Origin of the sequence: Mycobacterium colombiense (assembly GCF_001953985.1) — a bacterium.
Taxonomy (GTDB): Bacteria; Actinomycetota; Actinomycetes; order Mycobacteriales; family Mycobacteriaceae; genus Mycobacterium; species Mycobacterium colombiense_B.
Map to the genome: position 1 here is coordinate 1 of NZ_MBEI01000071.1, position 56904 is coordinate 56904.

Consider the following 56904-nt stretch of genomic DNA (forward strand, 5'->3'; position numbering starts at 1 on the left):
CTCACGCACCCGATCCAGCAGCGCCGCCGACTCCGGCGTCTCCCGGGAGGCATACCACCACTCGAACATGTGTTCGATTATGCCGTCGGCCACCGACAAGTACGGTCAGTCGCCCTGCCGAATCCATGCCACGATGTACAAGCTCATCGCCGTCACCAGCGCGATCAGCACCCACTGCACGATCGCCTGGTCGATCCACGAACCGGGCGGCGGCGCCCCGGGCAGGATGTTACGCAGCGGGACGATTGCGAACAGGTTCGCGGCATACCAGGTGGCGAACGGCGGCAGGAACTTCCTTCTGCCCAGCGCCATCGGAATGGCGACCAGTAGGGCCAGGGTGGGCAGGCTGATCAGCACCAGGCAGATCCCGAGGTCGAAGATCAGCGGCCCCTTGGCCCGCCTCAGCGTGATCACCACGTTGCCGTTGTCGGTTGCGCGCGAGGTGGGCAGCGCGCTCGGGTCGTGCACCCGGTTGACGCTGATCTCCCAGCCGTCCAGCGCGCCCGTCACTTCAACGCGGGCGGGCACCTTCTTGCGGTTGTCACCTGTGCCGACGAACGCGTCGGCCGCGATCGGCTCGGTCTGGTAGGAGTCGAACGGCCAGTTGCCGGGGTCGCCGTGCGCCTCGATGGTGGTGCTGAGCTGCGCGGGCGCCTTGCCTTTCGGGTATTGCAGATCGCCGAGATCGCTTGTGGGATATAGGCGTACCGCGACGTCGTTGGCCAGCACGTCAAAACGGTTGTCGTACTGGGCAACTCCGGGATAGGCGAGCACCTCGACGGACAGGCGGTTGGCGACCGGCTTCAATTCTTCGAGGCGCAGCTGCACGATCGTGGCGTCGCCGCCACCCTGGCTCAGGTCCAGTGGGGGCAGCGGCCCCTCCGACCGCTGCAGAAAATGCACACCGAAAAGCGACAGGACGTAGACGATGATGACCGCCGCGAGAATGCACACGCCGATCGCGATCCGTGGCGCCTCACGCTTCTTCTTCGCAGCCGGCGCCGGGGCCGACGCGACGGCGGTCGGAGCCTCCGTGGTCATCGGCCACCGCCGCGAGCAATCGCGGGCCGCGCATACCGCAAGGCTTGCTGACCGCAGACCGGCACCGCTGACGACATCGGGCTGCGGCTGGCTGGCACGTCGTCAGATGTTAGCGAATGACGGAACCGGATGCGCGGGCGAAATCCCCTGTCCAGAAGGACAAAAGACACCCGACATCCACCGGACACGCACCGTTAACTTCATCGCCGGCGACGCCCCGGACGCAACCTGCCAGCGCGGCGCTACGGATTTGCTACGCCGACGACGAGTCGACCACGCAGCGAAAACCGATGTGGGTAGTCGCGGAGTCCTGCGATTGCGGTGACCGGGCCGCCGGACGGTAGCGGTGGCAATACTCCGGCGCGCACAGGTGGCTGCCGCCCTTCAACGTCTGGTTGACCGACGGGTCGGCCGGACCCGACGGGGTGCAGCAGGATTTGGGCGGCACCTCGAGCCGGTGGTGCGCGGTGAACTCGGTGGCCGTCCACTCCCACACGTTGCCGATCATGTCGACAAGCCCAAAAGCGTTGGGGGCGAACGTGCCAACGGGCGACGTTCCCACCCAGCCGAGCGCGCCGTCATTGCGGTACGGGAAGCTGCCCTGCCAGGTATTGGCCATCAACCGCCCGCCGATCGTGGCCTCGTCACCCCACGAGTACGTCGTCGTGGACCCGGCCCGGGCCGCGAACTCCCACTCGGCCTCGGTCGGCAACCGCCGCCCGGCCCAGCGCGCGTAGGCCGCCGCGTCCGGATACGCCACCTGCACCACCGGATGATCGCCGCGGTCCGCGACATCGCTATCGGGCCCGAACGGATGGCGCCAGCTCGCCCCCGGCACCCACTGCCACCACTGCCGCCAGTCGCGCAGGTCGACCGGCCCGGGTGTCGGCCGGAAAACCATTGCGCCCGGGCACAAATCGTCTGCGTTCGCTCCCGGGTACAGCGCCGGGTCGATCGGCTGCTCGGCCACCGTGACATACCCGGTGGCGTCGACGAAGTCGGCGAACTGCGCGTTGGTCACCGGGTGGCGTTCCACCCCGATCGGCCCCACCGTCACGGTGTGGATCGGCGCCTCTTCGGGGTAGAAACTGATCGACCCCATGCGGAATGACCCGCCCGGAAGGTCGACCAGTTCGCTCAGCACCCCTTCAGGGTATGACGGACCCCCTAATCCGATTGCCGGTACCAGGTGAGCATGTACAGGGCCATCGCCGCGACCAAACCGATCAGCACCCAGAGCACCAGGACTTGGTCGATCCACGCGCCCGGTGGTGGCGCGCCCGGAAGGAAGTTACGGATGGGGATGACGGCGAACAGCAGGGCCGCGAACCACGTCACGAAGGGTGGCACGAATTTCCTTCGCCCCAAGGCGATTTGAATCACAACGGCAAACGCCAAGGCAGGCAGTGCGAAGAGGACCAGGCAGATGCCCAGATCGAAGATCAACGGCCCCTTGGCCCGGTGCAGGGTGATGATGACGTTGTCGGCGCGATCGGAGTCCTGGCTGGCTTCGCCGACGCGCTGGACGCTGACGTCCCAGCCGTCCAACCCGCCGGTGACCTCCACCCGCGCGGGAATGTAGCGACGCGCATCGCCCTGGCCGACAAGCACCTCGGCGGACAGGGCGTCCGTGCGGTAGGAGTCGAACGGCCAGTTATTCGGGTTGCCGTGCGCCTCAATGGTCGTCGCGACCTGCGCAGGCGACTTACCGGCCGGGTACTGCAAGTCCCCCAGGTCATTCGGCGGGTCCATGCGCACCGCGGTGTCGGTCTTCAGCACTTCGAGGCGTTTGTCGAACATCGACTCCTCGGGGATCACCAGCACCTTGACCGTGAGGCGGTTGGCGACGGTGTCCAACTTCTCGAGGCGCACCAGCACGACGGTGTCATTGGTCGCGTTGAGGTCCGGCGGCTTGAGCGGCCCCGCGGTCTGGGCCAGCAGATGCACGCCGAACAGTGACAGGACGTAGACGACGACAAAACCCGCGACGGCGGCCACGGCGATGACCCTGCGCCGTTTGCGCCGGTCGGACGCGGCCGCGGGCGCGGGTGCCGCGGTTGGTTGCTCCGATGGCGCTGGAGGCGGTGGCGAGGGTGGCGCTAGATGGGTCATCGGTGAACACCTCCGTGGGGGATTGGAGCACTCGAAGACGGATGCTAGCGAACCCACTGTCGCGGCGGGGCAAGTTCAAAAATTCGTCATGTGTAGGTAATTTTCGGCGGCGCACCGCGCCATACCGGCCGCCTCAGCGAAACGGATGTGGACGACTCAGCGGCGATCGCCCGCCCGGCCGCGCAAACGGTCGGAGGACCGCCGGTCGGCGCTCCAATTCATCCGGATTTTGTTTGCCTGTTAATCCGTAGCAGTAATTGTCAACGGGTGAAGCGCAATCGTGCGGTCGTCGGCGCCCTGACGGCCGGCGCCATGGTGGTCTCCGCCTGCAGCAACTCCCCTGCGAGCCTGCCGTACACCGCCGGGGCCAAGGTCGACTGCGGCGGCAAGCAGACCCTGGCGGCCAGCGGCTCGACCGCGCAAGCCAACGCGATGACCAAATTCATCGACGCCTATCGCCAGGCCTGCTCGTCGCAGACCCTCAACTACACGGCCAACGGGTCCGGCAACGGCATCAACGACTTCCTCGCCGGCAAAACGGATTTCGCCGGATCGGACACACCGCTGTCGGGAGACCAATACGCCGCCGCCAAGCGGCGGTGCGGCGGCGCCGACGCCTGGAACCTGCCGGTGGTGTTCGGCCCGCTGGCCATCACCTACAACCTCGCCACCGTCGACTCCCTGGTGCTCGACGCCCCCACGCTGGCCAAGATCTTCAACGGCACCATCACGCGCTGGGACGACCCGGCCCTGGCGTCGCTCAACGCCTCCATGCCGGCCGAGGACATTCACGTCATCTACCGCAGCGACGGCTCGGGCACCACCGACAACTTCCAGGCCTACCTGCAATCCGCGTCCGGCGGGGCCTGGGGCAAGGGCGCGGGCAAGACCTTCAACGGCGGTGTGGGTACCGGCGCCGTCGGCAACACCGGCATCGCGGCCGCCGTGAAGAGCACCGAGGGGGCGATCGGCTACAACGAACTCTCGTTCGCGCTCCAGCAGGGCCTGTTCGCCGCCGAGATCAAGACGCCGGCCAGCCGCAGGTCGTTGCGCCCGGTCCGGATCGGCACCGACACGGTCGGCAAAACCATCAAGGCCGCCAAGATCACCGGCGCGGGAAACGATCTGGTGCTCGACCTGTCGTCGTTCTACAACCCCGCCCAGCCCGACGTCTACCCGATCGTGTTGGCCACCTACGAGATCGTCTGCTCGAAGTACCCGACCTACGATGTGGCCAAGGCGGTCAAGGCTTTTCTGCAGGCGGCCATCGGCCCCGGCCAGATCGAACTGGCCAGAAGCGGCTACATCCCGTTGTCGGCCGACTTCCAGGCACGGGTCTCCAGCGCGGTCGACGGGATCAGCTCCGTGGACGCGCCGAAGCCCGAGTGAGCGAATTCAGATCTTGGTAGGCGTTTTTCGATCGCGCTGTCGCCACCAGCCGACCAGGAACAGCGTCAGCGCGGCCACCAGCCCGATCAACACCCACAGCACGATGGCCTGGTCGACCCACGAGCCGTACGGTGGGCTGCCCGGCAGGATGTTGCGCAACGGGACAATCGCGAAAAGCATTGCGCCGTACCACGTGGTGAGCGGCGGCAGGAACGACGTTCTGCCCAGCGCCACGGGAATGGCGACCCAGAGCGCCAGGACGGGCAGCGAGATCAAGACCAGGCAGATGCCGACGTCGAAGATCAGCTGCCCCTTGGCCCGGTGCAACGTGATCACCACGTCGTCCTTGATATCTGGGTTGTTGTCTTCGGCGTCGTGGACGCGGGTGACGGTGGCATCCCACCCGTCCAGCCCGCCGGTGGCTTCCACGCGGGCGGCCGTCTTCTCCTTGTTGGCGCCCGAGCCGGTGAACACGTCGGCCGAGATGACCCCGGTCCGGTAGGAATCGAACGGCCAGTTCGCGGGATCGCCGTGCGCCTCGATGGTCGTGGTCACCTGTGCGGGCGCCTTGCCGACCGGATACTGCAGGTCACCCAGGTCGTTGTCGGGATACAGCCGCACCGCCGCGTCGGTCGTCAGCACGCCGAAGTTCTTGTCGTACAACGTGTCTTTGGGGTAGACGAGCACATTGACGGTCAACCGGTTCGCGACGGTGTCCAGTTTCTCCAGCCGCACCTGGACGACGCTGTCCTCGGCCTCGACCTTGCTCAGGTCCACCGCCGGCAGCGGTGGCGCCGATTTGGCCAGCAGATGCACGGCGATCAGCGACAACACGTAGATGACGATGACGGAGGCGACGATCCCGAACGCGATCGCGAGTTGCCGCCCTCGCGCGCCGTTCGGTGCCGGCGGGGCGGCGGTCATTGGGCTACCCATCAGTCCCGCGAAAAGGCAAGCGCGATCTCGGTTTCCACATCCACGTAGGGTCGGCCGGACACGTCGACGGTGACCTGGGTGATGGTGCCACCGGTGAACGTGAACGGCGCCTTGTAGCGGCTGGACACCCCCGATCCGCCATTGCGCCCGACCGTGATACCCGCACCGGCCAGCCCGAACGTGCCGGGGTGGGTGGTCACCCCGGCCAGCGTGCCGACGACCCTGTCGTCGATGAACAACGTGACGTCGCCCAACGGCGTGTGACTGTTCTCGACCGTTCCGGTGCGCGCATAGCCGGCGCCGAACAGATGCCTGCCCAGGGGCACGGCGTCGGAGGAGGACACCTCCTGCTGGCGCTCGCCGAGAAAGTTGTACACGTAATGCAGCCGACCGTCCTGGATGAACAGCACATGCCCGCCGTGCGCGCCGCCCTGCTTGAACAGCACCCCCTCCGCACCGGTGGTGTCCACGGTCACCTCCGCCAGCACCGAGAACGACCGGCCGCGGAGTTCGGCGGCGGCACCGATGCTGACATCGGCGCAGTCGGGATAGTAGATGTAGCTGTTGCGGTCGCTGACCAAATACGGCCGCGACCGCCCCAGCGTCTCCAGGATGTTCAGGTCCGACAGCGGCAGCCCGTTGTATTTGGCCGCCTCCGAGAACCACAGCGCCTTGAGTTCTTCGAGCTTGTCCGGGTTTTCGGCAGCCAGGTCGTGGCATTGGCTGCGGTCGGCCTCGATGTGGAACAGTTCCCAGCGGTCGGCGTCGAAGTGGGACCAGCCGGCCGGTGTCGCCGCGTGCACGGTGTTGGCGAACCAGCCCTGATGCCAGATCCCGCGGGTGCCCAGCATGGTGTAGAACTGGGTGCTCTTGCCGGTGTCGGCGCGCGAATCGGCAAGGGCCGCTTTGAAACTCACGCCGTCGAGCGGCTTCTGGGCGATGCCCTTGACCGTTTCCGGCGGCGTCATGCCCAGCAGGTCGTAGACGGTCGGGGTGATGTCGCAGACGTTGACGTAGTTGTCGCGGACTTCCCCGTGTGCGGCAATCCCGTTGGGCCACGAGATGATCGCCGTGTCGGCGATGCCGCCCTCATGTGAGGCGTAGCGCTTGTACAGCTTGTAGGGCGTGTTGAACGCCATCGCCCATCCGATTGGGTAATGGTTGTAGGTCTCCGGGCCGCCGAGGTGTTCGAACAGCTTCATGCTTTCTTCGACGGTGTCGATGTAGCCGTTGAAGAACTTGCCCTCGTTGACCGATCCGTTCGGGCCGCCCTCACCGCTGGCGCCGTTGTCGGAGATGACCACGATGATGGTGTCGTCCAGCTGATCCGATTCCTCGAGATAGTCCAGGATGCGGCCGATCTGGGCGTCGGTGTAGCTCAGGAACCCCGCGAACACCTCGGCCATCCGGGAGAACAGCCTCTTCTCTTCGTCGTTCAGCGATTCCCAGGGCCGTACCGTGTCCTGCAGCGGCCACGGTTCGCCGCCCGGCCCCTTGACGTCGAGATACGGGTTGACCGGCGACAATCCGGTGTCGGGCGGCACGATCCCCAGCGCCTTCTGCCGCTCCAGGACCACCTCGCGGTAGCGCTCGTAGCCCATGTCGAACTTGCCGGCGTAGCGGTCCGCCCACTCCTTGAAGACGTGATGCGGCGCGTGCCCGGCGCCGGGGCAGACGTAGGAGAACCAGGGCTTCTCGGGCGCAATCACTTTGGCGTCGCGGATGAATTCGATCGTCTTGTCGGCGAGGTCCTTCGAGAGGTGGTAGCCGTCCTCCGGGGTGCCCGGCGGGGTGACCGGGTGGTTGTCGTACACCAGGTCCGGATACCACTGGTCGGTCTCCCCGCCCAGGAACCCGTAGAACCGTTCGAAGCCGCGCGAGGTCGGCCAGTGCCGCTTCGTCGAGGCGAGATTCGATTCCTCGAGCGGCGTCAGGTGCCACTTGCCCACGCAGTAGGTGTTGTATCCCCGTTCGGCGAGAGCCTCGGAGAGCAGGCCGGTTTCGAAGGGGATGCGGCCGTTGGCGTTGGGGAAGCCCTCGGTGAACTCCTCGATGGTGGCCATGCCGACGGTCGTGGCGTTGCGGCCGGTGAGCAACGACGCCCGGGTGGGCGAGCACAGCGCGGTGGTGTGGAATTGCGAGAGGCGGACGCCGCGCTCGGCGATGCGCGACATGGCGGGCATCTCGACCAGGCCGCCGAAGCAGTCCCAGGTCGCGATGCCCGTGTCGTCCCACACCAGGTACAGCACGTTGGGCGCGTTCTGCGGGGCGGTCGGCGCCGCGTAGGGCCCCCAGTCCGGTTCGGAATCCCGGATGTCGAGCTCGATCTTCCCGTTGAACTGCCCCGACCCAGTCGCCATCGCCGCAGACTACACCCGGGACCGGGCGTTCGCTGCCGCTAGCTAAAAGGGCTTACTTAGCCTTTTCCAGAATTTCGACGAGCCGCCAACGCTTGGTCGCCGACATCGGGCGGGTCTCCATCAGCGAGACGCGGTCGCCGATGCCGGCGGTGCTGTTCTCGTCGTGCGCCTTGACCTTCGTGGTAGTCCGGATGATCTTGCCGTACAGCGGGTGACGCACGCGGTCCTCGAGCTCGACCACGATGGTCTTCTGCATCTTGTCGCTCACCACGTAGCCGATGCGCACCTTGCGGCGGCCCCGCACCTTCGGGTTGGCCGGAGTGTTCTTGGGGCCCTTGTCCTTCGACGCGGCCTCGGTTTTGGCGGCCTTCTTGGGGGCGGCCTTCTTGGCTTCTGCCATCACGATTCCTTACCGTCGGGCCCGGAAGCCAAGCCCAGTTCTCGTTCGCGCAGCACGGTGTAGACGCGCGCGATCTCCTGACGCACCGTGCGGAGCCGGCGGTTGTTGGTGAGCTGTCCGGTCGCCATCTGGAAACGCAGATTGAAAAGCTCTTCCTTGGATTCGCGCAACCGCTCGGCCAGCTCCTCTTCGGTGAGCTCACGCAGTTCGCCAGGCGAAATTCCCACGGCCATCAGAACTGATCCTCTCGAGTCACGATGCGAGCCTTGATCGGCAGCTTGTGGATTGCGCGGGTCAGCGCCGCCCGGGCGGTCTGCTCGTTGGGGTAGCTGAGTTCGAACAGCACCCGGCCCGGCTTGACGTTGACGACCCACCACTCCGGCGAACCCTTACCCGAACCCATGCGGGTTTCGGCGGGCTTCTTGGTCAGCGGGCGGTCGGGGAAGACGTTGATCCACACCTTGCCGCCACGCTTGATGTGCCGGTTGATGGCGATACGAGCGGACTCGATCTGCCGGTTGGTGACGTAGGCGTGTTCCAGGGCCTGGATGCCGTAGTCGCCGAAGTTCACCGCCGTGCCGCCACTGGCGATGCCACGCTGGCGGGGGTGGTGCTGCTTGCGGTGTTTAACCCTGCGGGGAATCAACATGATTCAGCTCTCCGTGCTTTGTGGTTCTGCAGCGGGTGCGGACTGGGTCGCGGCGGCCGTCGCGCCCTCTTAGGCGCTCGCGGCCGCGCGGCCTGCCTCGGTGCTGGTGGCCGTGGTACCCGACGCGCCGCTGCGGCGCGGGCGGGTGCCCGACGGACGCTCGCGGCGTGGACGCTCGGCGCCCGCCGGAGCGGCGGCGGCCAATTCGCGCTTCCCACCGACGACGTCGCCCTTGTAGATCCACACCTTCACGCCGATCCGGCCGAAGGTGGTCTTGGCTTCGTAGAGGCCGTAGTCGATGTCGGCGCGCAGCGTGTGCAGCGGCACCCGGCCCTCGCGGTAGAACTCCGAGCGGCTCATCTCGGCCCCACCGAGGCGGCCGGAGCACTGCACCCGGATGCCCTTGACGTTGGGCTGACGCATCGCCGACTGGATGGCCTTACGCATCGCGCGGCGGAACGCCACACGGTTGCTCAGCTGCTCGGCGACGCCCTGGGCCACCAATTGTGCCTGCGACTCCGGGTTTCGGACCTCGAGGATGTTGAGCTGCACCTGCTTGCCGGTCAGCTTCTCCAGGTCGGCACGGATCCGGTCGGCCTCGGTGCCGCGACGGCCGATCACGATGCCGGGACGCGCGGTGTGGATGTCGACCCGGACCCGGTCGCGGGTGCGCTCGATCTCCACGTCGGCGATTCCGGCCCGCTCCAGGCCGGTCGAGAGCAGCCGCCGGATCGCGACGTCTTCCTTGACGTAGTCCGCGTACTGCTTGTCGGCGTACCAGCGTGACTTCCAGTCGGTGGTGATGCCCAGCCGGAAGCCGTGCGGATTGATCTTCTGGCCCACTAGTCTGAGCCTCCCTTCGCGTCAGAGGTCTCAGACGTCTTGGCTTCGGCTTTCTTAGCGGCCTTCTTCGCGGGCGCCTTGGTCGCGGCCTTCTTGGCGGGTGCCTTGTTGGCCGGCGCTTTCTTGGCGGGTGCCTTCGCGGCGGCCTTGCTGGCCTCGGCGCGACGGGCCCGGGTCGACTTCGCCGAACCCTGGTCCTTGCCCGGCCGGCTTTCCACCACGACCGTGATGTGGCTGGTGCGCTTGCGGATCCGGAACGCGCGGCCCTGGGCGCGCGGACGGATGCGCTTGGCCGTGGGGCCCTCGTCGGCGTAGACGGTGGCGACCACCAGGGTCGCCGGGTCCAGTCCGTTGTTGTTCTGTGCGTTGGCCGCGGCACTGGCGATCACCTTGGCCACCGGCTCACTGGCGGCCTGCGGCGCCCAGCGCAAGATGTCCAGCGCGTCGGCCACCGAGCGGCCGCGCACCAGGTCGATCACCCGGCGCGCCTTTCTCGGCGACACCCGCACGAAACGTGCTTTGGCCACCGCCGAGGGGAATTCCGTTGTGGTCATCGCCGTTTGGCCTTCCGGTCGTCCTTGATGTGTCCCTTGAAGGTGCGGGTGGGCGCGAATTCACCAAGCTTGTGGCCGACCATCGCCTCGGTGACGAACACCGGGACGTGCTTGCGTCCGTCGTGGACGGCGAAGGTGTGGCCGATGAAGTCAGGAATGATCGTCGAACGCCGCGACCATGTCTTGATCACCTGTTTGGTGTTCTTCTCGTTCTGCGTGTCCACCTTCTTGAGCAGGTGGCCATCGACAAACGGGCCCTTCTTCAGGCTGCGTGGCATGTGCTACTCCTGACTTCCTAGCGACCGTGCTTCTTGCCGGTGCGCCGGCGTCGGACAATGAGCTTGTTACTGGCCTTGTTCGGGTGGCGGGTGCGGCCCTCGGGCTTGCCCCACGGGCTCACCGGGTGGCGACCACCGGAGGTCTTACCCTCACCACCACCGTGCGGGTGGTCCACCGGGTTCATGACGACACCACGGACCGAGGGGCGCTTGCCCTTCCACCGCATCCGGCCGGCCTTGCCCCAGTTGATGTTCGCCTGCTCGGCGTTGCCGACCTCGCCGACGGTGGCGCGGCAGCGCACGTCGACGCGGCGGATCTCACCGCTGGGCATACGCAGCGACGCGTAGGTGCCTTCTTTACCGAGCAGCTGGATGCTGGACCCGGCCGACCGCGCCAGCTTGGCGCCACCGCCGGGGCGCAGCTCCACGGCGTGGATCACGGTACCGGCCGGGATGTTGCGCAGCGGCAGGTTGTTGCCCGGCTTGATGTCCGCGTTCGGGCCGCACTCCACCACGTCACCCTGCGAGAGTCCCTGCGGCGCAATGATGTAGCGCTTCTCGCCGTCCAGGAAGTGCAGCAGCGCGATGTTGGCGGTCCGGTTGGGGTCGTACTCGATGTGCGCGACCTTGGCGTTGACGCCGTCCTTGTCGTTGCGACGGAAGTCGACCACCCGGTAGGCGCGCTTGTGGCCACCACCCTTGTGGCGGGTGGTGATGCGGCCGTGCGCGTTTCGCCCACCGTGGCCGTGCAGCGGACGCACCAGCGACTTCTCCGGGGTGGAACGAGTGACCTCGGAGAAATCGGACACGCTCGAGCCGCGGCGGCCGGGGCTCGTCGGCTTGTACTTACGAATTGCCATGTCTAATCAGGTTTCCTCTCGCGGCGGCTACGCCGGTGCCCCGAACAGATCGATCGGCTTGCTACCCGGCGCCAGCGTGACGATGGCCCGCTTGGTGCTCTTGCGCTTGCCGAATCCGGTCCTGGTGCGCTTCCGCTTACCTTGCCGGTTCGCGGTGTTCACCGACGCGACCTTGACGGAGAAGATCTTCTCGATAGCGATCTTGATCTGCGTCTTGTTCGAATCGGGGTGCACCACAAACGTGTACACGTTGTCGTCGAGCAGCGAATAGGACTTCTCCGAGATGACCGGGCCGAGAATGATGTCGCGGGGGTCAGTGATGGTCGCCATCTACGCCGTTACCTCCACATCTTTGTCGGCGGCACCGCCGGTGGCCCCGGCGATGTAGGCGTTGAGCGCCTCAACGCTGAACACCACGTCGTCGGAGCGCAGCACGTCGTAGGTGTTGAGCTGGTCGGGGGTCAGGAGGTGCACACCGGGCAGGTTGCGCACGCTCTTGGCGCCGGCCTCGTCGCTGCGGCCGATCACGACCAGCAGCTGCTTGCGGTCGGTCAGCGTGCCCAGGAACGCCCTGGCGTTCTTGGTGGACGGCGTCTGACCCGACACCAGCTCGGTGATCGCGTGGATGCGGCCGTTGCGCGCCCGGTCGGACAGTGCGCCGCGCAACGCCGCGGCGATCATCTTCTTGGGGGTGCGCTGGCTGTAGTCGCGGGGCTTGGGGCCGTGCACCACGCCACCGCCGGTGAACTGCGGGGCACGCGTCGAACCCTGTCGGGCCCGGCCGGTTCCCTTCTGCCGGTACGGCTTACGGCCGCCGCCGCTGACGTCGCCACGCGTCTTGGTCGAGTGCGTGCCCTGACGCGCCGCCGCCCGCTGCGCGGTGACGACCTGGTGCATCAGCGCGATATTGGCCGGGGCGTCGAACAATTCGGCCGGCAGCTCTATCGAGCCCTCGACCTTGCCGCCCGGCGTCTTGACGTCAATCTTGAGCGTCTTGGAGCCTTCTGCCATCACTTCTCACCTCGTTTGACCGCGCTGCGGACCACGACGAGCCCACCGGTGCGGCCGGGGACCGCGCCCTTGATCAGCAGCACGCCGTTCTCGGTATCGACCTTGTGCACCAACAGGTTCTGGACGGTCACGCGGTCGCTACCCATCCGGCCCGACATCCGGGTGCCCTTGAACACCCGCGCGGGGGTGGCGCAGCCGCCGATCGAACCCGGGCGGCGGTGCACCGCCTGGGCACCGTGGCTGGCGCCCTGACCACGGAAGCCGTGGCGCTTCATGGTGCCGGCGAAGCCCTTGCCCTTGGAGGTGCCCGTGACGTCGACGTAGGCGCCGTCGGCGAAGATCTCCGCCGTCAGCTCCTGGCCGACCTCGTACTCGGCGGCCGCCTCGGGGTTCTCCAGCCGCAGCTCGGCCAGGAAGCGGCGCGGGTTGACGCCCGCGGCGGCGTACTGACCGGTCACCGGCTTGTTGACCTTGCGGGGACTGATCTCGCCGTAGGCCAGCTGCACGGCGCTGTAGCCGTCCTGCTCGGGGGTACGGATCCGGGTCACCACGTTCGGGCCGGCCTTGACGACCGTCACCGGGACGACCTTGTTGTTCTCATCGAACACCTGCGTCATGCCCAGCTTGGTACCCAGAATGCCTTTTCTTGCCATGAGTCTGGATCTCCTACTGGATGTTGACGTCGACACTGGCCGGAAGGTCGATGCGCATCAGCGCGTCGACGGTCTTCGGCGTCGGGTCGAGGATGTCGATCAGCCGCTTGTGCGTGCGCATCTCGAAGTGCTCCCGCGAGTCCTTGTACTTGTGCGGTGAGCGGATGACGCAATACACGTTCTTCTCAGTCGGCAGCGGCACCGGACCTACAACACTGGCACCCGTGCGGACGACGGTCTCGACGATCTTGCGCGCCGACGCGTCAATAGCCTCATGGTCGTAGGCCTTAAGCCTGATGCGGATCTTCTGTCCCGCCACGCTTCTCCTACCCTCACTCCTGTTGAGGCCCGAATCCGGGCCTGGTGCCACCGGCGCGCCGATCGGGCCGGCCAACTCTGGGCCGATCGAGCGTTGCGCCGGATATTGCGCCGCTGTTTACCTGTCGTGGTCCACCGGCCCCCGCGGTCGGGCGTGTCACCCTCACGCAGCCTCATCCGCGATCGAAATTCGTCGCTCTCAAAGGATGGGACCGGACGCGCCCGTTTGGACGCTGGTCGTATGCCCGACCAGGCGCAAACCCGGCTCAAGGCAACCTGAACAGTATGCCTGACGATCGTGGCCCGAGCAAAATTCAGCCCGGATATCGAGCCAAATCCGCCGCACCCGTCTTGAGGACGGTAACACCGGCCGGTAAATGCGCTGGTAGAGGTCAGGCGCCGGCCGATTCGATGTTCGCGGCGCCGGCGCTGCCGCGTTGCACATGTAAGAAGCCGTCGACGGCCGCCAGCGCGCACTGGTGATAGTCGAAATCGGGCAGCGTGGACAGGCGGCCCAACACCAGCGGGCCGATGAGCAGGGCGATCGCCCGCGACCGGTCCACCTCCCCCAGCTCGGCGGCCTCCGGGCTGTCGAAGATGGCGTCGAAGGGCTCGGCGTACTGCTGGGCGATGCGCTCACGCAGGGTGGTGATCGCCGCGCTGTCGGCGTTGCGGCTGTGCCGCGGCTCGGGCAGGCCCTCCAGGTCGCGCCCCAGCGCAAGCCACGACATGGCGGTCATCATGGTGGGCGCCTGCGCGACGGATTCGGCCTGGGCCAGCACCACCGCGACCAGCCGGTCGCGCAGCGAACCCTCGTTGGGCGGGGCTGGCGACGCCGGGATCAGGCTGTTGAAAGCCGCTGCCAGTAGGTCGTTTCCGCTCGGGAAGTGGCGATACAGGGTTGCCCGGGCCACGTTGGCGGTGCGGGTGACCGCGTCGACCGTCACCGCGCTGGGCCCCCCGGCGCGCAGCAGCGTGACGGCGGCTTCCAGCAGCCTGGCTCGCGACCTCGCGGGGCGCGGGTCGGACGTCCCGGTGTCGATTGTGACCCACCTCCCTGTTTGAGGACGAGACGATCCGTCTACCTACAAGACTATTGGTCTCGAAACGTCGCACGCTCCCCAGGAGGTGAACCGCATGGTCGAAACCCTCGTCCGGTCCGACCAGCGTACTGACGGGATCGGCATCGGCGATAGCTTCCGGGCCCGAAACTGGACGCTGGCCGTCGCCTGCATGGCCGTCGCCCTGGTGGTGGCGTCGATGACGGCCCTGAACACCGCGCTCGGCGACCTCGCGGTGGCCACCTCGGCCACCGCATCGCAGCTGAACTGGGTCGTCGACGGCTACACCGTGGCTCTGGCGTGCCTGCTGCTGCCGGCCGGCGCGATCGGTGACCGCTACGGCCGGCGCGGTGCGCTGCTGACCGGGCTGCTGGTGTTCGCGATCGGTTCGATGGCCCCGGCGCTGCTGCACAACCCGGCTCAGATCATCGCGGGCCGGGCGGTGGCCGGGATCGGCGCCGCGTTCGTCATGCCCGCCACGCTGTCGCTGCTGACGGTGGCCTATCCAAAAGAGGACCGCACCAAGGCCGTTGGCATCTGGGCCGGGACGGCCGGTTCCGGCGGCGTCCTGGGCATGCTGGGTTCCGGCCTGCTGCTTCGCTTTTGGGATTGGCACGCCATCTTCTGGTCGCTGGGCATCGCCGGGCTGGTGATCTTCGCGCTGGCCTGTACCGTCGCGTCGTCGCGCGACGCTGGCGCCCCCCGGGTCGACGCGCTGGGCGCGGTCCTGATCGGCGCGGCGGTCGCGATCGCGGTGGCCGCCATCCTGGAAGCGCCCGGGCGCGGCTGGAGCGACCCGGTGGTGTGGGGCGGGCTCGTCGTCGGCGCGGTGATCGCCGCGGCGTTCGGTGCCGTCGAATTGCGGCTGGCCCTGCGGGGCAGGCAACCGCTGCTGGACGTCCGGCTGTTCGCCGACCCGAATTTCGCGACCGGGGTGACCGCGATCGTCATCCTGTTCGGCGCCACCTTCGGCTTCTTCTACATCGGCATGCAATACGTGCAGCAGATCATGGGCTACTCCGCGCTGGCGACGGCGACCGCCTTCGGGCCGTTCATGGTGCCGCTGGGCATCTTCTCTGCCCTGTCGTTCTGGTACGTGCCCAAGCTGGGGCTGCGGCTGGTGTTGTTCGTCGGCACGCTGCTGATGGCGGTCGGATTCGGGTGTATGTGCGGGCTGGATCTGCACTCGACGTACTTCGAATTCGCTTGGCCCACCTTGATTCTCGCCACCGGCATCGGAATATGCACGGCGCCGACGACTTCGGCGATCATGGGCGCGGTTCCAGATGAAAAGCAGGGTGTGGCCTCCGCGGTGAACGACACGTCGCGCGAGATGGGCGGCGCGCTGGGCATCGCGGTGGCCGGTTCCATCCTGGCCGGCCGCTACTCGCACGAGCTGGCGCCCAGGCTGGCCGGATTTCCGGCGCCGGTCCGCGGCCAGGCCACCGACTCGCTGGCCAAGGCGGTGGAGATCGCCGGCCGGCTCGGGCCCCAGGGCCGGCAGCTGGCCGACATCAGCAAGTCCGCGTTCCTGGCGGCCCTGCACGCGTCCACCATCACGATGGCCGCGATCGTCGCCGTCGCCGCCGTGGCGATCGGGGTGTGGGCTCCCGGCCGCGATGGCCGCCAGCTACGCACCGTGCGGCGGATGCTGTCGCATCACTGAACGAACTCCGCGGCCCGGTGCCCGATCATCACGATCGTGGCGTGCGGGCCGCGGCTGGTGATCGCGGGCAGGATCGAGCCGTCGATCACCCACAGGTTATCGATGCCCAGCACCCGGCACCGGGGGTCGACGACGGCGCGCGCGTCGCCGTCGGCGCCCATCGGTGCTGTGCCGCACAGGTGTTGCGAGGTTGACCAGACGGCCGCCGCGACATCGATTGTGCCGCCGGCCAAGTCGCGGGCCAGCTCGCTGCCGCGGCGCAGCGCGGCGACATCCTCGGGCTCGCTGTCGTAGCGGTGCTCTATTCGCGGCGCCACGTCGGGGTCGGCCGAAACCAGCGTGATGCGCCCCCGGGCGCGCGGCTGCATCAGCGCCACTCCCAGGTGTGGCCAGTCGGCGTGCCCGGCGGTGCCGTCGCCGGTCATCGCCACGAATCCGCCTGTGTAGGGCCTGATCTCGAGGTCGTCGGCCGTGCTGAGCACCACTTCGAGCACCGGCCGCCCGGGCGCCACCGTCCAATCGGTGGGCAGCACCCACTCGGCATGATCGCTGAACGACATGCCGACCGGCAGCGGCGCCACCATCGGCACGCCGGCGGCGCGCAACATCTTTTCTTCTCCGAAACCGGAAAGCATCAGCAGGCGTGCCGTCTCAATCGCACCGGCGCACAACACGACTCGATCGGCGGTCAGGGTCATGCGGCCGCGCGGGCCGACCGCATCGACGCCGACCACTGCGGTGCCGGCGATTCGCAGCCTTGCTACCCGGGTCCGCGCGTGCAGGTCCAGGTTCGGCCGGCCCAGCGCCGGGATCAGGTATCCGGCGCCGGAGCCACGCCGTACGCCGTCGACGATGTTGAGCGGTACAGCGCCGATTCCCGAAACCTGATCTGGCGCAGCATCATTGAGGTCGGCGATCCAGCCGAATCCGGCGCGCTCGGCGGCGGCGATGAATCGCTCGGTGGTCCCGGTCATTTCATGCGTGCGGCGCACCTGGATGGGACCGCTGTCGCCGTGGGCGGGACCGTCGAAGTCCAGGTCGGTCTCGATGGCACGGAAGCTGTCCAGCACCTCGGCCCATCCCCAGCCCGGGATGGCGATGCGGTCGAAGTCGCGCGGCAACCCGCGGCAGAAGTAACCGCCGTTGATCGCGCCCGATCCGCCCACCGTCGCCCCGCGCACCAGGGGATGCTGGCGGGCGGGCTCGTCGGTGAGGTGGGTCTGGTATCGGTGCACCAGCGGACTGCCGACACCTATCGGCAATTGCAACCCGTTTGCGGTCTGGGCGAGCAGTCCCGGATCGTCGAGCGCCGGCCCGGCCTCGAGGACGGTCACCGCGCACCGCGGATCCGCGGAAAGACGTTCCGCAACAACCGATCCTGCACTGCCGGCGCCGACGATCAGCACATCGCTGTGCGAGGCGGCTGCGGTCAAGGTGGTGGTTAACTCCGGATCTGGGGTTTCAGGGCGCGCACGTTGCGTTCCCGTAGCACACCCCACCACAACCCGAGCCCGTAGGCCAGGTCGTCGACGCGCTTGAGCACCAGGTAGGTCGGCAGCCCGATCGGTTCGACGTCGTCACTGATCGCGTCGCGGCGGCGAAGCCAGTCGACCACCCCGTCCATCACGGCCGCGACCACGACCACCCGCCGGAAATGGCGCGACATGGTGGCGGCCACCAGCGCCAGCGGCCAGTAGTGCCGACACAGCGCCGACGCCAGCTGCAGCGCCGCGGACCAGAGGCCACGGCCCGCGATCATCGCGACATCGGTCATCGACGTCTCGGCGCTGCGCATCGCCCGCGCGATCCGGTGGCCGGTCAGCACGGCCAGGACGATGGACGCCAGCCGCGACAGGGTGGACCCGAAGGCCATCAGGATCCACGTCATCAGCGCCCAGCCGGAGATCACCACCGGCGCCGTCTTGTCCGGGTGGCGCACCGACAGCGGAGCCGCCGAACCGCCGTAAAAGGCTTTGCGCGCGAGCCAGTCCCGCAACTCGGTGCGGTGGTCGTGGCCGACCAGCGCGATCGGCTCGTAGCGCAGCCGGGTGCCCGACTCGATGAGCCGCCAGCACAGGTCGACGTCCTCGCCGGACTGCAGGGTCTCGTCGAACCCGCCGACCTCCCGGATCGCCGAGCACCGGCAGATGATCGCCGCGCTGGGCACGTAGGACACCGTGCTGTGCGGCAGCACCGGCGCCTCGCGCTCCCCGAGGTCGAGCGAGGAGTGCACCGCCTCATAGCGCGCCACCACGTTCTCGCTGTGTGACAGGCCGACGATGCGGGGCGCGACCAGGCCGACCGTGGGATCGCAGAAATGACCGAGCAGCGCCTCCAGCCAGCCCCGGCGCGGTGCGACGTCGGAGTCCAGGAAGGCGACGAAGTCCGTGCTGCAGACGCCCAGCCCGGTGTTGCGGGCCGCCGCCGGGCCCTTGCTGCGGTGGTGGCGCAGCACCTCGATGTCGCAGTGCGCGCCGACGAAGTCTTCCGGCTCGACCGGGGGGAACGAGCCGTCGTCCACCACGACGACGCGCAGCCCGCGCAGGGAGCTCACCAGGCGTCGCACCCCAGAAAGGTTGTCCCGCACCGGGATTACCACCGTCACGTCATGGTGCGACGGGCCGCCCGCGGGCCGGGGGTGGGCCACCGTGGCGTCCAGCAGGGTGCGGGCGAGTTGGGCGCTGAGCTCGTCACTCACCTTCAGCCGGCCATCCGAGAGCATGTCCTGGGCGGCGGGTGCCAGCTTCAGCAGCCGGGTCGGCGAACCACCGAGCAGCGCCGAGCCGTCGCCGAGCACCCGCACGCGGCGGTCGACCTGGACGGCGAACCCGTCCGGCAACCGGTGCGCGCTCATGTCAGCAGCCCGTCGGGCCCGGGCCGCCACCGGCTGACCCGGCGGACGCAGCCGTCGACCATCTCGGCGAAGATCCGCTTGCCCTCGGCGGCGGTGGCGGTGGTCGGGTCGCCCAGCACCCCGACCGGGCTGACCGCCGCGACTCCCCCGCGACGCATCGACCCGAGCAACTCGGGCAGGGGGGCGGTGTTGCCGGCCACCGACTGCTCGGTCCGGACGACGGCCGGCGAGATGTGCAGCAACACCGAAGTTTCGGTATGGCCGGCGTGGGCGTCACCGCCGGCGGTCAGGCAGGGCGACCAGCCGACATCGCGGCCCTCGGTGCGCAACAGGGCCACCGCGCGCCTGCACGCCTCGACGTTGCCGCCGTGGCCGTTGACGAAGACGAGGCGCCGGGCCCAACCGGCCGCTGACCTGCCGTACTCGACCAGCAGCAGCGTCAGCGCCTCGGTGCCCAGCGAGATCGTCCCGGCGAAACTCTGGTGCTCGCCGCTGGCGCCGTAGGCGATGGCCGGCGCCACCAGCCACTCGTGCCCGAGGCGGGCTTGAGCGCCGCCGGCGACCGCCGTCGCGATCCGGGTATCGGTGTCCAGCGGCAGGTGCGGACCGTGTTGTTCGGTCGACCCCAGCGGAACCAATACCGACGCCGACGTGCTTGATAGCTGGCTCGACGTCGCGGCTCCCAATTCGCCGAGTACGGACACTCGGTGATGGTAAGACGAATTCACCTGGCGTGCACCAATTGTTGAAGCTTGAAAAAAACTTTTTTTCTGGGTCGTTCACTGGGCGTTCGAATCATGGGCTCGTCCGTCACGGATACCCCGCCCGTATCACGATTTGCGGATACGTCACTTAATCCGGAGATATCCACCCTGAATACTCGGGCTTTTGCTACGCACCACCCGAGGGCACGCCCAGCGCGCGGGTGAATCCCGGCGGCACCAGAATGTGCTCCGGTCCGAGGTCGTGGACCGAGGACAGCCCGAGACCCATCAGCGCCGAGTCGATACCGCCGCGCAAAATGTCGAGCACGTTCTCCACACCCGGTTGGCCTGCCGCGGCCAGCCCCCACAGGTAGGCCCGGCCTATCATCACGGCGCGGGCTCCCAGCGCCACGGCCTTGACGACGTCGCTTCCGCGCCGCACGCCGCCGTCGAGAAGCACCTCGATCTGGTCGCCGACGGCCGCGGCCACCGCGGGCAGGGCGCGGATCGAGGCCGGCGTGCCGTCCAGGTTGTTACCGCCGTGGTTGGACACCGAAATGGCCGAAACCCCCGCGTCCACCGCCCTTTTGGCGTCATCGACACGCATCACGCCCTTGAGCATGAAGGGCCCGCCCCACAGTTCGCGGAGCCAGGCGATGTCCTCCCAGGTCGGCGGCGGCGTGCCCATCCACTCCCCGTATGCCTGGAAGAAGGGCGGCCCGGGCTCGCCGCGGCGTCCCTGGTTGGGCACGCGCAGCTCCGGCGGCCGCATCGTCTTCGCCCACTGCAGGAACCATCGCGGCTTGGTGATGACCTCCGGGCTCATCTTGACGATGGTCTTGAGGTCCATCTTCTCCGGGATCGACGGGCTGCCCCAGTCCCGGCCGTGCGAGAAGCTCCAGTCGGTGGTGACGATCAGCCCGACCGCCCCGGCCGCGCGGGCACGCTCGACCCGAGCCGCGATCGCGTCGCGGTCACCCAGCCAGTACACCTGGAAGAACAGCTTCGGGTTGGCCGCGATGACCTCTTCGATCGGCTTGCTGGCGAACGAGGACAGCCCCATGGCTGTGCCGCGGGCGGCCGCGGCCCGCGCCACGGCGACCTCACCCTCGGGGTGCACCGCCTGCACGCCCGTCGGCGAGATCAGCACCGGCAGCGAAATCTCTTGTCCCATAACGTTGGTCGACGAGTCGCGCTTTTCCTGCGCACCGATGACGTGCGGCGCGAACCCGAGCTCGCTGAACGCTGCCACGTTGTCGGAGACCGTGACTCCCTTTTCGCTGGCCGAAATCAGGGACGAGTACGCCGATTTCGGCAGCCGCCGCTTGGCGCGTTGCTGCGCGATGGCGACGGTCTCAAACCATGCGTCGGCCATTTGTCACACCGGGCTTTCGTTACACATGCGGGCCGGCGGCGTCTCCGGCGTGACGGTAGGTGGCCGCAGCGACAGGGTCAGCGGCACCGGCTGGCGGATGCGCTTGCCGCGGGAATGATCGGCCCTGGGGCGCGGCGTCTCGCGGTCGTGCGCCAGCGCCGTCGCGCTGTGGCCCTGTACGCATTCGGGATCCGGCCCGTCCAGCGGCAGGCCGGTGAAGAATTTGGCGGCCATGCATCCGCCCCGGCAGCTGTCGTAGTGACCGCAGCTGCCGCAGGCGCCCGCCGACTGCGGCTCGCGCAGCTCGCGGAACAGCGGGGCGTTCTTCCAGACGTTGTCGAAACCACCGTCGGATACCACGTTTCCGGCCAGGAAGCGGTCGTGGATGGCGAACGGGCAGGCGTACACGTCGCCGACCGGGTCGATGAGGCACACCACCCGGCCCGCGCCGCACATGTTCAGGCCGGCCAGGGCGCCGGACTGGCCGAGCGGGGCCAGGTGGAAGAAGGAGTCGCCGGTGAGCACCCGCTCGCCCTTGGCGACCAGCCAGTCGTAGAGCTGGACCTGCTGGTCGGCGGTGGGGTGCAGCTCCTCCCAGACATCGGCGCCGCGTCCGGACGGGCGAAGCCGGGTGATCCGCAGCGTGGCGCCGTAACGACTTGCCAGCGCGGCGAATTCGTCGAGCTGATCGACGTTGTGCCGGGTGACGACCACGGAGATCTTGGCGTCGGAGAATCCGGCCTCGGCCAGGTTCTCCAGGGCACGCACCGCCATGTCGAACGAGCCGGGTCCCCGCACGGCGTCGTTGACCTCGGCGGTGGCGCCGTCCAGCGAGATCTGGACGTCGACGTAGTCGCTGGCCGCCAGCCGCGCGGCGATCTCGGGCGTGATGCGGACGCCGTTGGTGGAGAACTTCACGCCGACGTGGTGCTCGGTCGCGTAGTCGACCAGTTCCCAAAAGTCAGGGCGCACAGTGGGTTCCCCGCCACCGATGTTGACGTAGAACACCTGCATGCGTTCCAGCTCATCGATGATGTCCATGCACTGACGGGTGGACAGCTCGCGCGGGTCCCGCTTGCCCGACGACGACAAGCAGTGCACGCAGGCCAGGTTGCAGGCATACGTGAGCTCCCAGGTGAGGCAGATGGGCGCGTCGAGCCCGTGCTCGAACTGCTCGATCAGCCGGGGGACGGGGGCCGCTGTGGTCATTCATGGTCCTTCCGGGGCACCAGCATGTTGGACTCGACGAGCACACCCAGCGCATGCAGGTACGGCGCCTGCGCGGCGTCGTCCACTCCGGCCGCGCGGCAGGCGGACCGGATGTCGGGGTGGTCGGCCAGCGACTGCACCACCGTGAGGATGGTGCGGTTCTTCAGAAACGACAGTTTGCGGGTACCGAAGTGGTAGAGCAGCGCGCCGAACGGTTCCGGCCGAACCGCCACCTGCGGGTGCAATCGCCAGGCGCGGTCAGGCTCGAACGGCCTCGCCGTCCGAGCCTGCGCGGGCGCGGGCACGGTCAGTAGACCCCGCACATGCCGTCGATGGACACCTCTTCGACCAGGGTCTCGGTGACGAGTTGGGTGTCAGTTTCGGTCTCGTGGTCCACGGGGCCTTGCCTTTCGTCCGGTCTTGACAACGATGGGGTCTGAGTCACACTCGCCGCCAGAATATGGCATCGAGTGCCGAAATGGAAGGGCGGGGTCCGATGATGCCGCAGCCGCGGGTGGGCAGGCGCCGCTCGACCACCCAGCACCACATCACCGACGTCGCCATCGACATGTTCACGGCCCGCGGTTTCGCCGACGTGAGCGTCGACGACGTCGCCCAGGCCGCCGGCATCTCCCGCCGGACCCTGTTCCGCTACTACGCGTCCAAGAACGCAATCCCCTGGGGTGACTTCGACAATCACCTTGCCCACCTGCGCGATCTGCTCGACAACGTCGATGCCAGCGTGGGTCTGGGTGATGCGCTGCGCGCTGCGCTGTTGGCGTTCAACACCTTTGACGAATCCGAGACCGCCCGGCACCGCCAGCGCATGCGGGTGATCCTGCAAACCGCTGAGCTACAAGCGTATTCGATGACGATGTACGCCGGCTGGCGCGAGGTGATCGCCGGGTTCGTGGCGCGCCGCCTGGACTGCAAGACCACGGATCTGCTGCCCCAGACCGTCGCCTGGACGATGCTCGGGGTGGCCTTATCGGCCTACGAGCACTGGCTGAGCGATGAATCCGTCCCGCTGCCGGTCGCCCTGGGCAACGCCTTCGATGTTGTGGGCGCCGGACTGCACGGGCTGGGCGGGTGACGGCCGAGCACCTGGTGCACACCCTGCGGTCACAGGGCAGGTTCTGCGCCTCGTCGGGTTCGCCGATGTATGGCGAGCTTTTCGAACTGGTCGCCGCCGATCTGGAAGCCGGCGGCGTCTTCGCGACCGTCTTGGCCGGGCGCGAGGACGCCCCGTCGCGCGACGCGGTGCCGCTGCGGTTGCTCGGCGGGCTGCACCGGTTGGTGCTCGACGGCCGAGCGGCGCGGCTGCGCCGCTTCTACCCCAGCACCGGCGGGGGATGGGAGGCCAGGGCCGCCTGGCCGGAGATCCTGGACACCGCCGCCGGTCACGTCGACGCGCTGCGCGCGGCGCTGAGCCGGCCACCGCAGACCAACGAGGTGGGCCGATCGGCCGCCCTGATCGGCGGACTACTGCACATCAACCACGAATTCGGCTTGCCCATACGGCTTTTCGAGATCGGATCGAGCGCAGGGCTCAACCTGCGCGCGGACCACTACCGGTACGCCTTCGCCGGTGGCCAGTGGGGGCCGGCCGACTCACCGGTGACCATCGACGACGCGTGGCGCGGCGCGCTGCCGCCCCGGCGCGAAGTGCGGATCGTCGCGCGGCACGGGTACGACATCGCCCCCATCGACGTCGGCGACACCGACGGGGAGACGGCCGTACTGAGCTACGTCTGGCCCGACCAGGCCGCCCGCCTGGCGCGGCTGCGCGGCGCCATCGAGGTCGCCCGCCGCGTGCCGGCGGCACTCGAGTGCCGGACCGCGGCCGACGCGGTCGCCGGCCTGACGCTGGCCGACGGCGCGCTGACCGTGTTGTGGCACTCGATCACCTGGCAGTATCTGTCCACCGACGAACGCGCCGCGGTGCGCGCCCACGTGGACGCGCTGGCCGCCCGGGCCGACGCCCGCTCGCCGTTCGCCCACCTCACGATGGAGCCCGCGCGCGACGGCCCGGGCGCACCGATCAGGTTCGTGGTGCGGGCGCGCAGCTGGCCGGACGGCGAGCCGCAGACGTTGGGCGAATGCCATCCGCACGGCCCGCCGGTGGACTGGCAGTAGGGTTTTCGCGTCAGGTCCCCATGAAGGTCATCGGATCGTGCAGCACGCGGGTGCCGTCATGCAATCCTTCGATGGCCTCCATGTGCTCCGGGGCGAGGGTGAAGTCGAACACGTCCAGGTTCTGGGCGACGCGCTCGGGCTTGGACGACCGCGAGACCACGACGTTGTCCAACTGCAGGTTCCACCGGACCAGTACCTGGGCGGGGGTGCGGCCGTACTCGGCGGCGATCGACGTCACCGTCGGGTTCTCAAGCATCTTGCCGACACCCAGCGGGCTGTAGGACTGCGTCTGCACGTCGTGCTCGGCGTGGGCCAGGCGCAGGTCGGCCTGGTTGAGCCGCGGGTGCAACTCGACCTGGTTCACGGCGGGCACCTCGTCGGTTTCGTCGATGACCGTCGCCAGCAGTTCCTCGGTGAAGTTGCAGACGCCGATCGAGCGGACGTGCCCCTCGTCGCGGGCCACCTTCATGCCCTCAAAGCTCTCCACATACTTGCCCAGCTTCGGCGCCGGCCAGTGGATCAGGTAGAGGTCGAGGTAGTCCAGCCCGAGCCGGTCCAGGCTCGCCTTGCACGACTCCTGCGCGGTGTGGAAGCCCTGCTTCGAGGTGCCCAGCTTGGTGGCGACGAACAATTCCTCGCGGGGAATGCCCGAGGCGGCGATTGCGCGCCCGACGGCTTCCTCGTTGCCGTAGGAAGCGGCGGTGTCGATGAGGCGACAGCCGGCCTCCAGCGCCGCGAGTACCGAGCTTTCCGTTTCCTCATCGGACAACTTGGCTACCCCCAAGCCAAGTACGGGCATCTTCGCCTCGTCATTGAGTGCGACGGTCGGAATCGCGCTGGGCGAGCTGTATATCTCATCAATCACTGTCACTTGCCAATCACCTGCCTGCTCAAGTTGCTGGTTATCTGGGAAAGGAACGATGATTCAGCGGCGGCCCGCAGGCCGGGCGGTTCAGCCAACCCACTGCGTTGTGAAAGGTCCCCCAACATCGCTCGCTTGCAGACAGTAGCCAAGCTTGGCAAGCGGTGCACCGAGCGCGGCGATGCATGTCGGGGCAGCAAAATTCGTCATCACGCGGAGTTACGAGTTTCCAGCACAATGTGTTTGGCGTTGCCGGTCACGGCAATTGTGTGACACCGGCTACAGCCAGGGCTATTGCCCCCAATGGGGATTCCAGACCCAATGCGTCCAGTGAGGTGTATCACCATCGAATTCGGCTGTGGCATATGCTGAATTCGCGTCGAACCGCCAGGCAGACGGCGATATGCGAGTGAAAACCTTGATGGTCTAAGTGCTTTCGCTTCGCGTGCTCAGTGGGGTGCGCGCGAGGCGAATTCGCTGATCCCTTATGCTCGACAAACGCCGAACGCACGCCAACACCGGAAGCGAGGCAGACCTTTCCATGAAGTCAATGCAAGAGCTTTTTGAAATCGCCTGGCAAGCAACACAAATCGGCGCAACCACGCTCAAGAAGTCCCAACCGAGCTCGGTGCAGCACAAGGGTGACCGCGACACGGTCACCGACGTCGACCTCGCGATCCAGCGCGACATCGCCGCCTACCTGGCCCAGAGCACACCCGATATCGCGCTACTGGCCGAAGAGTCCGAGCAGCAGCCGGAGATCGAAACGTCCGAGTGGCTCTGGGTTCTTGACCCCATCGACGGGACGTCCAACTTCGTCCACGGCCTGCCGCTGTGCGCGGTGTCACTGGCCCTGCTGCACGAGGGGCGCACCGTGCTGGCCGTCACCCACGCTCCCCTGCTCGGGAAGACCTATCACGCCATCGAGGGCAAAGGCGCGTTCGTCAACGGGCAGCGGATCACCGCCAGCGCCACCGACAGCCTCAGCGGCGCCATCGTGTCCCTCGGGGACTACGCCGTCGGCCACGATGCGGGCCGGCTCAATGCGCACCGGCTGGCGCTCACCACCGAGCTGGTGCCCCGAGTCGAGCGCATCCGGATGATCGGGGCCGCGACGCTCGACCTCGCCTTCGTCGCCGAGGGCGCGCTGGACGCCTGCGTCATGATGTCCAACAAGCCCTGGGACACCGCCGCGGGAACGCTGATCGCCCGCGAGGCCGGAGCGCAGCTCACCGACGCGCAGGGCAACCCGCACACGCACAGCTCCGCGTCGACGATCGTCACCGCGCCAGGTATCGCCGAGCAGCTCGCCACGGTGATCCGCAACACCGAGATCGCCAGCGACCGGTACGCGGCCGCCGTCGGCTAGCGGCGGGAGCGAAAGGTCTTTCTCAGCCCAGCATTTCGGCGATGGGCACGGCCGCGGCGATCTTGGCGCGGGCCTTCATGACCTTGCCGGGCATCCCGCCGCCGACCACCCCGACCAGGGCGCCGTCGCGTTCGTAGTAGGCCAGGAACTTGCGGCCGTCGTCCTCGACGACATGGACGATGTCGTCGGCCTCCGGCTCGCCCAGGCACTGGATCTTGACGTCGTACTGATCGCTCCAGAAGTACGGGACGACCACCACCGGCGGCACGTCCTGGCCCAGCATCGCGGGCACGACGGCACGGGCCTGATCGGCGACGTTGCTCCAATGTTCCACGCGCCCTTGATGTCCCGTCGCGTCGCGCCACGAGGCGACATCACCGAGCGCCCACACATTCGGTGCGCTGGTGCGTCCGGTCTCGTCGCAGATGACGCCGTTGTCGACCTCGATCCCGCTGCCCTCAAGCCATTCGGTCGCCGGGCGCGACCCGATGCCGACGACCACGATGTCGGCCGGCAGTTCGGTGCCGTCGCTCAGCACCACCGCCTCGACGCGTGAGTCGCCGCGCACCTCCGTCACCCCGACCCCGAGGCGAACGTCGACCCCTTCGGCGCGGTGCAGCCGTGCCACCAGCTCGCCGATCTGCTCGCCGAGCACCGCGGCCAGCGGTGTCGGCTGCGGCTCCACCAGCACCACATCCACGCCCAGGCTGCGCAGGCTGGCCGCCACCTCGCAGCCGATGAACCCGGCGCCGATGACGACGGCGCGCTGGGCCGCCGACGCGTGCTTGCGCAGCGCCATGCTTTCGTCGAAGGTGCGCAACACGCGGATGCCCTCGAGGTCCGGGATCGCCGGGATGCGCCGGGGCACCAGGCCCGTGGCGATGACGAGTTCGGCGTAGCCCAGCATGGTCCCGTCGTCCAGCGTCACCGTCTGCGCCGCGGTGTCCAGGCGGCTCGCAGCCGACCCCAGTCGCAGGGTGATGTCGTTCTCGTCGTACCACTCGCGCGGTTTGAGCGCGGTGTCGTCGATCTCTTTGCGCAGCACCTCTTTGGACAGCGGCGGGCGGTCGTAGGGCAGGTGCACCTCGTCGCTGACGATCGTGATGGGGCCGGAATACTCCGACCTCCGCAGCTGCTCGGCGGTGCGGGCGGCGGCCAACCCGCCGCCGACGATCACGATTCCATTGTTCGCGCTTGCGTCACTACTCACTTGGAGTTCTTAGCACGATGGCCGGTCAGTACTTTAGGGCACCCTTATCCACGGGGATCTGGGTGCCCGTGAGGGTGCCCGAGCCGTCGCCGGCGAGCCAGGCCACCACGTCGGCCACTTCGTCGGCCGCCATGAAGCCCTTGGGCTGCACCGGCATTGGCGGAAAGCTGTGCACGAAGTTTGGATGCTTGGCGAAAATCTCCATCATCGCCTCGGGTTCGATCATCGGGGTGTCTATCGAGTACGGGTGGATGGAGTTGACCCGGATGCCGAACTCGCCGAGCTCGATCGCCAGTGTGTTGGTCAGCGCCGTGAGTCCGTGTTTGCTGGCCGAGTAGTGGCCGTTGCCCGGTGTGGCCTTGATGCCCGCCGACGAGCTGACCACGATGATGGATCCGCCGTTTCCCGCCTCGATCATGGCGGGCACGGTGGCGCGCAGCGTGCGCCAGGTGCCGGTCAGGTTGACGCCGATGACGGTGTCCCACTGCTCGTCGGTGAGCTCCCAAATGCGGCCCCAGCTCAGCACTCCCGCGTTGGCCACCACGATGTCGAGCCGGCCGAACTGCTCGATCCCGTCGGCCACCAGATCGCGCAGCGCGGCATCGTCGCGGACGTCGACCTCGCGGGTCAGGATCTTGCGGCCCTCGTTCTCCACCAGGCGCGCCGTCTCGTCGAGGTCTTCAGGGGTGGCCGGCGTATAGGTCACGCTGGCGGACGCCGGAGCACAGATGTCCAGCGCGATGATGTCGGCGCCCTCGCGGGCCAGTCGCACCGCGTGCGAGCGCCCCTGCCCGCGGGCGGCCCCGGTGATGAAGGCGACCCGCCCCTGCAGTGCTCCGGCCTGTCCAGCCACGTGTAACCCCTTCGACCGCCGATAGACCAAGCCAGGCTAGCAGCGCAACTGAAACGTGTTCTAATTCACCCGGCGTTGCCGGGCGAGCCCTCAGATTTCGGAGATGATAGCCGCGCGTCGGCTGGTGTATTCGGCGTCGGTCAGCGCCCCGCTCGCGTGCAGATCCTGCAGCTCCTGCAGCCGCGCGGCGATCGACGGTTCGGGCGGTGTGACGACAGCCGCCGCGGCCGCGGGTGCCGCCGCCGGCGCCGGCTGCGCGGCCGGGGCCTGCTGTTCGACCGCGCGGCGCACCACCGCCTGGATCTGGGCGCGCAGGGCCGGGTTAGACCGGATGTCGACCATCTGGTTGAGCGCAACGTTGTTGGCCTTGAGGATCTGCAGGATCTCCATCAACGGGCCGGCCTGGCCGCTCAGATCGTAGGTTTGGTTGTCCTCGGCCACCGTGAACTGCGCGGGAACCAGGCCGTTAACCAAAGCGCTTCGCTCCCAGTCGATTCGGTATTCGCTGGTGGTGGGATTGACCAGCACCACCACCTTGCGGGCGTTGAGGTTGCCGAGCCGGGTGACGCTGGCGATGACCCGATCCTCGCTGTCGAACGGCAGGAGTCCGGGGCCGGCGATATGCAGGTGCACCTTGACGACTTGCTGGTTGTTGACCCACGTCCCCGTCTCGGTTATCCCGGTGATCTGGGCGAGCGCCAGAACCCCGTTCTGCTCGAGCGCGGCCACCTTGGCCGACGACTTGGCCCCATAGTTCGCCAGGGCGAGCGCGACCAGCACGTCGGCGACGGTGATCAGCAGGCCGACGTAGAACATCCATTGCAGCAGGCTGCCAAGCCCGAGGGTGAAGTACACGACCAGAAAGATCGGTCCGACCAGGCCGCCGCACAGCAAAACCACCAACTGTGCCTTCAGGTAGCGCGCTAACACATGCTCCTCCTCGGCTTACTGGGGAATCCGTGTCAGATTAGCGCGAAGGGTGTCGCGACGAATGCGTTACGCGCAAACCGCGTCCGGTCGCCTACACCGATTCGGTGGGCACGATCGGCACCCGCTTGACCGGCGCGCCCGCCGGTTGCGCCGGGTGCGCCGGCTGCGCGGTGGCCGGGCCGGGCGGAGCGGTACGCGCCGACACCGGCATCGTGGAGGCTGGCGAGGTCTGCGGCGGCACCGCGGTCTGCATCGGCGCTGCGGGGGTTCCGGCGGGCGTCGCAACCGACGCCGCCGGCTGCACGGGGGCGGGCGAGCCGGCCGGAGCGTAGGCCGGCGTCACCACCCGCGCCGCGCCCGCCGGCGTGGTGGCCGAGGCCAGCGTCGCCGACCCCGCCGGGGCCGCCGCGACCGGCGTGCCTGCCGGTGCGGGCGCCACCGCCGCCGCGGCCGGCGCCACCGCCGCCGCCAGCGGTCCCGCGGGTGCGGTCGGCGCGGACGTGCCCACCGCACCGGCGCTCACCGCCGGCACCTGCGCCGCCGCCTCCGCCGGGGCCGCCGCGGTCTGCAAGGGCGAGGTGTTGGCGGCCTCCGCGAAGGCATACTGCGCCGCACCGCCGTTCATCAGTTGGACGAACTGGGTGTGGAACGCGGCAGCCTGAGCGCTGAGCGCCTGATACACCTGGGAGTGCGCGTCGAAGAGCGCGGCGATGCTCGCCGAGACCTCGTCGGCGCCGGGGGCCAGCACGGCCGAGGTCGGACCCATCGCGGCCGTGTTGGCCGAGCTGATCGTCGACCCGATCCTGGCCAAGTCCCCCGCCGCGGCCGCGACGAATTCGGGCGTCGCCTGAACGAATGACATCGGGACCTCCCCGCAACGCTACGGTCAGGAGAAATATGAGCAAATCCTAAACCAGGCGGCGCCGTGGCCGCATGATTTCTCCCGCGTTGCTCGGGGCGGCGCCCGGCCCGAAAGCACAAAGCCCGGACTGCCGAGTCGGCAATCCGGGCTTTGCGGTGCTTCGAAACTACTTGATGATCTTGACGACCCGGCCGGCGCCGACGGTGCGGCCGCCCTCACGGATCGCGAACCGCAGACCGTCATCCATGGCGACGGGCTGGATCAGCTTCACCGAGATGTTGGTGTTGTCACCGGGCATCACCATTTCGGTGCCCTCCGGCAGCGTCACCACACCGGTCACGTCGGTGGTGCGGAAGTAGAACTGCGGACGGTAGTTGTTGAAGAACGGCGTGTGCCGACCGCCCTCGTCCTTGGACAGGATGTAGACCTGGCCCTCGAACTCGGTGTGCGGCGTGGTGGTGCCGGGCTTGGTCACGACCTGACCGCGCTCGACGTCCTCACGCTTGATACCACGCAGCAGCAGCCCGACGTTGTCGCCGGCCTGACCCTGGTCGAGCAGCTTGCGGAACATCTCGACGCCGGTGACGGTGGTCTTGGTGCTGGTCGGCTTGATGCCGACGATCTCGACCTCTTCGTTGACGTTGATGATGCCGCGCTCGACACGACCGGTGACCACCGTGCCACGACCGGTGATGGTGAAGACGTCCTCGACGGGCATCAGGAACGGCTTCTCCGTCTCGCGGACCGGGTCCGGGATCGACTCGTCGACGGCCTCCATCAGCTGCTCGACGGACTCGACCCACTTGGCGTCGCCCTCGAGCGCCTTAAGCGCCGAGACCCGGACGACCGGGGCGTCCTCGTCGAACTCCTGGGCGGCCAGCAGTTCGCGGACCTCCATCTCGACGAGCTCGAGCAGCTCCTCGTCGTCGACCATGTCGGCCTTGTTCAGCGCGACCAGGATGTAGGGCACACCGACCTGACGGGCCAGCAGCACGTGCTCACGGGTCTGCGGCATCGGGCCGTCGGTGGCGGCGACCACCAGGATCGCGCCGTCCATCTGGGCCGCACCGGTGATCATGTTCTTGATGTAGTCGGCGTGACCCGGGGCGTCCACGTGGGCGTAGTGACGCTTCTCGGTCTGGTACTCCACGTGGGAGATGTTGATGGTGATACCGCGCTGACGCTCCTCGGGCGCGTTGTCGATCTGGTCGAACGCGCGGGACTCGTTCAGATTGGGGTACTTGTCGTGCAGAACCTTGGTGATAGCCGCGGTCAGCGTGGTCTTGCCGTGGTCAACGTGACCAATGGTCCCGATGTTGACGTGCGGCTTCGTCCGCTCGAACTTCGCCTTCGCCACTTCTGTGTCCTCCTGGACTAGTTGGTGCTTGTTAAAGCAGTGTTGGTGTTTTCAGTTGTGCCGCGCCCAAGGCATTCCAATGACCCGGCAAGATTACTCCGCTGGCCGTTACTGGCCCGTCGCCTTCGCGATGATCTCCTTTGAGACGTTCGCCGGCACTTCGGCGTACGAGTCGAAGACCATGGAGTAGTTCGCCCGGCCTTGGGTCTTGGACCGCAGGTCGCCGACGTAGCCGAACATCTCCGACAGCGGCACATGCGCCTTGACCACGCGCGCACCGCTCCGCTCCTCCATGGCCTGGATCTGGCCACGGCGGGAGTTCAGGTCGCCGATCACGTCGCCCATGTAGTCCTCGGGCGTGGTGACCTCGACAGCCATGATCGGTTCCAGGATCACCGGCTGGGCTTGCTGCGCAGCCTTTTTCAGCACCTGGGAACCGGCGATCTTGAAGGCCATTTCCGACGAGTCGACCTCGTGGAAAGCCCCGTCGAGCAGGGTGACCTTCATGTTCACCAGCGGGTAGCCGGCCAGCACGCCGTACTGCATGGCGTCCTGCGCGCCGGCATCCACCGACGGGATGTACTCACGCGGGATGCGACCACCGGTGACCTTGTTCTCGAACTCGTAGGTCGCACCCTCCTCGCCGGTGAACGGCTCGAGGTTGATGATGACCTTCGCGAACTGGCCGGAGCCACCCGTCTGCTTCTTGTGGGTGAACTCGACGTTCTGCACGGCCCGCCGGATGGTCTCCTTGTAGGCCACCTGCGGCTTACCGACGTTGGCCTCGACCTTGAACTCGCGGCGCATGCGGTCCACCAGGATGTCCAGGTGCAGCTCGCCCATCCCGCCGATCACGGTCTGGCCGGTCTCCTGGTCCAGGTGCACCTTGAAGGTCGGGTCTTCCTCGGCGAGCTTCTGGATCGACAGCGACAGCTTCTCCTGGTCGCTCTTCGTCTTGGGCTCGATGGCCACCTCGATGACCGGGTCGGGGAAGGTCATCGACTCCAGCACGATCTGCTGGTTCGGGTCGCTCAGGGTGTCACCGGTGGTGGTGTCCTTGAGCCCGATCACCGCGTAGATGTGACCGGCCGAGGCGGTCTCCACCGGGTTCTCCTTGTTGGAGTGCATCTGGAACAGCTTGCCCAGCCGCTCCTTCTTGCCCTTGGTGGCGTTGATGACCTGGCTGCCGGAGTCGACCTTGCCCGAGTACACCCGGACGTAGGTCAGCTTGCCGAAGAACGGGTGCGTCGCGACCTTGAACGCGAGCGCGGAGAACGGCTCGTCCGTCGACGGGTTGCGGGTGACCTCTTCGTCCTCCTTGCCCGGCACGTGGCCGACGGCCGCCGGCACGTCCAGCGGCGAGGGCAGGTAGTCGATGACGGCGTCCAGCATCGGCTGCACACCCTTGTTCTTGAAGGCGCTGCCGCACAGCACCGGGTAGGCCTCCGAGCTGATGGTCAGCTTGCGGATGGCGCCCTTGATCTCCTCGACCGTGAGCTCCTCGCCGCCGAGGTACTTGTCGAGCAGCGCCTCGTCGGTCTCCGCAACGGCCTCGAGCAGCTTGGTGCGGTACTCCTCGGCCTTCTCGGCCAGCTCGGCCGGGATCTCGATGGTGTCGTAGGTCTCGCCCAGCTTCGTCTCGCCGCGCCACACCTTGGCGTTCATCTCGACCAGGTCGACGATGCCCTCGAAGTCACCCTCGGAGCCGACGGGCAGCTGAATCGGGATGGCGTTGGCGCCGAGGCGCTCCTCCATGGTCTTCACCGAGAAGTAGAAGTCGGCGCCGATCTTGTCCATCTTGTTGACGAAGCAGATGCGCGGGACGTCGTACTTGTCGGCCTGCCGCCAGACCTGCTCGGACTGCGGCTCGACACCTTCCTTGCCGTCGAAGACGGCCACGGCACCGTCGAGCACTCGCAGGCTGCGCTCCACCTCGACGGTGAAGTCGACGTGCCCGGGGGTGTCGATGATGTTGATCTGGTTGTCTTTCCAGAAGCAGGTGGTAGCGGCGGAGGTGATGGTGATCCCCCGCTCCTGCTCCTGCTCCATCCAGTCCATGGTGGCGGCGCCGTCGTGCACCTCACCGATCTTGTAGCTGATACCGGTGTAGTAGAGGATGCGCTCGGTCGTCGTCGTCTTGCCGGCGTCGATGTGCGCCATGATGCCGATGTTGCGGACCTTGGTGAGGTCGGTCAGCACGTCCTTCTGTGCCACAGAAGTCTTCCCACTCTTTCGATTGCTTGGTTATTCGCTGTCGCTTTGCGCCCGGCCACCCTGCCTTGACGCGGTTGGAGCCCCTACCAGCGATAGTGCGCGAAGGCGCGGTTGGCCTCGGCCATCTTGTGGGTGTCCTCGCGCCGCTTGACGGCGGCACCGAGGCCATTGCTGGCATCCAGGATCTCGTTGGCCAGCCGCTCGACCATGGTCTTCTCGCGGCGTTGCTTGGAGAAGCTGACCAACCAACGCAGTGCCAGCGTCACGGAGCGATCCGGACGCACCTCGACGGGGACCTGGTACGTAGCGCCACCGACGCGGCGGCTGCGCACCTCGAGGGAGGGCTTGACGTTGTCCATTGCGCGCTTGAGCGTGATCACCGGGTCGGTACCTGTCTTTTCCCGGGCATTCTCGAGCGCTCCATAAACAATGCGTTCGGCCAGCGATTTCTTCCCGTCCAGCAGAACCTTGTTCACCAGCTGCGTCACCAGCTGCGAGCCGTAGACCGGGTCATTGACCAACGGACGCTTCGGCGCGGGCCCCTTGCGCGGCATCAGCTCTTCTCCTTCTTGGCGCCGTAACGGCTGCGAGCCTGCTTGCGGTTCTTGACACCCTGGGTGTCGAGCGAACCGCGGATGATCTTGTACCGGACACCGGGCAGGTCCTTCACACGACCACCGCGCACCAGCACCATCGAGTGCTCCTGCAGGTTGTGGCCCTCGCCGGGGATGTAGGCGGTGACCTCAACCTGGCTCGTCAGCTTCACGCGGGCGACCTTCCGAAGCGCCGAGTTCGGCTTCTTCGGGGTGGTGGTGTACACGCGGGTGCATACGCCACGGCGCTGCGGGCTGCCCTTCAGGGCCGCGGTCTTGACCTTGGCGACCTTGTCGCGGCGACCCTTGCGGACCAGCTGCTGAATGGTTGGCATCTACCGGCTTTCTGTGTTCGTGTTCGGCATACTTCTAACGTTTTCAAGTCTGTGTACTGCAGTTATGTCCGGGCGCATCACCCCGCGTCCGGGTGTGTCGCATGCGCTGCGCACCGGACTTCGTCCGATGCTCCGTGGACACGCGAATTCGCCCGGCATCCACTCCCTTACGGTTAGGCGCCGTAAGCCGCCAGGCACGAGGGACCACAATACCCGCCGCCGGTCTCGCAGGTCAAAGCGACGGCGATGCCATCTGCTCTAGTAGCGCGCGCCATCGGCGGCGGTGCGCCTTTCCAGGCCGGCCGCCAGCCGCAGCACCATGTCGGAGAACAGCGCGTCGGTGTCGATCTCGTCCATCACACCCGTCATTTCCAGCAAAACAAAGCCGTGCAGGGCGGACCAGAACTCCAGCGACGCGTGGAAGGCCGCCTCGCCGTCCAGACCGTAGGAGGACAGCACCGCGATCACCGGCGCGGCCGCGCCGCGGGTGGCGGCCGTGTACTCGGGATCGTCACCGCCGAACGGCATCCGGGTGAAGGCCGAGTAGCGGCCCGGGTGATGGTGGGCGTAGCTGCGGTAGGCCCCGGCCATCACCAGCACCGCGTCGTCGCGGGCGCGGCCCTGGCCGACCCGGTTGAGCATCGTGATGATGTCGTCGATGACGCGGATCCGCACCGCGCGCCGCAGGTCTTCCAGGCTGTCGACGTGGTTGTACAGCGACGGCCCCTTGGTGCCCAATTGCATCGCCAGCGCGTTGATGGTCAGCGCGTCCCAGCCCTCACGGTCAAGGAACGTCAGGGCGCCGTCGATGATCCCTTCCCGGCTGAGCTTGGCCGGACGGGAGGCGGGCCGCCCCGCGCGCTGGCGTCCGGCCGCCGACGGCGGATCCGGTGGAGCTGCCATGGCGGTCGCCCTTCGATTGCGTGACGGGTTGCGGTTAACTAATGACTCTAGTTGACGCCCGTTGAGAGATTAATCTCCCGGAGGCGATATGAGGGCCCGGCAACGGAAAATAAAGTCTGCCACCGGGCAGGCAAATGCACGTAATGTCATGCTTGCCTCGTTTCGAGCAGCCGACCCGTCCAAAAGGGGGCCCGCAGTGAAGTGGACGACTGTCGCCGGGTCACTGGCCGCCTGTGTCGTCGCCGTCGTCGCCCTACCGGGGGTCGCGCAGGCCAAGAACGGCGACACCCACATCATCGGGCAGGACATCGAGCAGACGATCGACTGCAACGACGCCACGCTGATGGTCAACGGCAGCGGCATCAACGTCACCGCGCTCGGCAACTGCTACGCCGTGACGGTGATGGGCTCGTCGAACACCGTCATCGCCGACTCGGTGTCGCACGACATCACCGTGTACGGCTACAACCAGACGGTGTTCTACAAGAGCGGTCAGCCCGCCCTGTGGGACCGTGGCCGCGAACTGGGCATGACCAACCGGCTCCAGCAGGTGCCGGGCTAAACCGCGGCAGCACAACAACATCCGATCAAGAATCGAGGAACTATGCCCGCCTACATGCGTGACCGCTCGCTGCGCCTGGCCGTGCTCGCCATGACACCCGCCGCCGCGGCCCTGGTGCTGGCCGGCTGCAGTTCGACGGCCAACCCGCCGGCGGGGACCTCGACGACCACCACGAAGAGCAGCACGACGACCAGTGCGGGCGCCGCGCCCACGACGGGATCGGGAGGGGCGAGCACCACCGCGTCCATCGAGATCGGCAACACGATCAACTACGGGTCGATGGGCACCACCGCCACGCTGGACTGCGCCAGCGGCAAGTCGCTGAACGTCGGCGGCTCGGACAACAACCTGACCATCACCGGCACCTGCGAGACGGCCACCGTCAGCGGCACCAACAACAAGATCGCCTTCGACAAGGTAAACACCCGCATCACCGTGCTCGGGATGAACAACACCATCACCTACAAGGACGGTGACCCCAAGGTCGACAAGATCGGCCAGAGCAACGAGATCAACAAGGGCAGCTGACCGCCCGCGTTTACGTGGTGCTAGCCGGCCGGCGCCCCGTGCCGTCCCGCGCCCGCCGCGAAGCGCCCCGCCCCTTCGTTGGCCTCCGCGGCCACCCGCGAGATGCTGGCGAATTCGAAGTCGATCGCATCGGATTCGGTTGCGCCCCACTGGTGTAGCGCAGAGAGTCGGTCGGAGCGCAGGCACTGCTGCGGCAGCGCAGCCAGCTGCGCCGCCAATTCCTCGGCTGCCTGCCGCGACTGACCCTTGGGCACAACCCGATTCGCCAACCCGATGGCCAGTGCTTCGTCGGCGGCCACGGCGCGGCCGGTGAGGATCATGTCCATCGCGCGGCTGTGCCCGATCAGCCGGGGCAGCCGGACGGTGCCGCCGTCGATCAGGGGGACGCCCCACCGCCGGCAGAACACGCCGAACGCGGCGTCCTCCTCGACCACCCGCAGGTCACACCAGATGGCCAGTTCCAGGCCGCCGGCGACGGCGTAGCCGCTGACCGCGGCGATGACGGGTTTGGACAGCACCATCCGCGTCGGGCCCATCGGGCCCGGGCCGGTACGGTGCACCGCGTTGGCTTCGGAGGTGCCGAAGGCCTTCAAATCGGCTCCGGCGCAAAAGGTTCCGTTGTCGCCCCAGAGCACCGCCACCGACGCGGTGTCGTCGCGGTCGAAGTCCTCGAACGCCGAATACAACGCGGCCGCAGTCGGGCCGTTGACCGCGTTGCGGGCCGCCGGCCGGTTGATGATCACCGTGGTCACCGGGCCATTGCGCTCGATCCGCACCGGTTCACTCATGTCGCCTCCGCAAATAGTGGTTCGCGCCGCCGCAATAGCTCAGCGGCAAAGTCGTGGTAGGCCGCCCGCAACCGGGCGCCGGGCCAGTCGGCCGGCAGCAGCTCGTCGGGCAGCACGGGGTCGGTGAGCAGGTGACGCACCGTCGCCGCTGCCACCAGAAAACGACCGGGAATGTGTGGCGCGGCGGCCATCTCGTCGAGCAGTTGATGTCCGGTCTGGGCCCAGGCGGGCAGGTCCCACAGCTGCGCGGCCAGCTCGCCGGGGTCGTCGTCGCGCGCCCGCAGCACCCTCGCCTGGGCGGTGAGCTCGGGGCCGGGCTCCGCCTCGATGTTGTCGGGCCGCATCCACACCCCTTCGCGAAGCTCACCGAAGCGCTTGTCGTGCAAGGTGGTTCGCAGCGCCGCGCGGGTGCGCGCGTCGTTTCCGACGCTGGTCACGATCAGCGTGACCCACTCGCCGCTCCATGGGTGCACCCGCGGGTCGATGGCGTCGTCCTGGCGCTTCTGGCGGGCCAGCAGGCGATCGGAGAGCCGATACCCGTCCGCGGAGCGGATCAGGTCGCCGGCGCCGACCATGCGGGTCAGTGCCACCCGCAGTGTCGACTCCTTGATGCCGAAATCCGAGGTGAGCCTGACTAATTCGCTGGCCCGGGCGTGCGCGGGGTGAGCGCCGAGCAGCACACTGAGCACCACCGACCGCGCCGTCATGTCCGGCATGGCTACACTCCGGACGCGCGGCGGCCGTGGTCGCCGAACGGTTCGTCGCGGTGCCGCACCGCCTCGCGGAATCCGTGCTCGACGGCGTCCGCGACGAACGCGTGCCCCTCGGGCGTGTGCCGGGCGACACCGTCGAACACCGTGCTGACCATCCGGCTGGTCGCCACGCCCTGTTGCAGCAGAGCGGAATTCAGCGCCAGCTTGACCATGATCAGCTGGTTGACCGGAACCGCGGCGATCCGCTCGACCAGCCGCTCGGTGCGCTCGTCGAGGTCCGCCGGGTCCGGCGCCTCGACCGCCCATCCCCACTCGGCGGCCTGCGCGCCGGTGATGCAATCCCCGGTGAACAACAGCCTTTTCGCGCGCTGGTCGCCCAGGCGGTGCGCCCACAGGCCGGCCGCCGGAACGCCCCACACCCGGGTCGGCGGGTAGCCGATCTTGGCGTCGGCGGCGGCGATCACCTGGTCGGCGTGCAGCGCGATGTCGGTGCCGCCGGCCACGCAGTAGCCGTGGATCTTGACCACCGTCGGCTTGTCGGCGTGCATGAGGCTGGAGAAGCCCCGCACGAAGCGGCTCATCATCTGATAGTCGATCATCGGATCCCACGGCTGATCGGCCAAGTGGTTGACCGCCTGGGTCTTTCCGTCCAGCACGGTGCCCTGGTACGCGCCGGTGCCCCCGGCCGAGCCGGTGCGGTCGGCGTAGGCACTCAGGTCGAAGCCCGCGCAGAAGCCCTCGCCGCGGCCGGACACCAGGATGACGTGCACGTTGGGGTCGAGGTCGGCGCGCTCCACCAACGCCGAGAGTTCCAGCGGGGTGTCCGCGACGATCGCGTTGCCCTTGTCCGGGCGGTTGAACGTGATGCGCGCAACCCGATCGGTGACCTCGTAGGTCATCGTTTTGAGGTTGTCGAAGTCGACCGGCCTGATCGCGTGAGTCATATTGTGGCTCAGCCCTTTACCAGCGCCCGCTCCAGGATCGGTGCGAGGTCGAGCCCGTCGGGCATGGTGCCGAAGGCACCGCCCCACTGTCGGTCGAGGCGGGTGGTCAGGAACGCCTCGGCGACGGCCGGGTGGCCGTGGCGCACCAGCAGCGAGCCCTGCAGCGCCAGGCAGATGTCTTCGGCGACCTTGCGGCCGCGGTACTGGATGGTCTCCAGGTCGGCCAGCTGATCGCCGAGCCGCGCGACGTGGTTGGCCAGGCGCGGGTCCTGACCCGCGCCGTCGGCGAGCTCGTCGAACAGCACCTCGACGCACTCGGGGCGGGTTGCCATGGCGCGCAACGTGTCCAGCGCGCTGACGTTGCCCGAGCCCTCCCAGATGCCCATCAGCGGCGCCTCCCGGTACAGCCGCGGCATGCCGGAGTCCTCGACATAGCCGTTGCCGCCCAGGCATTCCAGCGCCTCCGCGGCGTGCGGCGTGGAGCGCTTGCACACCCAGTACTTGCTGGCCGCCAGGCCGATGCGGCGCAGCAGCGCCTCGCGCTGGTCGCCGCGCACGGCCTTGTCGGTGGCCCCGGCCATCCGCATCGCGACCATGGTGGCCGCCTCCGCCTCGACGGCCAGGTCGGCCAGCACGTTGCGCATCAGCGGTTGGTCGATCAGGTAGGCGCCGAAGGCCTTTCGGTGCTGGGCGTGGTAGATCGCCCGGGTCAGTCCGGTGCGCATGCTGGTGGCACTGCCCAGCGTGCAGTCCAGCCGGGTGAGGTTGACCATCTCGATGATGGTGGGCACGCCGCGCCCTTCCTCCCCCACCAGCCACGCGATCGCGCCGTCGTATTCGACCTCGCTGGACGCGTTGGCGTGGTTGCCGAGCTTGTCCTTGAGGCGCTGCAGGAACATTCGGTTGCGGGTGCCGTCGGGCAGGACCCGGGGCAGCATGAAGCAGGACAGCCCGCCCGGGGCCTGCGCCAGCACCAGGAAGATGTCGCACATCGGCGCCGAGGTGAACCACTTGTGACCGGTCAGGCGGTAGGTGCCGTCGGCGTTGGGGGTCGCCTCGGTGGTGCCGGCGCGCACGTCGGAGCCGCCCTGCTTCTCGGTCATCGACATGCCCGCGGTGATGCCCGGCTTGGTGGTGGCCAGCCTGAGCTCGGGTTCGTATTCGCGGCTGGTCAGCAGCGGCTCGTAGACCTTGGCCAACTCGGGGTTGAAGCGCAGCGCCGGAACGACGGCGTACGTCATCGAGATCGGGCAGATGTGGCCCGGCTCGACCGTCCACACCGACGTTTTGGCGGCGCGGACGACATGGGAGCCCGGGCGCTCGTCGGCCCAGGGCGCGGCGTGCATGCCGTGGGCGACCGCGGCGCGCATGAGTTCGTGATAGGCCGGGTCGTACTCGACCTCGTCGACGCGGTGACCGTTGCGGTCGTGGGTGTGCAGGACGGGCCGGTTGCGGTCGGCGAGCTCGCCCCACCGCTGCGCCTGGCGGGTGGCCGACAGCGCGCCCACCTCGTTCACCTCGTCCAGGCCCCACTGACCGCCCTCGCGGATCAAGGCCTCGATGAGCACTGCGGAGCTGGCCGGGTTGTAGTTTTCCAGGGGCGGGACCTGGTTGGTGACGACATGGGTGTCCGACATGCCACCAATGTTACATTTTCCCGACAGTTGCACAAGAGGTGTAACAGTCGCGCGGGCCGTCAGGCCTTGGTGTTCTCCCGCAGGAACGCGATGTCGTCCTTGCGGCCCTCGTCCGCGGTCTCGCAGATCACCGGCGCGTCGGCGGCCTTGACCACGGCGACGAGCAGGTCCGGGTCGATCTGGCCGGTGCCGAAGTTGGCGTGCCGGTCGGCCCCGGAGCCCGCCGCGTCCCTCGAGTCGTTGCAGTGCACCAGGTCGATGCGTCCGGTCAGGGCCTTGATCCTGTCGACCGCATCGATCAGGGCCTCACCGGCGGCCCAGGCGTGACAGGTATCGAGGCAGAACCCAATTCCCTTGTCGCCGATGTGATCCCACAGTTTTCCGATGGTGTCGAAATAGCGGGCCATCGCATGGTCGCCGCCGGCGGTGTTTTCCAGATACACCGGCACGTCTGTTTCCAGATAGTCCAGCGCTTTGACCCATCGCTCGAAGCCGGCTTCCATGTCGTCGTCATCGGCGTGGCCGCCGTGCACGATGACCGCCGTCGCGTGGATCTGCGAGGCCGCGTCGCAGGTGTCCTGCAGAATCTTGCGCGACGGGATCCGGATGCGGTTGTTCGCCGATGCGACGTTGATGAGGTAGGGCGCATGGATGTACAGCGGCACGGTCGACGCCTTGAGCGCCTCGGCGTCGTCGCGGGGTTTCGGTTTCTTCCAGCTCTGTGGGTTGCCAAGGAAGAACTGCACCACGTCGGCGCCGTCGGCTTGGGCGGCGGCCAGCGGGTCGTCGGTGCGGACGTGTGAACCGATGAGCACGTCGGCCAGTCTAGTGAGGGGCTACGACGGCCGCGACGGCGCAGGGGCGACGAAAAAGCCCCGGGCGAAACCGGGGCTTTTTCGTTGTTGACTAGCGGTAGTCGCTGTAGCCGTAGTCGTCCAGCGGCACCGCGGCACCGGTGGCCTGGCCGAAGTCCGGGCTGTAGTACTGATCCTCGTAGGACGGGATCGTGTACGCCGCAGCGCGGGCTTCCTCCGTCGGCTGCACCTGGATGTTGCGGTACCGGTTGATACCGGTACCGGCCGGGATCAGCTTTCCGATGATCACGTTCTCCTTCAGACCGTTGAGCTTGTCGCTGCGGCAGTTGATCGCCGCATCGGTCAGCACTCGCGTGGTCTCCTGGAACGACGCCGCACTCAGCCACGAGTCGGTGGCCAGCGACGCCTTCGTGATACCCATCAGCACCGGACGCCCGGCGGCGGGCTCGCCACCCTCGGCCACCACCCGGCGGTTCTCCGCCTCGAACTCCGCACGGTCGATCAGCGAGCCGGGCAGGAACTCCGTCGAGCCCGAGTCGATGATGGTGACGCGGCGCAGCATCTGGCGGACGATCACCTCGATGTGCTTGTCGTGGATCGACACACCCTGTGCGCGGTAGACCTCCTGGACCTCGCGGACCAGGTGGATCTGCACCTCGCGGGGGCCCTGCACGCGCAGCACCTCGTGCGGGTCGGCCGAGCCTTCCATCAGCTGCTGACCCACCTCGACGTGGTCGCCGTCGGACAGCACCCGCTCGGAACCGTCCTCGTGCTTGAACACACGCAGCCGCTGCCGCTTGGAGAGCTTGTCGTACACGACCTCTTCGCTGCCGTCGTCGGGAACGATGGTGATCTTGTAGAAGCGCTCACCATCCTCGAGCTGAACCCGTCCGGTGACGTCGGCGATCGGCGCCTTACCGCGCGGGATGCGGGCCTCGAACAGTTCCTGAACCCGGGGCAGACCGCCGGTGATGTCCTCACCGACACCACCCTGGTGGAAGGTACGCATGGTCAGCTGGGTACCGGGCTCACCGATGGACTGCGCGGCGACGATACCGACGGCCTCGCCGATGTCGACCAGCTTTCCGGTCGCCATCGACCGCCCGTAACAGGTCGCGCAGACCCCGGTACCGGTGGTGCACGTCAGCACCGAGCGCACCTTGACCGACGTGATGCCCGCGGCCAGCAGGGCCTCGATCTCGGGGTCGCCCAGGTCCTCACCGCGCGGAACGACGACGTTGCCGGCCTCGTCGACCGCGTCGGCGCCCAGAGTCCGTGCGTACGCCGAGGTTTCGATGTACGGGTCACGGATCACGGTGCCGTCCGCCTGGCGCTCGGCCAGCTCGACGATGATGCCCCGCTCGGTCTCGCAGTCGTGCTCGCGGACGATGACGTCCTGGCTGACGTCCACCAGACGACGGGTCAGATAACCCGAGTCGGCGGTACGCAACGCGGTGTCCGCCAAGCCCTTTCGAGCGCCGTGCGTGTTGATGAAGTACTCCAGCACGGTCAGGCCCTCACGGAACGAGGACTTGACCGGACGCGGGATGAACTCACCCTTCGGGTTGGTCACCAGACCCTTCATGCCGGCCAGCGTTCGCGTCTGGGTGAAGTTACCCGTGGCGCCCGAGTCCACGATCGTGATGATCGGGTTGTCGGCCGGGTAGTGCTCACGCAGCGCCTGACCGACCTCGTCGGTGGCTTCCTTCCAGATCTCCACCAGCGCCTCGTTGCGCTCGTCGTGGTTCAAAGCACCACGCTGGAACTGCTTTTCGACCTTCTCGGCCCGCTCCTCGTACTGGTCGAGGATCTCCTTCTTGCGCGGCGGGACGAGCACGTCGGCCATCGAGACCGTGACTCCACTGCGGGTCGCCCAGTAGAAACCGGCGTCCTTCAGCTTGTCCACGGTCTGCGCGACCACGATCATCGGGTAGCGCTCGGCCAGATCGTTGATGATCGACGCCTGCACCTTCTTGTGCATCTGCTTGTTCACGAACGGGTAGCCCACCGGCAGCAGTTCGTTGAAAAGCACACGGCCCAAGGTGGTCTCGGCCATCCAGGCGTCGCCCGGCTGCCAGCCGTTGGCGCCGAACAGCTCCGCCTCGATCTCGGTCGGCGGACGCAACTGGGTCAGCCGCACCTTGATCTTGGCCCGCACCGACAGCACACCACGGTCGGACGCCATGATCGCCTCGGCCGGCGAGGAGTACACCCCGACCTCGGGCTCGTCCTTGGCGGCCGCCTTGAATTCGCCCTTGTCGCCGTCGACCTCGGTGGTCAGGAAGTACAGACCGGTCACCATGTCCAGACGCGGCATGGCCAACGGGCGGCCCGACGCGGGCGACAGGATGTTGTTGCTCGACAGCATCAGGATCCGGGCCTCGGCCTGCGCCTCGGCGCTCAGCGGCAGATGCACCGCCATCTGGTCACCGTCGAAGTCGGCGTTGAACGCCTCACATACCAGCGGGTGCAGCTGGATCGCCTTGCCTTCCACCAGCATTGGCTCGAAGGCCTGGATACCCAGCCGGTGCAGGGTCGGTGCGCGGTTCAGCAGCACCGGGTGCTCGGCGATGACCTCTTCGAGGACATCCCACACCTGGGGACGCTGACGCTCCACCATCCGCTTGGCGCTCTTGATGTTCTGCGCGTGGTTGAGGTCGACCAGGCGCTTCATCACGAACGGCTTGAACAGCTCCAGCGCCATCAGCTTGGGCAGACCGCACTGGTGCAGCTTGAGCTGCGGACCGACCACGATGACCGAACGGCCCGAGTAGTCGACACGCTTACCGAGCAGGTTCTGGCGGAACCGGCCCTGCTTACCCTTGAGCAGATCGCTCAGCGACTTCAGCGGGCGGTTACCCGGCCCGGTGACCGGGCGGCCGCGGCGGCCGTTGTCGAACAGCGCGTCCACGGACTCCTGCAGCATCCGCTTCTCGTTGTTGACGATGATCTCGGGCGCGCCGAGGTCGATCAGCCTCTTGAGGCGGTTGTTCCGGTTGATCACGCGGCGGTACAGGTCGTTCAGGTCCGACGTGGCGAACCGGCCACCGTCGAGCTGCACCATCGGGCGCAGTTCCGGCGGGATCACCGGGACGGCGTCGAGCACCATGCCCATCGGGGAGTTACCCGACTGCTGGAACGCGGCGACCACCTTGAGCCGCTTGAGGGCGCGAAGCTTCTTCTGCCCCTTGCCGTTCTTGATGACGTCACGCAGCGACTCGGCCTCGGCGTCGATGTCGAAGTTCTCGATCAGCTTCTGGATCGACTCGGCACCCATGGCGCCGGTGAAGTACTCACCGAAGCGGTCGATCAGCTCGCGGTAGAGGTTCTCGTCGACGATCAGCTGCTTGGGCGCCAGCTTGGTGAAGGTCGTCCAGATCTCCTCGAGCCGGTCCAGCTCGCGCTGGGCCCGGTCGCGCAGCTGACGCATCTCGCGCTCACCACCGTCGCGGACCTTGCGGCGCGCGTCGGCCTTGGCACCCTCGGCCTCCAGCTCGGCCAGGTCGGCCTCGAGCTTCTGGGCGCGGGCCTCCAGGTCGGCGTCGCGCTGGTCCTCAATGGCCTTGCGCTCCACCATCATTTCGGCCTCGAGCGTCGAGAGCTCGTTGTGGCGCATCTCGTCGTCGACCGAGGTGATGACGTAGGCGGCGAAGTAGATGATCTTCTCGAGATCCTTCGGCGCCAGGTCGAGCAGGTAGCCCAGCCGCGACGGCACACCCTTGAAGTACCAGATGTGCGTGACGGGCGCGGCCAGCTCGATGTGGCCCATCCGCTCGCGACGCACCTTGGCGCGGGTCACCTCGACGCCACAGCGCTCACAGATGATGCCCTTGAACCGGACACGCTTGTACTTGCCGCAGTAGCACTCCCAGTCGCGAGTCGGTCCAAAGATCTTCTCGCAGAACAGGCCGTCCTTCTCCGGCTTCAGCGTGCGGTAGTTGATCGTCTCCGGCTTCTTGACCTCGCCGTAAGACCATTGCCTGATGTCCTCCGCGGTGGCCAGGCCGATACGGAGTTCATCGAAGAAGTTGACGTCGAGCACGTAACTCCCTTTCCCCTTGCGGGTTTAGTTACCAATAAAGAGGCTGGCTATTGCCACGTCGGGCGCGTCGCTAAGCCAGGTCCTCAACAGACGCAGATTCGTTGCGGGACAGGTTGATTCCCAGGTTCGCTGCCGCCCGCTCGAGGTCCTCGTCCTCGCCTTCGCGCAGTTCGATCGCCGCACCGTCCGAGGAGAGCACCTCGACGTTGAGGCAGAGCGACTGCAGTTCCTTGAGCAACACCTTGAAGGACTCGGGAATGCCCGGCTCCGGGATGTTCTCGCCCTTGACGATCGCCTCGTACACCTTGACCCGGCCGACGGTGTCGTCGGACTTGATGGTCAACAGCTCCTGCAGCGTGTACGCCGCGCCGTAGGCCTGCATGGCCCAGCACTCCATCTCACCGAAGCGCTGACCACCGAACTGCGCCTTACCACCCAGCGGCTGCTGCGTGATCATCGAGTACGGACCGGTGGAGCGGGCGTGGATCTTGTCGTCCACCAGGTGGTGCAGCTTCATGATGTACATGTAGCCGACGGTCACCGGGTACGGGAACGGCTCACCGCTGCGGCCGTCGAACAGCACCGCCTTGCCGTCGCCGTCGACCATGACCTCACCGTCGCGGTTGGGCAGCGTGCAGGACAGCATGCCCTGCAGCTCCTCCTCCTTGGCACCATCGAACACCGGCGTGGACACGATCTGGTCCGGCTGCGCGTGCCGCAGCTGCTCGGGCAGGTTGACCGCCCACTCGGGCGAACCGTCGATGTTCCAGCCGGACTTGGCCACCCACCCGAGGTGGGTCTCCAGGATCTGACCGATGTTCATCCGTCGCGGCACACCGTGCGTGTTCAGGATGATGTCCACCGGGGTGCCGTCCGGCAGGAACGGCATGTCCTCCTGCGGCAGGATCTTGCCGATGACGCCCTTGTTGCCGTGGCGTCCGGCGAGCTTGTCGCCGTCGGAGATCTTGCGCTTCTGGGCCACGTACACGCGCACCAGCTCGTTGACACCGGCAGGCAGCTCGTCGTCGTCCTCGCGGGAGAACACCCGGATGCCGATGACCTTGCCGGACTCGCCGTGCGGCACCTTCAGGGAGGTGTCGCGAACCTCGCGGGCCTTCTCGCCGAAGATCGCGCGCAGCAGCCGCTCCTCCGGGGTCAGCTCGGTCTCACCCTTCGGGGTGACCTTGCCGACCAGGATGTCGCCGTCGCGGACCTCGGCACCGATGCGCACGATGCCGCGCTCGTCCAGGTCGGCCAGCACCTCGTCGGAGACGTTCGGGATGTCCCGGGTGATCTCCTCGGCGCCCAGCTTGGTGTCGCGGGCGTCGATCTCGTGCTCCTCGATGTGGATCGAGGTGAGCACATCCTCCTCAACCAGCCGGTTGGAGAGGATGATCGCGTCCTCGTAGTTGTGGCCTTCCCACGGCATGATCGCCACGAGCAGGTTCTTGCCCAGCGCCATCTCACCGTTCTCGGTGCAGGGACCGTCGGCGATGACCTGGCCGGCCTCCACCCGCTCCCCCGCGTCGACGATCGGCGACTGGTTGGCGCAGGTGCCGTGGTTGGACCGCTCGAACTTGCGCATCCGGTAGGTGTGCCGGGTGCCGTCGTCGGCCATCACGGTGATGTAGTCGGCGGAGACCTCCTCGATCACCCCGGCCTTGTCGGCCACCACCACGTCGCCGGCGTCGATCGCCGCGCGCAGCTCCATGCCGGTGCCCACCAGCGGCGCCTCGCTGCGCACCAGCGGAACCGCCTGGCGCTGCATGTTGGCGCCCATCAGGGCCCGGTTGGCGTCGTCGTGCTCGAGGAACGGGATCATGGCCGTGGCCACCGACACCATCTGGCGCGGCGACACGTCCATGTAGTCCACCTCGGACGAGGGCACGTACTCGACCTCGCCGGCCTTCCGGCGGACCAGGACGCGGGTCTCCTCGAACCGGCCCTTGTCGTCGATCGGCGAGTTGGCCTGCGCCACGACGTGGCGGTCCTCCTCGTCGGCGGTCAGGTAGTGGATCTCGTCGGAGACCACACCGTCGACGACCTTGCGGTACGGCGTCTCGATGAAGCCGAACGGGTTGACCCGGGCGTACACCGACAGCGAGCCGATCAGACCGATGTTCGGACCCTCCGGGGTCTCGATCGGGCACATGCGGCCGTAGTGCGACGGGTGGACGTCGCGGACCTCCAGGCCGGCGCGCTCACGGGACAGACCGCCGGGGCCCAGCGCCGACAGGCGGCGCTTGTGGGTCAGCCCGGACAGCGGGTTGTTCTGGTCCATGAACTGCGACAGCTGGCTGGTGCCGAAGAACTCCTTGATCGCGGCGACGACCGGCCGGATGTTGATCAGGGTCTGCGGCGTGATGGCCTCGACGTCCTGCGTGGTCATCCGCTCCCGGACCACGCGCTCCATGCGCGACATGCCGACCCGGATCTGGTTCTGGATCAGCTCGCCCACGGTGCGCAGCCGGCGGTTGCCGAAGTGGTCGATGTCGTCGGTCTCCACCGGCACCTCGGTGCCGCCGGGGACGGTCATCGTGGCCTGGCCCTCGTGCAGGCGCACCAGGTACTCGATGGTGGCGACGACGTCTTCCTCGGTCAGGGTCGACGACGTGATCGGCTCGCCCGCGTGCAGGCCGAGCTTCTTGTTGACCTTGTAGCGGCCGACGCGGGCCAGGTCGTAGCGCTTCTCCTTGAAGAACAGGTTCTCCAGCAGGGTCTGCGCGGACTCCTTGGTCGGCGGCTCGCCCGGACGCAGCTTGCGGTAGATGTCCAGCAGCGCCTCGTCGGTGCCGGCGGTGTTGTCCTTCTCCAGCGTCGACATCATGATCTCGGAGAAACCGAACCGCTCGGTGATCTGCTCGTTCGTCCAGCCCAGCGCCTTGAGCAACACGGTGACCGGCTGGCGGCGCTTGCGGTCGATACGGACGCCGACGGTGTCGCGCTTGTCGACGTCGAACTCCAGCCACGCGCCGCGGCTCGGGATCACCTTGACGCTGTGCAGCAGCTTCTCGGTCGACTTGTCGATGGTCTCGTCGAAGTACACGCCCGGCGAGCGGACCAGCTGGCTGACCACCACACGCTCGGTCCCGTTGATGATGAACGTGCCCTTTTCGGTCATCATCGGGAAGTCACCCATGAAGACCGTCTGGCTCTTGATCTCACCGGTGTTGTTGTTGATGAACTCGGCCGTGACGAACAGCGGTGCCGCGTACGTCATGTCCTTGTCTTTGCACTCGTCGACCGGCGCCTTGACCTCGTCGAAACGCGGGTCGGAGAACGACAGCGACATCGACCCGGAAAAGTCCTCGATCGGCGAGAGCTCGTAGAGCACCTCTTCCAGGCCACCCACCGGAGTCACGTCCCCGCGGGCGGCGGCGGCCTCACGCCAGCGCGGCGCGCCGATCAACCACTCGAAGGAGTCGATCTGCACGTCAAGCAGACCGGGAACCTCGAGCGGTTCGCGGAGCTTGGCGAAGGAAACTCGGTTGGGCGCTCCAGGCACGGAGCCGTTTGAGGAACTTCCGTTAGAGGAACTTTGTGGGCGATCCGTCTTGCTCTGGCGGAAATCTGCCAAGATGCATCCTTCCAGCACCTCGTGCGACTCACGAAGACCGGGACCACCGGGCCAGCTCGCCGCGAATTGTGTCGGTTCGGCCGGCGAACGATCTGTCCGGATCTCACGCGCAACTAGAACTAAGCCGCTTGAGGGGGCTCAGGCTTAGACCACGGTGTCAGGTGGCGGGTGAGGTGGGCAGGAGGTAGCCAGCGCAACGTCCAACAATAGCGCAGGACGGCGCATTCCTCAACTTCCCAACATCAGCAGTCCAGGGACATCGGCGCTGGCTGGCGTTTCGACTCTCCGCTGGATACATGCTGCCCAACAGACTGGCCCGTTTACGGCCCGCCGTCAAGAGGGCGGGCCGTCGTGTTACGCGGAGTTATCGCGAAACACGCCGGGCATCGCGCCCTAGTCGCCGAACTCGTGCGCGCGGAACTTATGCGTGCCCTCCAGGTCGTCGAGGATGGCGGCCTGAGCGTTCTTGGGCAGGGTGTGCAGGATCTCGCGCACCCGGGCCTGGCGCCGGGCGACCGCCTTGCGCTCGGGCATCCCGGGCGTCGCGACGATCTGGGGCGGCACCCCCTCGATCTCCTCGACGCCACCGGCGTGGTGACCCGCATCGATCATGGCCTGCTCTTCGGCCATGGTCGCCTCGTCCTTTTCCTCGGACATGCCGATCGGCCCGATCCGGCGGCCGTTGAGGAACTGCCGCACCACCGGCTCCTCGCTGGTCAGCAGCACCTCGCGCGGGCCGAACATGACCAGCTTGCGGCGGAACAGCATGCCCATGTTGTCCGGCACGGTGCGGGCGATGTTGATGTTGTGGGTAACGATCAGCACCGTGGCGTCGATCTGGGCGTTGATGTCGAGGATCAACTGGCTCAGGTACGCGGTACGGACCGGGTCCAGACCGGAGTCGGGCTCGTCGCAGAGGATGATCTGCGGGTCCATCACCAGGGCACGGGCCAGGCTGGCGCGCTTGCGCATACCGCCGGAGATCTCGCCGGGGAACTTCTTCTCGTCGCCACCGAGACCGACCAGGGTCAGCTTCTCCATGACGATGTCACGGATCTCGCCTTCCTTCTTCTTGGTGTGCTCGCGCAGCGGGAACGCCGCGTTGTCGAACAAGTTCATCGAACCGAACAGGGCACCATCCTGGAACATCACGCCGAACAGCGTGCGGATCTCGTAGAGCTCCTTGGCCGAGCACTGCAGGATGTCGGTGCCGTCGATGACCACCGACCCACGCTCGGGCCGCAACAAGCCGATCAAGGATTTCAGGAAAACAGATTTGCCGGTACCCGACGGCCCCAGCAGGACGCTGACCTCCCCGGCGGGGATTTCCAGCGTCACGTCTTCCCAAATCCTCGAGGAGCCGAAGGACTTGGTAAGTCCATTCACCTCGATAGCGACGCCCATGGGAAATCCTTCCGTCGAAACTTTTGCCCGCCACCTGCCCTTTTATGTGGCATGAGTCACTGTAGCGCACGCCTGCCACACGGCATCAGGGATGCGGGCGCCAGCGGGAAAATATTGACGGTCCTGAGATCAGCCGGAAGCCCGCACGGCACAACTTATTTGACGCACGTGTTAGCCGAACGTTAGCCAGCGGGCGCCCAGTTCCCGTGGAAGCCCATCGGCACCCGCTGCGGCAGGTGGACCGTTGCCACCCGCTCGAGCGTCTGCGCGTCCAGCAAGAGCAATTGGCCCTCATCGCGGTCGCGGTGATAGCCGAAGCCCATCAGGATGCCGTCGTCTTCGGCGCGGGCGGCCGGGTTGGGCACAAAGGACATCTCGCCGAGTAAAAGGCCCGCATCGAGGTCGGCGGCCGCACTCGATCCGGTCGCATAGTCGTGCTTGTAGAGCGCGGTGGACATCTCGGACGCCCCGTTCGACAGGTAGCCGCCGTCGGTGCCGATGGTGTAGCCGAATCGGTGCCGCCCGCCCAGCAGGCCCTCGTTGATGCGCGGAAACTCCTGCGGGCGATCGTCGTGGCGTTCGCTGGTCACCGCCCCGGTCGCGAGGTTGACGGTCCAGCGGTCCAGTGTCGGCCGGCTGTCGCCGGGACCGCGCAGGTCGCGGACGAACATCCGCGAGTAGCGGACCACGTCGAGCACCAAAACCTCAGCGCCACCGCGCGTCTCGGAGTAGGCGTTGAGCGGGTGGTAGACGTAGCAGGGTTCGATGTCGAACCAGCGGATGTCTTTATTGCCGCCCTCGCGCGGCATGACCCCGATGCGCGCCTGGTAGTCGGGATTCCAGCGGTAGGGCATCCGATTGATCGGCTCGCGATTGCGGTTGATCATCGCGGTCACCGGACCGGGGACCCGGACGCGTCCGATCAACGACTGCATCACCAGCCGGGCCGGCAAACCCAACCAACGCGGCACGTTCGCCGGCATCACCTGCACGGGATCGAACGTCACCGGCAGGTCGTAGATCACCACGTATTTGTCGGTCAGCGAGAAGTCGTGCATCATCGGCGACCCGCCGACCTGGATGTCGACGGTGCGACGCGCACGCCCGGCGGTATCGATCACCGAGTACTGCACGGTCCGCCCGCGGGTGAACGCGTAGGACACCGCGTGCAATTCGCCGGTGCGGGGATCGCGGTGCGGATGGGCGGTGTAGCCGCCGAACAGGGTGCCGTCGAAATCGCACGGCCCCTCGGTGTCCAGTTCGTCGGTCAGCCGGTAATTCGCCCCGCCCCCCTCGACTAGCGCCAGCGTTTGCCCGGCATGGCTCAGCACATTGGTGTTCGGGCCGACGGAGAGCATCCCGGCGCGCGGGTTCAGCCCCTGCGGCCCCGCCTCATTCAATGCCCTGCACACGTGCGCGGTGCGCACCCAGCGGTTGCGGTACCAGCGGGCCTGCCCGTCGCGCAGCGCCACCCCGTGCACCATGCCGTCGCCGCTGAACCAGTGGTAGACGGCGGGGTCCACCTCGGCGACCGGGTTCGGCCCGTTGCGCAGGTAGCGGCCGTCGAGGTGTTCGGGGATGCGTCCGGTGACGCGCAGATCGTGTGCGGTGACCTCTGCGCTCACCGGCGCCAGGAAGTCCTCGAGGTAGGGGTTGCCGGGTCTGGCCGTTGCCGTGGTCACGATCGCTGAGCTCCTATAACATTGTTATTCCAGCGTTATTGGCACGGTACGCCGTCGATGAGAAGATGGCAACGATGACTTCAGAGGTTCAGCGCAGCGTTCGCGACGAGATGCTGCACGCCGCGGTCGGCCTGCTCGACGAGCACGGGCCCGACGCCCTGCAGACGCGCAAGGTGGCCGGCGCCGCGGGGACCTCCACGATGGCGGTGTACACGCACTTTGGCGGCATGCGCGGGCTGATCGCGGCGGTGGCCGAAGAGGGGCTGCGGCAGTTCGACGCCGCGCTGTCGGTGCCGCGGACCGCCGACCCGGTCACCGATTTGTTCGTCACCGGTGCGGCCTACCGCCGCTACGCCATCAGGCGCCCGCACATGTACCGGCTGATGTTCGGCAGCACCAGCGCACACGGCATCAACGCGCCCGCCCACAACGTCCTGACGCTGACGGTCGCCGAGATCGAGCGGCGCTACCCCAGCTTCGCGCACGTGGTGCGCGGGGTGCACCGGTGCATGCTGGCCGGCCGGATCGAAGCCGCGGGCGCTTCGAAAGACGGTGTCGACGACGCGGCCGTGGTGGCCACCGCGGCCCAGTTCTGGGCGTTGATCCACGGGTTCGTCATGCTGGAGCTAGCCGGCTATTACGGCGACGACGACTCGGCGGTCGCACCGGTGCTTGGCGCGATGACTACGAACTTGCTTGTCGCCCTTGGGGATTCACCCGAGCGGGTGGCGCAGTCGCTGCAGTCGGCCCGGCACTGAACGCACGAAACCCCCGGGATGGTGATCCCGGGGGTTTGCGCGCTTGCGACTTACTTGACGGTGACGGTGGCGCCGGCGGCCTCGAGCTTGGTCTTGGCCTCGTCGGCGGCCTCCTTGGCCACCTTCTCCAGCAGCGGCTTGGGCGCGCCGTCGACCAGGTCCTTGGCCTCCTTGAGGCCCAGGCCGGAGACGATCTCGCGGACCACCTTGATGACGCCGATCTTCTTGTCACCGGCGGCTTCGAGGATGACGTCGAACTCCGACTGCTCCTCGGCGGCCTCGGCGGGCGCACCACCGGCGGCGCCACCACCGGCGGCGGCAACGGCGACCGGGGCGGCCGCGGTGACCTCGAAGGTCTCCTCGAACTTCTTGACGAAGTCGGAGAGCTCCAGCAGGGTCATTTCCTTGAAAGCGTCGAGCAGGTCGTCGGTAGACATCTTTGCCATGGGTGTGGGTCCTTCCTTGTTTTTCTAGGTTCCGGGTTGGTTCTTATTCGGCTTCGGCCGGGGTTTCCGGCGCCTCAGCGGGTGCTTCCGAAGCGGGTTCGCCGGTGGCGTCCGCGGCGGGCTCCGCAGCGGCTGCGGGTTCCGCAGCAGCGGCGGGGCCTTCGGCGGCCTTCTTCTCCTGCAGGGCGGCCGCGAGCCGGGCGACCTGCGAAGCGGGAGCGTTGAACAGCCCCGCCGCCTTGGCGAGGTTGCCCTTCATCGCGCCGGCCAGCTTGGCCAGCAGCACCTCGCGCGACTCGAGGTCGGCGATGCGCTCGACTTCGGCGACCGTGAGCGCACGGCCGTCCATGTAGCCGCCCTTGATGACCAGCGCCTTGTGTTCCTTGGCGAAGGTCTTGATGGCCTTGGCGGCGTCGACCGCTTCCCCGGTGACGAATGCGATGGCCGTCGGGCCGACGAAGAGCTCGTCGAGCCCCTCGACCCCGGCCTCCGAAGCCGCACGCCTGACCAGCGTGTTCTTGGCCACCGAGTAGGTGGCCGCCCCGTTGAGCGAGCGCCGCAGCTCGGCCAGGTTGGCCACGGTCAGACCGCGGTACTCCGTGATCAGGGTGGCGGTCGATTCCTTGAACTGCTCGGCGATGTCTGCAACGGCGGTGGCCTTGTCAGCCCTGGCCATGCCTACCTCCTGAAGTGAAAGTCAATGCGACGTGTCGTCTCGATTCCCCCGAAGAACGACGAACGCCCCGGCGCAGAAGCGGCCGGGGCGTGGAAATACGCCGGCGCGAGCCGGCGCTATGCCTCGTCCTCCTGCGTGGGCCGCCGGGATGCTCCCGGACCTTCAACCGATTGCTCGGTGACCGACGGTCTTCGGTGGATCGGCTAACAGAATAGCGTGGCCCGCGCGATCAGCCAAAACGGCGGCGGCCTCAGGTGACGGCGACGACCAGCAGCACGAAGACAGCCAGAAGCAGGACCACCCGCACCCGGTGCCGTCGATCCCAGCGCGCGGCGAGCTCGCGGGATAGCCCACCGGTGCTCGGCCACTTCGCGATGCGGTTGTTGATCGGCACCAGCAGGGCGAGCGTCAGCAGGATCACCGCGGCCATCAGCCCCGCGGCGATTCCGAGGAGCCAGTCGCGCTGCTCGCCGCGCTCCTGGATGGCGAGCGAGGCCACCAGCAGCAGGGTGACGGCGTACCAGAACGGCATCGTCGTGCCCAGGGCCCGGGCGGCGCCGCCGCGAGCCGCGCGGAAGCCGTCGTCGGGCAGCCGGGCGATGAGCGGGTGGAAGAAGACCGCGACCGCCAGCTCCACCCCGACCATCAGTCCGGTGACCACGACCGCGAGCGCGTCGATGCTGTTGTTCATGGCAACGACCCTTGCGGTTATGCTGACAAATATCAAGGTACTGACAAATTAGTCAGCGAGGTGCCCGTGTCCGTATCCAAGAAGGAACTCAGCGACTGCCCGATCGACGCCGCGCTGTCGGTCATCGACGGCCGCTGGAAGGGCACCATCCTGTGGCGACTGTGCGACGGCCCGATGCGCACCGCCGAACTGCGCCGCAGCATCCCCGGCATCACCGAACGCATGCTGATCCGGCACCTGCACGAACTCGTCGACGCCGGGATCATCGAGCGCCACGACGCGCGCACGGTGCCGCCGTGCGTGCACTATTCGATTTCCGAATACGGCATGACGCTGGGCCCGGTGCTGGCGAGCCTGTGCGACTGGGGCCGAAAGCACATGCAGCGGGTCAGCTGAGCCCCGCGAGCCGGGCCGCGCCGATCAGGCCGGCCGCGCCGCCGAGCTGGCCCGGCACCACCCGCAGCCCGGACAGGAAGTCCAGGCCGGCGTATTCGGCGAGCTTGGCCCGCAGCGGGTCGAAGAGCAGCGGCCCGGATTTGGCGACACCTCCGCCGATCACCACGAGACCCAGATCGCACACCGCGCCGACCGAGGCGATCATCGCGGCGAGCCCGTTCGCGCCGTGCTGGAATGCCTGCTGGGCCAACGGGTCTCCGGCCGCCGCCGCGGCGGCCAGCTCGCTGGCGCCGGCCTCGGGCGGCGCGGACCAGCCGCTCTCCCGCGCCCGGCGCACCATCCACGGCCCGGACGCGACGGTCTCCACGCAGCCGTGACCGCCGCAGGCGCAGGGCCGCCCGTCCAGTTCGACCACCACGTGCCCGACGTGACCGGCGTTGCCGGTGCGCCCCGAGTAGGGGACGCCGTCGAGCACCAGTCCGCCGCCCACCCCGGTGGAGACCACCATGCCCAGCATGAATTGGGCGTCCGCGTCTTTCCCCGCTCCGACCCAGTGCTCAGCCAGGGCCATACAGACGCCGTCACCGGCCAGCACCACCGGTAGTCCCGGCACCGCCGCGGCGACCTTGTCGCGCAACGGGAAACGGTCCCAGCTGTCGATGTTGATCGGGCTGACGGATCCGCTGCGCAGATCGATGGGTCCGGCCGAGGCGATCCCGACGGCGCCGACCGGGTCGTCCGCCGCCCGCAGCGCGTCGGCGATCATCGCTTCGACGACGGCCCACACGTCGGCGGCGGCGGGCGTGGTCGGGGTGGGCCGGATGGCGGTGTACACCAGTGTTCCGCCCGAATCCGCCAGCGCGGCAGCGATTTTGGTGCCGCCGATGTCCAGGCAGAGGGTGAGCACGGCGCTCAATGGCGGTGGGTGTTGTCGGGTTGGCGGGGGTCGCCGGGATGCTCGTAGCCGGGTGCCAGCTCCACCAACGCGGCGCGGCGCGCATCCAGCCACAACCGGAAGGCGCGCCGCCGCGCGGCGCCGCGCAGGTGCTCCTCGATCGCCGATCGCACCTGGTCCAGCGGTGGGGCCGCCGACGCCGTTGTGCACCAGCCATGTTCGCCCTCTTGCGGCGCGGCGAAGCGCAGCGGGTTGCGGCCGTGATAGGCGGCCACCTCGGAGTCGGCCACCCGCACCGCGGCGGTGACGTCGGCGAACAGCGCCCTGGCACGCGGGTCGGCCAGCACGGCGGCGGCGACGCTGCCGATCTCCAGCCGGGCGGTCAAGTCGGGCAGCAGCTCGGCCTCGGACGGCGCGCCGCGCGCGCTCAGCCCGCGGGCCTGGGCCTCCGCG

At 67.7% G+C, this 56904-nt stretch carries 56 protein-coding genes and 1 pseudogene (1 of these 57 only partly in view); 9 read left to right on the forward strand and 48 right to left on the reverse strand.

What is annotated here, in order from left to right:
* Positions 1–105 precede the first annotated feature (105 nt).
* The 3 genes from A5732_RS22590 to A5732_RS22600 form a co-directional block, all read right to left on the reverse strand.
* On the reverse strand, positions 106–1041 hold the full coding sequence (locus A5732_RS22590; protein ID WP_076052187.1) for a DUF4436 domain-containing protein: 936 nt from the start codon (positions 1039–1041) through the stop codon (positions 106–108).
* Positions 1042–1294: 253 nt separating this feature from the next.
* Positions 1295–2185: a formylglycine-generating enzyme family protein gene (locus tag A5732_RS22595; RefSeq protein WP_076052186.1), complete on the reverse strand. Its 891-nt coding sequence runs from the start codon at positions 2183–2185 to the stop codon at positions 1295–1297.
* A gap of 23 nt (positions 2186–2208) precedes the next feature.
* Positions 2209–3153 carry a DUF4436 domain-containing protein gene (locus A5732_RS22600; RefSeq protein ID WP_065056824.1) on the reverse strand — a complete coding sequence of 315 codons (945 nt, stop codon included), beginning with the start codon at positions 3151–3153 and terminating at the stop codon, positions 2209–2211.
* Positions 3154–3465: 312 nt separating this feature from the next.
* Here A5732_RS22600 and pstS point away from each other — a divergent pair, with 312 nt between their 5' ends.
* Entirely contained in the window at positions 3466–4542 is a 1077-nt protein-coding gene (pstS, locus tag A5732_RS22605) for a phosphate ABC transporter substrate-binding protein PstS (protein WP_076052195.1), read from the forward strand.
* 6 nt (positions 4543–4548) lie between these two features.
* Here the strand turns inward: pstS and A5732_RS22610 are convergent, their stop codons facing one another.
* The 14 genes and pseudogenes from A5732_RS22610 to A5732_RS22680 all read right to left on the reverse strand — a co-directional run bounded on the left by A5732_RS22610 (position 4549) and on the right by A5732_RS22680 (position 14396).
* The gene (locus tag A5732_RS22610) at positions 4549–5466 is read right to left on the reverse strand and encodes a DUF4436 domain-containing protein (protein ID WP_249266718.1); all 918 of its coding nucleotides are present in this window, start codon (positions 5464–5466) and stop codon (positions 4549–4551) included.
* A gap of 11 nt (positions 5467–5477) precedes the next feature.
* On the reverse strand, positions 5478–7838 hold the full coding sequence (locus tag A5732_RS22615; protein ID WP_076103368.1) for an arylsulfatase: 2361 nt from the start codon (positions 7836–7838) through the stop codon (positions 5478–5480).
* A gap of 52 nt (positions 7839–7890) precedes the next feature.
* On the reverse strand, positions 7891–8238 hold the full coding sequence (rpsQ, locus tag A5732_RS22620) for a 30S ribosomal protein S17 (protein ID WP_076052183.1): 348 nt from the start codon (positions 8236–8238) through the stop codon (positions 7891–7893).
* Entirely contained in the window at positions 8238–8471 is a 234-nt protein-coding gene (gene rpmC / locus A5732_RS22625; RefSeq protein WP_007773580.1) for a 50S ribosomal protein L29, read from the reverse strand. Before rpmC ends, rpsQ begins: the two co-directional genes overlap by 1 nt.
* On the reverse strand, positions 8471–8887 hold the full coding sequence (rplP, locus tag A5732_RS22630; protein ID WP_007773582.1) for a 50S ribosomal protein L16: 417 nt from the start codon (positions 8885–8887) through the stop codon (positions 8471–8473). The genes rpmC and rplP overlap by 1 nt, the downstream gene beginning before the upstream one ends.
* Before the next feature lie 3 nt (positions 8888–8890).
* Positions 8891–9730: pseudogene (gene rpsC, locus A5732_RS22635) on the reverse strand (30S ribosomal protein S3).
* Entirely contained in the window at positions 9730–10284 is a 555-nt protein-coding gene (rplV, locus tag A5732_RS22640; protein ID WP_064950229.1) for a 50S ribosomal protein L22, read from the reverse strand. Before rplV ends, rpsC begins: the two are co-directional and overlap by 1 nt.
* Complete coding sequence (gene rpsS / locus A5732_RS22645; RefSeq protein ID WP_007773585.1) at positions 10281–10562, reverse strand: 30S ribosomal protein S19; 282 nt, start codon at positions 10560–10562, stop codon at positions 10281–10283. The genes rplV and rpsS overlap by 4 nt, the downstream gene beginning before the upstream one ends.
* A gap of 17 nt (positions 10563–10579) precedes the next feature.
* Positions 10580–11422: a 50S ribosomal protein L2 gene (gene rplB, locus A5732_RS22650; RefSeq protein ID WP_064950228.1), complete on the reverse strand. Its 843-nt coding sequence runs from the start codon at positions 11420–11422 to the stop codon at positions 10580–10582.
* Between the two features lie 27 nt (positions 11423–11449).
* Positions 11450–11752, reverse strand: coding sequence for a 50S ribosomal protein L23 (gene rplW, locus A5732_RS22655; protein ID WP_007773589.1), 303 nt, complete (start codon positions 11750–11752; stop codon positions 11450–11452).
* Complete coding sequence (gene rplD, locus A5732_RS22660; RefSeq protein ID WP_076103369.1) at positions 11753–12433, reverse strand: 50S ribosomal protein L4; 681 nt, start codon at positions 12431–12433, stop codon at positions 11753–11755.
* Positions 12433–13086 (reverse strand): 50S ribosomal protein L3, encoded by a 654-nt coding sequence (gene rplC, locus A5732_RS22665; RefSeq protein WP_076052181.1) that lies wholly within the window; start codon positions 13084–13086, stop codon positions 12433–12435. Before rplC ends, rplD begins: the two co-directional genes overlap by 1 nt.
* 13 nt (positions 13087–13099) lie before the next feature.
* A complete protein-coding gene (gene rpsJ / locus A5732_RS22670) occupies positions 13100–13405 on the reverse strand; it encodes a 30S ribosomal protein S10 (protein ID WP_003873519.1) in 306 nt (101 codons plus the stop codon).
* 391 nt (positions 13406–13796) lie between these two features.
* Complete coding sequence (locus A5732_RS22680) at positions 13797–14396, reverse strand: TetR/AcrR family transcriptional regulator (protein WP_170879996.1); 600 nt, start codon at positions 14394–14396, stop codon at positions 13797–13799.
* A gap of 145 nt (positions 14397–14541) precedes the next feature.
* On the opposite strand from A5732_RS22680, the gene A5732_RS22685 reads away from it, so the two are divergent.
* Entirely contained in the window at positions 14542–16131 is a 1590-nt protein-coding gene (locus A5732_RS22685) for an MFS transporter (protein WP_076052194.1), read from the forward strand.
* Here the strand turns inward: A5732_RS22685 and mftG are convergent.
* From mftG to mftA, 7 genes are all read right to left on the reverse strand, one after another.
* A complete protein-coding gene (gene mftG, locus A5732_RS22690; protein WP_076103370.1) occupies positions 16125–17564 on the reverse strand; it encodes a mycofactocin dehydrogenase MftG in 1440 nt (479 codons plus the stop codon). The genes A5732_RS22685 and mftG overlap by 7 nt on opposite strands.
* Before the next feature lie 8 nt (positions 17565–17572).
* Positions 17573–18985 carry a mycofactocin biosynthesis glycosyltransferase MftF gene (mftF, locus tag A5732_RS22695; RefSeq protein ID WP_064950223.1) on the reverse strand — a complete coding sequence of 471 codons (1413 nt, stop codon included), beginning with the start codon at positions 18983–18985 and terminating at the stop codon, positions 17573–17575.
* A complete protein-coding gene (gene mftE, locus A5732_RS22700; protein ID WP_076052178.1) occupies positions 18982–19713 on the reverse strand; it encodes a mycofactocin biosynthesis peptidyl-dipeptidase MftE in 732 nt (243 codons plus the stop codon). The genes mftF and mftE overlap by 4 nt, the downstream gene beginning before the upstream one ends.
* A gap of 163 nt (positions 19714–19876) precedes the next feature.
* Positions 19877–21064, reverse strand: coding sequence for a pre-mycofactocin synthase MftD (gene mftD, locus A5732_RS22705; protein WP_076103371.1), 1188 nt, complete (start codon positions 21062–21064; stop codon positions 19877–19879).
* 3 nt (positions 21065–21067) lie between these two features.
* On the reverse strand, positions 21068–22273 hold the full coding sequence (gene mftC, locus A5732_RS22710; RefSeq protein WP_076103372.1) for a mycofactocin radical SAM maturase: 1206 nt from the start codon (positions 22271–22273) through the stop codon (positions 21068–21070).
* Positions 22270–22596, reverse strand: a complete 327-nt coding sequence (gene mftB, locus A5732_RS22715; RefSeq protein ID WP_196770567.1) for a mycofactocin biosynthesis chaperone MftB — start codon at positions 22594–22596, stop codon at positions 22270–22272. The genes mftC and mftB overlap by 4 nt, the downstream gene beginning before the upstream one ends.
* On the reverse strand, positions 22581–22670 hold the full coding sequence (gene mftA / locus A5732_RS22720) for a mycofactocin precursor MftA (protein ID WP_007773607.1): 90 nt from the start codon (positions 22668–22670) through the stop codon (positions 22581–22583). The genes mftB and mftA overlap by 16 nt, the downstream gene beginning before the upstream one ends.
* A 99-nt stretch (positions 22671–22769) precedes the next feature.
* On the opposite strand from mftA, the gene mftR reads away from it, so the two are divergent.
* The gene (gene mftR, locus A5732_RS22725; RefSeq protein WP_171975079.1) at positions 22770–23366 is read left to right on the forward strand and encodes a mycofactocin system transcriptional regulator; all 597 of its coding nucleotides are present in this window, start codon (positions 22770–22772) and stop codon (positions 23364–23366) included.
* Positions 23363–24409, forward strand: coding sequence for a DUF2332 domain-containing protein (locus tag A5732_RS22730; RefSeq protein WP_076103373.1), 1047 nt, complete (start codon positions 23363–23365; stop codon positions 24407–24409). Before mftR ends, A5732_RS22730 begins: the two co-directional genes overlap by 4 nt.
* Before the next feature lie 10 nt (positions 24410–24419).
* Here A5732_RS22730 and A5732_RS22735 read toward each other — a convergent pair whose 3' ends face one another.
* Positions 24420–25280 (reverse strand): aldo/keto reductase, encoded by an 861-nt coding sequence (locus A5732_RS22735; RefSeq protein WP_081396081.1) that lies wholly within the window; start codon positions 25278–25280, stop codon positions 24420–24422.
* A 532-nt stretch (positions 25281–25812) separates the two neighbouring features.
* Here A5732_RS22735 and A5732_RS22740 point away from each other — a divergent pair.
* Entirely contained in the window at positions 25813–26640 is an 828-nt protein-coding gene (locus A5732_RS22740; RefSeq protein WP_076103399.1) for an inositol monophosphatase family protein, read from the forward strand.
* A gap of 22 nt (positions 26641–26662) precedes the next feature.
* Here A5732_RS22740 and A5732_RS22745 read toward each other — a convergent pair whose 3' ends face one another.
* The 9 genes from A5732_RS22745 to A5732_RS22785 form a co-directional block, all read right to left on the reverse strand.
* Positions 26663–27850, reverse strand: coding sequence for an NAD(P)/FAD-dependent oxidoreductase (locus tag A5732_RS22745; RefSeq protein ID WP_076103374.1), 1188 nt, complete (start codon positions 27848–27850; stop codon positions 26663–26665).
* 25 nt (positions 27851–27875) lie between these two features.
* Positions 27876–28703 carry a mycofactocin-coupled SDR family oxidoreductase gene (locus A5732_RS22750; protein ID WP_065073445.1) on the reverse strand — a complete coding sequence of 276 codons (828 nt, stop codon included), beginning with the start codon at positions 28701–28703 and terminating at the stop codon, positions 27876–27878.
* A gap of 90 nt (positions 28704–28793) precedes the next feature.
* The gene (locus A5732_RS22755) at positions 28794–29633 is read right to left on the reverse strand and encodes an SHOCT domain-containing protein (protein WP_076103375.1); all 840 of its coding nucleotides are present in this window, start codon (positions 29631–29633) and stop codon (positions 28794–28796) included.
* Between the two features lie 91 nt (positions 29634–29724).
* Positions 29725–30495: a PE family protein gene (locus A5732_RS22760; RefSeq protein WP_076103376.1), complete on the reverse strand. Its 771-nt coding sequence runs from the start codon at positions 30493–30495 to the stop codon at positions 29725–29727.
* A gap of 166 nt (positions 30496–30661) precedes the next feature.
* Positions 30662–31852 carry an elongation factor Tu gene (gene tuf / locus A5732_RS22765; RefSeq protein ID WP_044483827.1) on the reverse strand — a complete coding sequence of 397 codons (1191 nt, stop codon included), beginning with the start codon at positions 31850–31852 and terminating at the stop codon, positions 30662–30664.
* A gap of 108 nt (positions 31853–31960) precedes the next feature.
* Positions 31961–34066 (reverse strand): elongation factor G, encoded by a 2106-nt coding sequence (gene fusA / locus A5732_RS22770; protein WP_076052171.1) that lies wholly within the window; start codon positions 34064–34066, stop codon positions 31961–31963.
* Positions 34067–34149: 83 nt separating this feature from the next.
* Positions 34150–34620, reverse strand: a complete 471-nt coding sequence (rpsG, locus tag A5732_RS22775; RefSeq protein WP_007767793.1) for a 30S ribosomal protein S7 — start codon at positions 34618–34620, stop codon at positions 34150–34152.
* Complete coding sequence (rpsL, locus tag A5732_RS22780) at positions 34620–34994, reverse strand: 30S ribosomal protein S12 (protein ID WP_007767794.1); 375 nt, start codon at positions 34992–34994, stop codon at positions 34620–34622. The genes rpsG and rpsL overlap by 1 nt, the downstream gene beginning before the upstream one ends.
* Before the next feature lie 258 nt (positions 34995–35252).
* On the reverse strand, positions 35253–35897 hold the full coding sequence (locus tag A5732_RS22785; protein WP_076103377.1) for a TetR/AcrR family transcriptional regulator: 645 nt from the start codon (positions 35895–35897) through the stop codon (positions 35253–35255).
* Between the two features lie 196 nt (positions 35898–36093).
* Between A5732_RS22785 and A5732_RS22790 the strand changes: the two genes are divergently transcribed.
* The gene (locus tag A5732_RS22790) at positions 36094–36459 is read left to right on the forward strand and encodes a DUF3060 domain-containing protein (RefSeq protein ID WP_076052169.1); all 366 of its coding nucleotides are present in this window, start codon (positions 36094–36096) and stop codon (positions 36457–36459) included.
* 42 nt (positions 36460–36501) lie between these two features.
* Positions 36502–36987 (forward strand): DUF3060 domain-containing protein, encoded by a 486-nt coding sequence (locus tag A5732_RS22795; RefSeq protein WP_076052168.1) that lies wholly within the window; start codon positions 36502–36504, stop codon positions 36985–36987.
* Positions 36988–37007: 20 nt separating this feature from the next.
* Here A5732_RS22795 and A5732_RS22800 read toward each other — a convergent pair whose 3' ends face one another.
* The 9 genes from A5732_RS22800 to A5732_RS22845 form a co-directional block, all read right to left on the reverse strand.
* The gene (locus tag A5732_RS22800; RefSeq protein WP_076052167.1) at positions 37008–37775 is read right to left on the reverse strand and encodes a crotonase/enoyl-CoA hydratase family protein; all 768 of its coding nucleotides are present in this window, start codon (positions 37773–37775) and stop codon (positions 37008–37010) included.
* Positions 37772–38491, reverse strand: coding sequence for a PaaX family transcriptional regulator C-terminal domain-containing protein (locus A5732_RS22805; RefSeq protein WP_076103378.1), 720 nt, complete (start codon positions 38489–38491; stop codon positions 37772–37774). Before A5732_RS22805 ends, A5732_RS22800 begins: the two co-directional genes overlap by 4 nt.
* Before the next feature lie 2 nt (positions 38492–38493).
* Entirely contained in the window at positions 38494–39432 is a 939-nt protein-coding gene (locus A5732_RS22810) for a crotonase/enoyl-CoA hydratase family protein (RefSeq protein ID WP_007767806.1), read from the reverse strand.
* A gap of 8 nt (positions 39433–39440) precedes the next feature.
* Positions 39441–41069, reverse strand: coding sequence for an acyl-CoA dehydrogenase family protein (locus A5732_RS22815; protein WP_076103379.1), 1629 nt, complete (start codon positions 41067–41069; stop codon positions 39441–39443).
* Positions 41070–41128: 59 nt separating this feature from the next.
* On the reverse strand, positions 41129–41884 hold the full coding sequence (locus A5732_RS22820; protein WP_076103380.1) for a deoxyribonuclease IV: 756 nt from the start codon (positions 41882–41884) through the stop codon (positions 41129–41131).
* A gap of 91 nt (positions 41885–41975) precedes the next feature.
* Positions 41976–45926: a DNA-directed RNA polymerase subunit beta' gene (locus A5732_RS22825; protein WP_076103381.1), complete on the reverse strand. Its 3951-nt coding sequence runs from the start codon at positions 45924–45926 to the stop codon at positions 41976–41978.
* A 70-nt stretch (positions 45927–45996) separates the two neighbouring features.
* A complete protein-coding gene (rpoB, locus tag A5732_RS22830) occupies positions 45997–49503 on the reverse strand; it encodes a DNA-directed RNA polymerase subunit beta (protein WP_139334598.1) in 3507 nt (1168 codons plus the stop codon).
* A gap of 393 nt (positions 49504–49896) precedes the next feature.
* Positions 49897–50907, reverse strand: a complete 1011-nt coding sequence (locus A5732_RS22840) for an ABC transporter ATP-binding protein (protein WP_064883892.1) — start codon at positions 50905–50907, stop codon at positions 49897–49899.
* Between the two features lie 182 nt (positions 50908–51089).
* Positions 51090–52592 carry a carotenoid oxygenase family protein gene (locus tag A5732_RS22845; RefSeq protein ID WP_076103382.1) on the reverse strand — a complete coding sequence of 501 codons (1503 nt, stop codon included), beginning with the start codon at positions 52590–52592 and terminating at the stop codon, positions 51090–51092.
* Positions 52593–52663: 71 nt separating this feature from the next.
* Here A5732_RS22845 and A5732_RS22850 point away from each other — a divergent pair, with 71 nt between their 5' ends.
* The gene (locus tag A5732_RS22850; RefSeq protein ID WP_076103400.1) at positions 52664–53347 is read left to right on the forward strand and encodes a TetR/AcrR family transcriptional regulator; all 684 of its coding nucleotides are present in this window, start codon (positions 52664–52666) and stop codon (positions 53345–53347) included.
* Between the two features lie 50 nt (positions 53348–53397).
* Here A5732_RS22850 and rplL read toward each other — a convergent pair whose 3' ends face one another.
* The 3 genes from rplL to A5732_RS22865 all read right to left on the reverse strand — a co-directional run bounded on the left by rplL (position 53398) and on the right by A5732_RS22865 (position 55160).
* The gene (gene rplL, locus A5732_RS22855) at positions 53398–53793 is read right to left on the reverse strand and encodes a 50S ribosomal protein L7/L12 (RefSeq protein ID WP_007767831.1); all 396 of its coding nucleotides are present in this window, start codon (positions 53791–53793) and stop codon (positions 53398–53400) included.
* A 43-nt stretch (positions 53794–53836) separates the two neighbouring features.
* On the reverse strand, positions 53837–54469 hold the full coding sequence (rplJ, locus tag A5732_RS22860; RefSeq protein WP_065051726.1) for a 50S ribosomal protein L10: 633 nt from the start codon (positions 54467–54469) through the stop codon (positions 53837–53839).
* A gap of 250 nt (positions 54470–54719) precedes the next feature.
* Positions 54720–55160 carry a DUF1772 domain-containing protein gene (locus A5732_RS22865; protein WP_076103383.1) on the reverse strand — a complete coding sequence of 147 codons (441 nt, stop codon included), beginning with the start codon at positions 55158–55160 and terminating at the stop codon, positions 54720–54722.
* Positions 55161–55226: 66 nt separating this feature from the next.
* Here A5732_RS22865 and A5732_RS22870 point away from each other — a divergent pair, with 66 nt between their 5' ends.
* Positions 55227–55556 carry a winged helix-turn-helix transcriptional regulator gene (locus tag A5732_RS22870; protein ID WP_064883957.1) on the forward strand — a complete coding sequence of 110 codons (330 nt, stop codon included), beginning with the start codon at positions 55227–55229 and terminating at the stop codon, positions 55554–55556.
* Here A5732_RS22870 and A5732_RS22875 read toward each other — a convergent pair.
* Together A5732_RS22875 and A5732_RS22880 are read right to left on the reverse strand one after the other, a co-directional pair.
* Complete coding sequence (locus tag A5732_RS22875) at positions 55549–56463, reverse strand: ROK family protein (protein WP_076103384.1); 915 nt, start codon at positions 56461–56463, stop codon at positions 55549–55551. The two genes, A5732_RS22870 and A5732_RS22875, sit on opposite strands and share 8 nt — an antisense overlap.
* A gap of 5 nt (positions 56464–56468) precedes the next feature.
* Positions 56469–56904, reverse strand: the 3' portion of a protein-coding gene (locus tag A5732_RS22880; protein ID WP_076103385.1) for a DUF7158 domain-containing protein. The gene runs 182 nt beyond the window's last position; only the last 436 of its 618 coding nucleotides appear in the window; the start codon falls outside the window, past its right edge — the gene reads right to left on this strand; it ends in the stop codon at positions 56469–56471.

Bases quoted from the DNA above. Each gene is read 5' to 3' on its own strand.
- A5732_RS22815 (WP_076103379.1), bottom strand. From the start codon at position 41,069: ATGTCGGACACCCATGTCGTCACCAACCAGGTCCCGCCCCTGGAAAAC.
- A5732_RS22600 (WP_065056824.1), bottom strand. From the start codon at position 3,153: ATGACCCATCTAGCGCCACCCTCGCCACCGCCTCCAGCGCCATCGGAG.
- rplJ (WP_065051726.1), bottom strand. From the start codon at position 54,469: ATGGCCAGGGCTGACAAGGCCACCGCCGTTGCAGACATCGCCGAGCAG.
- A5732_RS22785 (WP_076103377.1), bottom strand. From the start codon at position 35,897: ATGGCAGCTCCACCGGATCCGCCGTCGGCGGCCGGACGCCAGCGCGCG.
- rpsS (WP_007773585.1), bottom strand. From the start codon at position 10,562: ATGCCACGCAGCCTGAAGAAGGGCCCGTTTGTCGATGGCCACCTGCTC.
- rpmC (WP_007773580.1), bottom strand. From the start codon at position 8,471: ATGGCCGTGGGAATTTCGCCTGGCGAACTGCGTGAGCTCACCGAAGAG.
- A5732_RS22810 (WP_007767806.1), bottom strand. From the start codon at position 39,432: ATGACTCACGCGATCAGGCCGGTCGACTTCGACAACCTCAAAACGATG.
- A5732_RS22615 (WP_076103368.1), bottom strand. From the start codon at position 7,838: ATGGCGACTGGGTCGGGGCAGTTCAACGGGAAGATCGAGCTCGACATC.
- A5732_RS22805 (WP_076103378.1), bottom strand. From the start codon at position 38,491: ATGCCGGACATGACGGCGCGGTCGGTGGTGCTCAGTGTGCTGCTCGGC.
- mftC (WP_076103372.1), bottom strand. From the start codon at position 22,273: ATGACCACAGCGGCCCCCGTCCCCCGGCTGATCGAGCAGTTCGAGCAC.
- rplV (WP_064950229.1), bottom strand. From the start codon at position 10,284: ATGACCACAACGGAATTCCCCTCGGCGGTGGCCAAAGCACGTTTCGTG.
- A5732_RS22610 (WP_249266718.1), bottom strand. From the start codon at position 5,466: ATGACCGCCGCCCCGCCGGCACCGAACGGCGCGCGAGGGCGGCAACTC.
- A5732_RS22685 (WP_076052194.1), top strand. From the start codon at position 14,542: ATGGTCGAAACCCTCGTCCGGTCCGACCAGCGTACTGACGGGATCGGC.
- A5732_RS22740 (WP_076103399.1), top strand. From the start codon at position 25,813: ATGAAGTCAATGCAAGAGCTTTTTGAAATCGCCTGGCAAGCAACACAA.
- rpsL (WP_007767794.1), bottom strand. From the start codon at position 34,994: ATGCCAACCATTCAGCAGCTGGTCCGCAAGGGTCGCCGCGACAAGGTC.
- rpsG (WP_007767793.1), bottom strand. From the start codon at position 34,620: ATGCCGCGCAAGGGGCCCGCGCCGAAGCGTCCGTTGGTCAATGACCCG.
- rpsQ (WP_076052183.1), bottom strand. From the start codon at position 8,238: ATGGCAGAAGCCAAGAAGGCCGCCCCCAAGAAGGCCGCCAAAACCGAG.
- A5732_RS22760 (WP_076103376.1), bottom strand. From the start codon at position 30,495: ATGTCATTCGTTCAGGCGACGCCCGAATTCGTCGCGGCCGCGGCGGGG.
- A5732_RS22850 (WP_076103400.1), top strand. From the start codon at position 52,664: ATGACTTCAGAGGTTCAGCGCAGCGTTCGCGACGAGATGCTGCACGCC.
- rplC (WP_076052181.1), bottom strand. From the start codon at position 13,086: ATGGCAAGAAAAGGCATTCTGGGTACCAAGCTGGGCATGACGCAGGTG.
- rplW (WP_007773589.1), bottom strand. From the start codon at position 11,752: ATGGCGACCATCACTGACCCCCGCGACATCATTCTCGGCCCGGTCATC.
- mftF (WP_064950223.1), bottom strand. From the start codon at position 18,985: ATGAGCGCGCACCGGTTGCCGGACGGGTTCGCCGTCCAGGTCGACCGC.
- A5732_RS22590 (WP_076052187.1), bottom strand. From the start codon at position 1,041: ATGACCACGGAGGCTCCGACCGCCGTCGCGTCGGCCCCGGCGCCGGCT.
- rplD (WP_076103369.1), bottom strand. From the start codon at position 12,433: ATGGCAGAAGGCTCCAAGACGCTCAAGATTGACGTCAAGACGCCGGGC.
- A5732_RS22840 (WP_064883892.1), bottom strand. From the start codon at position 50,907: ATGGGCGTCGCTATCGAGGTGAATGGACTTACCAAGTCCTTCGGCTCC.
- rplL (WP_007767831.1), bottom strand. From the start codon at position 53,793: ATGGCAAAGATGTCTACCGACGACCTGCTCGACGCTTTCAAGGAAATG.
- pstS (WP_076052195.1), top strand. From the start codon at position 3,466: ATGGTGGTCTCCGCCTGCAGCAACTCCCCTGCGAGCCTGCCGTACACC.
- rplB (WP_064950228.1), bottom strand. From the start codon at position 11,422: ATGGCAATTCGTAAGTACAAGCCGACGAGCCCCGGCCGCCGCGGCTCG.
- rplP (WP_007773582.1), bottom strand. From the start codon at position 8,887: ATGTTGATTCCCCGCAGGGTTAAACACCGCAAGCAGCACCACCCCCGC.
- A5732_RS22795 (WP_076052168.1), top strand. From the start codon at position 36,502: ATGCCCGCCTACATGCGTGACCGCTCGCTGCGCCTGGCCGTGCTCGCC.
- A5732_RS22800 (WP_076052167.1), bottom strand. From the start codon at position 37,775: ATGAGTGAACCGGTGCGGATCGAGCGCAATGGCCCGGTGACCACGGTG.
- mftR (WP_171975079.1), top strand. From the start codon at position 22,770: ATGATGCCGCAGCCGCGGGTGGGCAGGCGCCGCTCGACCACCCAGCAC.
- mftD (WP_076103371.1), bottom strand. From the start codon at position 21,064: ATGGCCGACGCATGGTTTGAGACCGTCGCCATCGCGCAGCAACGCGCC.
- A5732_RS22865 (WP_076103383.1), bottom strand. From the start codon at position 55,160: ATGAACAACAGCATCGACGCGCTCGCGGTCGTGGTCACCGGACTGATG.